The following is a 46,140-nucleotide window of genomic DNA, read 5'->3' as shown; positions in this document are numbered from 1 at the left end:
GTCGCATCCCTCACCCTGTCCCTCTCCCGCACGGGAGAGGGGACCTGCGCCTCATTCGGTGCCGGGTGAAGACCGGAGCCCACGGAGGGGGGCGGAAGAGGCGTCGAGGGCCAGATCAACGCCGTGGTCTCGGCCAGATCGCCGACGTAGTTGTGCGACAGGCGGAACAGCACGGGGTCGATGCGCGCTTCCACCAGGCCGCGGATCAACGCCGGCTTGGCTTCGCGAAAATTCAGCGTGCCGGTCATGGCGCCCAGCGCGTAGCCGCGCTCCGGATCCGGCGTGCGCGCGAAAAAGTCCTGGAGCAGGCGCAGCTTGGCGTTGCGGCGCGGTTCGTAGGCGAGGCGGTCGAGGAGATGGGCGAAGTCGTTCATACGGCCACCTCCGGCTCCGCGGCGTCGGCCGGGGCCGGCTCCGCCTCGCCGTCGTCGCCGTAGCCCAGCAGATGGAGCGGCTTCGCCTTGATCCCTTGCGTCCCGCACCAATGCACCAGGGCGTCCTCCTGGCCGTGCGTCACCCAGACCTCTTCGGCGCCGGTATCGCGGATCGTGCGGCACAGGTCCGGCCAGTCGGAATGGTCGGAGATCACCAACGGCAGCTCCACGCCCTTCTGGCGGGCGCGGGCGCGCACCCGCATCCAGCCCGAGGCGAAGCAGGTCACCGGATCGGGGAATTTTCGCGACCACAGGTCCTGCATCGCGCTGGGCGGGCAGATCACGATGGCGCCGTGCAGGTCCTTGCGGTCGGCGGCCACGACCTTCGGGGTATCGCCCAGAGGGATGCCCTCGCGCTTATACAGCTCGGTCAGCTTCTCCATCGCCCCGTGCAAGTGGATCGGGCGATCCCAGCCCTCCTCGCGCAGCAGCGCCATCACCCGCTGCGCCTTGCCCAGCGCGTAGGCGCCGACGATGTGGGCGCGCTCCGGGAACAGGGCCACCGAGGCCATGAGCTTGCGGACCTCGTCGCGTGTGTCCGGATGGGTGAAGACCGGCAGGCCGAAGGTCGCCTCGGTGATGAACACGTCGCAGGGCACCACCTCGAAGGGCAGGCAGGTCGGGTCCGGCGCGCGCTTGTAGTCGCCCGAGACCACGACGCGGACGCCGTCCCGCTCGATGGCGATCTGCGCAGAGCCGAGCACATGGCCGGCGGGCGCGTAGCGCACCGTGACGTTGCCGACGCGCAGAGCCTCGCCGAGCCGGGCCTCCTGGCGCTGGCGACAGAAATCCTCGCCGTAGCGCACCGCCATGATCCGCAGGGTCTCGGGGGTCGCCAGCACGTGGCCGTGGCCGGCCCGGGCGTGGTCGGCATGGCCGTGAGTGATCAGGGCACGCTCCACCGGCCAGGTCGGATCGACGTGGAAACCGCCGAGCGGGCAGTAGAGGCCCTCGCGGGTCAGGGTGAGGAGGTCGCTCGCGCGTGTCGGCATCGGGCCCGTTGCTGCCGGTGGAGTCCGCCGGTGGGCCTAGTATATAGGCGCCCCCGACCCGGCAGACGCATGGCCACGCACCACAGTTCCGGCGACCTCCTCGCCGACCGCCGCTATCGCTACGCCGAGGCGTGCCTCGCCGACCACGACTTCTCCGGGGCCGCGGATCTCGCCGAGCAGGCGCTGGAGATCGCCCCCCGCTACGCGCCGGCCTGGCTGCTGCTGGGCCGCGCCCGAGAGGGGCTGGCCGTCCGAGGGGACGATCCGGCGCTGCGGGCGGCCGCGACCCGGGCCTATGCCTGCGCCCTCGACATCGACCCCGACGACACCCTCGGCGTGCGGGCGCACCTCGTTCGCCTAGGGGAAGGCGGCGGCCTGCCGGCCCTGTCGCCGGCCTATGTCCGGGCCCTGTTCGACGGCTACGCCCCGCGCTTCGAGCGCCACCTCGTCGACGGGCTGAGCTATGTCGGCCCGCAGCTCGTCCTGGACGCCCTGCCCGCAAAACCAGCGCGGTTCGATGCGGCGCTCGATCTCGGCTGCGGCACCGGCCTGATGGGTGCGGCGATCCGCGACCGGGTCGGCCACCTCACCGGGGTCGATCTCTCACCCGGGATGCTGGCGCTGGCCCGGACCAAGACGCATCACGGCGTTCCGCTCTACGACCGCTTGGCCGAGGGCGATCTGGCGGCGTTCCTGGCGGACGAACAACGGGCTTCCGCCGATCTGTGCCTCGCCGCGGACGTGCTGATCTACGTGGCGGACCTCGCGCCCGTGCTGGAGGGGATCGCCCAGGTCCTGAGGCCGGGCGGCCTCGCGGCCTTCACGGTGCAATCCCATGACTGCGACGGCGCCCTCTTGGGCGCCGATGGGCGCTACGCCCACGCCGACTCCCACATCGCCGCTTCGGCCTCCCGAGCGGGCCTGGACATCCTGACCCTGCATCCGGCCGATGTCCGGCGGGAAGGCGGCCGGCCGGTGCCGGGCCGCGTCGTTGTGTTGCGCCGCACTGCGGCATGAAACCGCCCGGCTCTTCGTCCATTGTCAGTCGGCCGCATCAAGCGCGGCGTTGAAATTGGGGATCGGCATGGCGGATATCGGCGGCAGGAGCGATGGCGGCGCACAGGAGCGCAAGCCCGACCTGCCAGCGGACCGCTCGTTTCCGGCGGATCCTCGAACGCGGATCTTCTTCGCCATCGCGCTGGCGACGCTCGCGGGCTGCGCCGATTCCATCGGCTTCCTGGAATTCTCGCAGCTGTTCATGTCGTTCATGTCGGGCAACACCACGCGCTTCGGCGTGGCGGTGTCGAACGGCGATTGGGAGAACGTCACCCGGGTCGCCAGCACCATCAGCCTGTTCTGCTTCGGCGCCTTCCTGGGTACGCTGATCGCCGCCTGGGTCGGGCGCTGGCGTCTCGCCGTCCTGCTGACGCTCCAGGCGCTGTTGCTAGCCGGCGGCCTGCTGATGCCCTGGGGCACCTTCGCCTACCCGCTGCACGCCTACCCGATCGTCCTGGCCCTGGGGCTCCAGAACGCGACCCTGCAGGACGAGGCCGGCCGCTCGCTGGCGCTGACCTACGTCACCGGCGCGGTGGTGCGGTTCGGGACCGGATGCGCCAACTTGCTGCTCGGCACGGTGGCGCCCTCGTTCTGGATCCAGGCGCCGCTCTGGGCGGGGCTCAGCACCGGCGCGGTCCTGGGCGGCCTGCTCGACATCCGCTACGGCGAATCCGCCTTCCTGTTCCCCGCCGGCCTCGCCGCTCTCCTGGCCCTGGTGGCGATCGCCCTGACCATCGCCAAGCCCGGCAGCACCCTGGTGGCCGGCTCGGCGCCCGCCCCCGACGCGAGCCCGAAGGCGCGGGTGATCGACGCGATCCACTGAAGCCGGCCCGCTGGCCTCTCGCCGAGGCCAGCGGATCAGCCGTCCGAATCCCGGTAGCTGCCGCGCCCCTGCTTGATCACGGCGCGGCTCTTCTTGGCGCCGATGCGCCGCTCCTTCGAGCCTTTGGTCGGCTTGGTCGCGCGGCGGATCGGCGGCGGCGGCTTGGCCGCCTCGGTCACGAGATCGACCAGCCGCTGCAGCACATCCGCCCGGTTGCGCTCCTGAGTCCGGTGCCGCTGGCCGGACAGGACCAGGACGCCGTCCTTGGTCAGGCGGCGGCCGGCGAGCTTGTACAGGTTCGCCTTGACCCGCTCATCGACCGAGGGCGAGGCCAGGATCGACCAGCGCAGCTGGACCGCGGTCTCGACCTTGTTGACGTTCTGGCCGCCCGCCCCCGAGGCGCGCATGAACGACAGCTCGATCTCGTCGTCCTCGATGGCGATCCGCGCATTCACCCGCAGGGACATGGCGACCTCCGGCCTGCGCCCCGACGCGCGGTCGATCGGCGGTCGGAAACGCGCTTGAGCCTCGCATCCGGCGCGGGGCTGGCGATCTCGGAGATGCGAACCGAAGCCACGATCGCCATATCCTCACATACCGGTCCGATGCCGCGCCGGGCCGGCGACTTCCGTGGTCAGGCGGCCTCGGCCGGAGTCCGGGCGCGCAAAGCCAGGGCATGCAGGCCGCGCTTGAAGGCATCGTCCAGCAGGGCATTGACCAGGCGGTGCCGCTCCACGCGGCTCTTGCCCTCGAACGCCGCGGCGACGATGTCGAGCCGGTAATGGGTCTCGCCCCCCGGCCGGGCCCCGGAATGGCCGGCATGCAGGTGCGATTCGTCGATCACGTCGAGGTGTGCCGGCGCGAGTTCCGCGCGCAGTTTCGTCTCCATCCAGCCCCGCAGGGTGTCGTCTTCACCGGTCTCGTCAGCCATCGCGCCCTCACCTCTAATTCACCGGCATCCGTCAAGCCCGATCCCGCGCATGCGTCATCAGGCCCGGTGCCCTTGTGTCTCCGGTTTGCCCCCTCATAATCGGCCCGTCATGGATCTCAACTCGCGCCTGTTCGACAGCATCCGGATCAGAAAACCGTCCTGCGACGAGCCGAAGCCCGCAGCCGACGGCACGTGCGAGGCTCAGGGCTGCACGCAGCCGGGCCTGCACCGTGCGCCGAAGGGGCGGAAGGCGGAAGGCCAGTACTGGCGGTTCTGCATCGACCACGTCCGCGCCTACAACGCGAGCTACAACTACTTCGACGGCATGAACGATGCCGCCGTCCAGGCCTTTCAGAAGGACGCGATCATCGGGCACCGCCCGACCTGGGCCATGGGGGTGAACCCCGCCGGCCAGGGCAAGCCGGCCGAGGAGCCGACCCGGGACTGGGCCTATGTCGATCCGCTCGGCATCCTGCGGGGTGCCGGCGTCGGCGACGGACGCCGCCGCGCCCGCCAGCCGGAGCCGGAAAAACCCCGCCGCACCGCCACGGTGCGCCGAGCCCTCGACGTGATGGGCCTCGAAGAGGGGGCGGAGGGCCCCGCCATCAAGGCCCAGTACAAGGCGCTGGTGAAGCGCTTCCATCCCGACGCCAACGGCGGCGACCGCTCGTTCGAGGAGCGGCTGCGCGACATCATCCGCGCCCACGATGTGCTGCGCGCAGCCGGGCTCTGCTGAGCGGCACGAACGATGCAGGCTATTCCGGTCGTACGATAGGGCAAACCGCGCGGCGCGACCCTATATGGAGCTGGTGCCGATCGGTGGCGCCGCACCGCGCAGCCGTTTAAAGATCGAGTCCGCCCCGCGGCGGATGCCCGGCTCGACGTTCTTCCGTGCGGATCCTCCATTCCTTCGGGCTGGAGTTTCCGCGCCTCACGAGGTCCCGAATGCTCTCTGACGACACGCCCGCCGCGCTGCCCGACCGCACCGTTTCCGTCCGCGAGGTCTTCGGCATCGATCTCGACCTCAAGGTTCCGGCCTATGCCGAGCCGGAGGAGCACGTTCCCGATCTCGATCCGGACTACATCTTCGATCGGGAGACGACGCTGGCGATCCTGGCGGGCTTCGCGCGCAACCGCCGCGTGATGGTCACCGGCTATCATGGCACCGGCAAGTCGACCCATATCGAGCAGGTCGCCGCCCGGCTGAACTGGCCCTGCATCCGCATCAACCTCGACAGCCACGTCTCGCGCATCGACCTCGTCGGCAAGGACGCGATCGTCCTGAAGGACGGCAAGCAGGTCACCGCCTTCCAGGACGGCATCCTGCCTTGGGCGCTGCAGAACAACGTCGCCCTGGTGTTCGACGAGTACGATGCCGGCCGCCCGGACGTGATGTTCGTGATCCAGCGCGTGCTGGAGCTGTCCGGTCGCCTGACGCTCCTCGACCAGAAGCGCGTGATTCGCCCGCACCCGGCCTTCCGGCTGTTCGCCACGGCCAACACGGTCGGCCTCGGGGACACGTCGGGCCTCTATCACGGCACCCAGCAGATCAACCAGGGTCAGATGGACCGGTGGTCGATCGTGACGACCCTGAACTACCTGCCGCACGACCGCGAAGTCGACATCGTGCTCTCGAAGGCGCTCCATTACCGCAACGACCAGGGCCGCGACATCGTCAACCGGATGGTGCGCGTGGCGGACCTGACCCGCAACGCGTTCATGAACGGCGACCTCTCCACCGTCATGAGCCCGCGCACCGTGATCACCTGGGCGGAGAACGCCGACATCTTCAAGGATGTCGGCTTCGCCTTCCGGGTGACGTTCCTGAACAAGTGCGACGAGCTCGAGCGGACCCTGGTGGCCGAGTTCTACCAGCGCGCCTTCGGCAAGGAGCTGCCTGAGAGTGCGTTGAACGTCGCCTTGAGCTGAACCTTATGGAGGACGCGATGGCGCATCCGGCCCTGACACGCGAGGACGCTTCGGCGGCTCCGCGCGCCGAAGGGCGGACGCGCTATGCGGACGATGTCTACACTTGGGTTCAAGAGCAGGTCGCATTGCTCCGTGCCGGCCGAGTAGACGAGCTCGACCTCGACAACATCGCCGAGGAGCTGAGCGACGTGGGCTCGGAACAGTACGACAAGCTTGAGAGCGCAATCGAGGTGCTGTTGGCGCACGTGCTCAAATGGGACCACCAGCTCGAACGGCGCAGCCGGAGTTGGTCGCTGACAATCGCCGAGCAGCGGGTGCGGATCGACAGGCAGCTGCGCAGGAATCCGGGCCTCAAGTCGCGCATCGTTGAGGCTGTTGTTGAAGGCTATCGGCTCGGTCAGCTGCGGGCCGCTCGCGAGATGAAGCGCTCGCCCAAAACACTGCCCGCGGAGTGTCCCTACACCTGGGACGACATCCTGAATCGCCCCTTCGAATTCGAGGCCGACCGGTAGCTCCGCATGTCCATCTCCAACCGCAAGCCCGGCGAGCGTCGCGAATCCGTGGCCGAGCCCCTGAAGCGCTCGGTGGCGGGGTGCCTGCGCGCCATCGCCCGCCGGTCCGAGGTGGAGGTGACCTACGCCACCGACCGGCCCGCGCTCACCGGCGACAAGGCCCGGCTGCCCGAGCCGCCGCGCAAGCTCTCGGTACAGGATGTCGCGGTGCTGCGCGGCAATGCCGACGCCATGGCGCTGCGGCTCGGCTGCCACGACATCGCGGTGCATCGCCGCCTCGCCCCCGAGAACGCCGCCGCCCGCGCGGTCTACGATGCGGTGGAGCAGGCCCGGGTCGAGGCGATCGGCTCGCGGCGGATGACTGGCGTCGCCAGCAACCTCACGGCGATGCTGGAGGACCGCTACCATCGCGGCGGAAAGTACGAGACCATCACCGACCGGGCCGACGCCCCGATGGAGGACGCCGTGGCCCTGATGGTGCGCGAGCGCCTGACCGGGCAACAGCCCCCCGAGGCGGCCTCCAAGATCGTCGCGTTGTGGCGCGAGCATATCGAGGCCAAGGCCGGCCCGAACCTCGACGGCCTGATCGGCTCGATTGAGGACCAGCGCAAGTTCGCCCGCTCGGTGCGCGATCTCCTCACCTCCCTCGACATGTCGGACGAGACGCCGTTCGACGCCGAGGATGATGAGAACGACGACGAGAACGACGCGCAGGACGACGAGCAGAACCCCAGCGAGGGCGATTCCGAGGAGAAGAGCCAGGGCGAGCGCGCCGAAATCGAGACCTCGGAGGAGGCTTCCGACGAGATCGAGGAGGGCGCGCAGGAATCCGCCGACGCGCCGTCCGGGGAATTGCCCGACGAGTCCGAGGATGGGGAATCCGAGGAAGCCTCCGAGGCGTCGAAGCCGCCCCAGCGCCAGGGCAACGAGGCGCGCGGGCCCGAATACCGGGTGTTCAATCCCCGGTTCGACGAGATCATCCACGCCGAGGAGCTGTGCGACGCCGACGAGCTGTCGCGTCTGCGCAGCTACCTCGACAAGCAACTGTCGCACCTACAGGGCGTCGTCGGGCGCCTCGCCAACCGGTTGCAGCGCCGGCTCCTGGCCCAGCAGAACCGCGCCTGGGATTTCGACTTGGAGGAGGGCCAACTCGATCCGGCACGCCTCGTCCGCGTGGTCATCGACCCCTACCAGCCGCTCTCCTTCAAGCAGGAGAAGGACACCAATTTCCGCGACACCGTGGTCACGCTGCTCCTCGACAATTCGGGCTCGATGCGCGGCCGGCCGATCACCGTGGCGGCGACCTGCGCCGACATCCTGGCGCGGACGCTGGAGCGCTGCGGCGTGAAGGTCGAGATCTTGGGCTTCACCACCCGCGCGTGGAAGGGCGGTCAGAGCCGCGAGGCCTGGCTCGCCGCCGGCAAGCCGCCGAATCCGGGCCGCCTGAACGACCTGCGCCACATCGTCTACAAATCCGCCGACGCGCCGTGGCGCCGGGCCAGGAAGAATCTCGGGCTGATGATGCGCGAGGGTCTTCTGAAGGAGAACATCGACGGCGAGGCCCTGGACTGGGCGCACAAGCGCCTGCTCGGGCGCCCGGAGCAGCGCAAGATCCTGATGGTGATCTCCGACGGCGCGCCGGTCGACGACTCGACCCTGTCGGTCAACGCCGGCAATTACCTGGAGCGGCACCTGCGCTGGATGATCGAGGAGATCGAGACCCGCTCGCCGGTGGAGCTCCTGGCCATCGGCATCGGCCACGACGTGACCCGCTACTATCGCCGGGCCGTGACGATCATCGACGCCGAAGAGCTGGGCGGCGCCATGACGGAGAAGCTCGCCGAGCTGTTCGAGGAGAACAACGCATCCGCGCCCACGGGCCGGGCCCTGCGCACGGCGGGCGGACGGCGCTGACGGTTTGCCGGGAGCCCGGCGCGGCTTTCAGGCCGCCTGCCGGGCGAGCGGCGGGAAATGCAGGCCGCCGGCGATGCGGTTCCAGGCGTTAATGGTCGCGATCGCGACGGTCAGCAGTAGCGTTTCGTCTCGGCTGAACAGCGCGCGGGGCGGCTCGGTGGAATACGAGGGCGCTGCGCCGTCGGCCATGCGCGTGAGCTGCTCGGCCCAGGCCAGGGCGGCGCGCTCGCGAGCTGAGAAGCCCGGGTGGTCGCGCCAGACGGCGATCCCGTCGAGAATCGGGTCGGCGATGCCGAGGCGGCGCGCCGTGTCGAGGTGAAAGCCGACGCAGAAGGCGCAGCCGTTGATCTGGGAGACGCGGATCTTCACGATCTCGCTCAGGCGCTTGTCCAGCCCGGCCTCGTCCACGGCCTTGCCGAGGGCGAGCAGCGCGGCCTGGGCCGCCGGGACCGAACGCCGGAACGTGTCGTACGAAAATCCCGCGTCCTCACGCAGTTCCGCCTCGGACATGGTGCCCTTCGTCATTCGCGCTATTATCAGAGCACGAACAACATATCAGAACGCTGACAACCGGCAAGGGCCGATGCCATGGGTGATCTGCCGGATGCGGGGGAAGGCAAGCGCGGCGTCGACGGGCATCTGGGCTATCTGCTGCGGCAGGCGGCCCATGCGCATCGCCAGCACGTTGAGCAGCGGCTGGGCGACCTCGGCCTGACCCTGCCGCAATTCTCCGTCCTGACGATGCTGGCCGCCTATCCCGGCCACAGCAGCGCGGATCTCGCGCGCCTCGCCCTCGTGACGCCGCAGACCATGAGCGTCATCGTCGCGAACCTGCTGAAGGCCGGCCTCATCGCGCGGACACCGCATCGGGTTCACGGCCGGATTCAGACCATCGCGCTGACGGACGCAGGCGAGGCGATGATCAAGGCCGCGAAGAAACGCGTCTATGCGCTGGAGGCGGAGATGCTGGCCGATCTCGCGCCCGAGACGCAGGCGGCGATTCGCCGATGGCTGACGCGAATCGCACAACCGGAAACCGAGTAAGAGCGCGCGACGCAGGCAAGCGCAAACCGCCGCGGCATGCCCTGCCGCGGCAGTTTGCATCGTCCGATCGATGATAGGCGCGGAAGCGCCCGAGATCAGGCCGCGACGGCCGGGGTCTCGGCGAGCTTCTTGTGGATCTCGCGCTTCAGCAGGCGGGCGGTCTGCGACAGGTCGCCCTCGCCGGCCTTGATCAGGAAGGCGTCCAGGCCGCCGCGGTGCTCCACCGAGCGCAGGGCGTGCGCGGTGACGCGCAGGCGGACCCGCTTGCCGAGCGCATCCGACTGGAGCGTGACGTTGCACAGGTTCGGCAGGAACCGGCACTTGGTCTTGTGGTTCGAGTGGCTCACGAGGTGGCCGACCTGAACGGCCTTGCCGGTGAGTTCGCAGCGGCGCGCCATGATGACTAAAATTCCCGTCTCGTTCCGCCCGAGAAGACCCGATCGCAAGCGGCGCGATCATCGTCGCAGCGGGCGGCGCCCGATACGTATTCCAGGTCCAGCGGAGTCCTGTTGAAGGCGCGAGCCTATAGGCGACCCGGCCCCGATGCGTCAAGCTCCGCACGGTCGAACCTGTCCCGTTCGGGCCGGCCGTGCGCCCAACGGTCTGTTAACCACGATGCCAGGATATAACCGTCATCGGCTCGACGCAGGCCAGCCCCGCGCCTGCACCGAGAGCCCGTCTCGCGAGATCGTCTCGCAAACGATAATCTTCGCCCGCGTTTTTTGGGATGCGATCCGGATCATGAGCGCCACGCCTGTCCGTCGGACGATCAAGCCGCTGACGACGCGACTTCTCGGGACCGTGCTCGCGCTCGCGGCGCTCGGCGCCCCGGCCGATGCCGCCCGGCGCGCGAAGCGGACCGCTGCCGCGGCACCCACCACGGTGACGGTCGATTACGGCATCAACCTCGCCGGCCTGCCGATCGGCACCGCGCGCCTCGCCGGCAGCTTCGAGCGCGACCGCTACCTCATGGACGTCTCGGCGGTGCTGACCGGCCTCGTCGGCGCGATCACCGGCGGCAAGGGCTCGGCCCGGGCCTCCGGCACCTTCTCGGCCGCTCCGCAGCCGGGCGCGTTCTCGATCGCGACGCATACGGCGAGTTCGGGAATCGCCGTGCGCATGGCGCTGGCCCACGGCAACGTCGTGCAGGCCGAGATCACGCCGCCGCTGGTCGACATGCAGGACCGGGTGCCGGTCACGGCCGCCCACAAGCACGGCATCATGGATCCGGTGAGCGCGCTGCTGATGCCGGCCCAGGGTCGGGGCGAGCCGCTCGATCCGGACAATTGCAATCGGACCCTACCGGTCTTCGACGGCGCGACCCGGTTCAACGTCGTGCTGAGCTATGCCGAGACCCGCGCGGTGCAGAAGCCCGGCTATGCCGGCCCGGTCCTGGTCTGCACCGCCCGCTACCAGGCGGTGGCCGGCCACCGGCCGGACCGGCCCGGGGTGAAGTTCATGGAGGACAACCGCGAGATGTCGGTCTGGCTCGCCCCCGTCGAGGGGACGCGGGCGCTGATTCCGTTGCGCATCTCGGTGCTCACCACCATCGGCACCAACATCATCGAGGCGACCCGCTGGACCCAGGGCACCGCCACCGGGACGGCCGGCGCCAGCGTCGCCCAGGCGAGCCTGCCCGGGCAGTAGCGCCCGGCCGCGATTCGCCTTTGACCGGCAGCTTCTTTCCGGGCATCGCGTGCGCCGCGACAGGGAGGCGGCAGGATCATGGCGAAGGGCTACATCATCGTCCGGATGACGGTCACCGATCCGGAGACCTACGCGGCCTATGCCGAGATGGCCTCCGCGGCGATGCGGCTTCACGGCGCCAAGCCCCTGGTCCGCGGCGGGCGCTGCGAGGCGCTGGAAGGCGAGGCCCGGCCACGCAACGTCGTGCTGGAATTCGACTCCTACGACGCGGCGCGGGCCTATTATGTTTCGCCGGAATACCAGGCGGCTAAAGCGAAGCGCCTGCCCGCCGGGATCGGCGAGGTCGTGCTGGTCGAGGGCGCCGATTGAGGCGACGCGTCTACGCCGCCAGGGGCGCCCGGCCGTAATTGGTCGCGTAGGCGTTCTCGACGGCCGGGATGATCTCGACGATCGTGAACCACCGGTCCCAGAACGCGGTCTCGCGCAGGGCCTCGACCACGCATTCGTAGGCGTGGTGATCGCTCGCCTCCCAGACCCACAGGTCGGTCACGCGGGCGGTGTAGAATTCGGCATCGTAGAAGCGCAGCTTCACCGACTCGGCGTGGCGGCGCAGGATTGGCTCGAACGCCGCGTGCAGCTGGGCGAAGCGGTCGTCGATCGACAGGGCGAGCCAGTCGGGCGAGGTCTTCACCAGCATGAAGACGGTGAGCTTGGGATTGAAGGTCTGGTCGGACATGGATTGGACCGCTCCGTGGGTCTGTTGGAACGCCGCAATGATGCCCCCGGGCGGCCCGGTGCCGAACTCGCGTTCATGACCGGCCGGACGGCGCGCGGGCCTGCGCTCAAGCCCCGGAAAAACCCGGAACAATCCCGGTCCGCCGAGACGGTGCGGACGATCCTCGAAGGCGCGGCTCGCGTTCTGGAGGAGCGGGGGCTCACCGGCTACACGACCAATGCCGTGGCCGAGCGGGCCGGCGTCTCGGTCGGTTCGGTCTACCAGTACTTTCCCGGCAAGGAGGCGCTGACCGCGGCCCTGGTGGCACGGGAGACCGGCCTGCTGATCGCGGCGGTCCAGGCCGCCTCCGAGGCGGAAACGCCGGAGCTCGGCCTGCGCCGGATCGTGCAGGCGGCGGTCGCGCACCAGCTGTCCCGGCCGCGCCTCGCCCTGCTGCTCGACCGCGAGGAGAATCGGCTCCAGCTCGCCGACAGCCTGGACGCGGTCCACCGGGCAATCGCGGGCGCGCTCCTGGCCCTGCTGGCCCGCCTCGAACCCGGGCCGCCGGTCGAAGCCGAGATTGCGGCGGGCGACCTGTTCGCGCTCGTGCGGGGCATGGTCGATGCCGCCGGAGAGCGCGGCGAGCGGGCCGGCGACGCGCTGGAACACCGGGTTCTGCGCGCGGTGTTCGGCTATCTCGGGCTGCCACACGCAGCGAACTGAAAATCTTTCCTTTTCCGGGCGATGATCCGCGCATGTGCCCGCACCGCCTCCGAATCGCTTTCGCCTCCGCGGCCCTCGCCCTCGCCGGACCGGCCGCGGCCCAGCCCCTCACCGCGGGATCGGCCGATCCCGGCTGCGGCGGTGACGCCTTCTCGTCGGCGCAGGTGATCGAGCATCGGCCGCCACGTCACGGCCCGCTGGTGACGGTGCCCGACACCCTCTGCGCCGACCTCGCGCCCCAGCCCGGATCCCCCGCGACGCAGATCGACGTCTATCCGATGATTATGCCGCAGGTTGGCAGCAGCCCGGGTGATATCCCATATGGGGGAGGACCGAGGCGGCCCTATCGTCCCTGACGCGACCGGCCATCCGAACCTCCCTGCCCGCGCCAGACGGCGCCGCGCCGGCCTTCCCGTCCGAAGGAACCGCCGACCATCGACGCGCCGCTTCGCCCCCTCCCCCGCCGGTCCCTGCCGCGCGACGTCCGCGCCCGCGGCGTGACGGCGGTCCTCGGGCCGACCAACACCGGCAAGACGCATCTCGCCATCGAGCGGATGCTCGCGCACCCGACCGGCATGATCGGGCTGCCCCTGCGGCTGCTCGCCCGGGAGGTCTATCTGCGCGTCGTCGCCAAGGTCGGCCCGGAGAAGGTCGCCCTCGTGACCGGCGAGGAGAAAATAAAGCCGGACCGGCCGCGCTACTGGATCTGCACGATCGAGGCGATGCCCCGCGATCTCGACGTGGCCTACGTCGCCATCGACGAGATCCAGCTCGCCGCCGACATGGATCGCGGCCACGTCTTCACCGATCGCCTGCTCTACCTGCGCGGCCGGGAGGAGACGCTGCTGATCGGCTCCTCGACCATGCTGCCGCTGGTCCAGGGCCTGATCCCGAACGTCCACACCACGACCCGGCCACGGCTGTCGCAGCTGAGTTTCGCCGGCGAGAAGCGGCTGTCGCGCCTGCCCCGGCGTACCGCGATCGTCGCGTTCTCGGCGGAAGAAGTCTACGCCATCGCCGAGCTGATCCGGCGCCAGCGCGGCGGCGCCGCGGTGGTGCTGGGCGCGCTCTCGCCGCGCACCCGCAACGCCCAGGTCGAGATGTACCAGGCGGGCGACGTGGATTACCTCGTCGCCACCGACGCGGTCGGGATGGGGCTCAACCTCGACGTCGACCACGTCGCCTTCGCGGCGAACTGGAAATACGACGGCACGCGCTTCCGCAAGCTGACCCCCGCCGAGATGGGCCAGATCGCGGGCCGTGCCGGCCGCCACCTCGCGGACGGGACCTTCGGCTCCACGGGGCGCTGCCCGCCCTTCGAGCCCGAGATGGTCGAGCGGCTGGAGAATCACGATTTCGACCCGCTGCGCATCCTGCAATGGCGCAACCCGGATCTCAGCTTCGGCACCCTGGAGGCGCTGCAAGCGAGCCTGGACGAGCATCCGCGCGAATCCGGCCTCACCCGGGCGCCGATGGGCGAGGACCAGCAGGCTCTCGAGATCCTGATGCGCGAGGACGACATCCGCGACATGGCGCAGAGCCAGTCGACGGTGCGGCGGCTCTGGGATGTCTGCGGCGTGCCGGATTACCGCAAGGTCCACCCGCAGGTGCATGCCGACCTGGTCGCGCAGCTCTACCGCTTCCTCATGAAGGGCATGGCCGGACGCATCCCCGACACGTGGTTCGCCGAGCACGTGGCGATGATCGACCGCACCGACGGCGACATCGATACGCTGTCCCGTCGGATCGCCCAGGGACGCACCTGGACCTTCGTGGCGAACCGCCCCGACTGGCTCCGCGACCCGGAACATTGGCAGGGCGAGACACGTCGGGTAGAGGACAGGCTGTCAGACGCCCTGCACGAACGCCTCGCGAGCCGCTTCGTCGACCGGCGCACAAGCGTCCTGATGCGGCGCCTGAGAGAGAACACGATGCTCGAAGCCCAAATTTCCGCCGACGGTGACGTCACCGTCGAGGGTCAGCATGTCGGTCACCTGCATGGATTCCTATTCGTCCCCGATGCCAGCGCCGAGGGGCACGAGGCCAAGACTCTGAGGAGCGCCGCCGAGAAGGCGCTCGCCGGGGAGATCGAGGCCCGGGCCGACCGCTTCGCGGCGACCGCCGATTCCACCGTCGTGCTCGCGCATGACGGGACGATTCGCTGGACCGGTGCCCCGGTGGCGAAGCTGACCCCCGGCGAGAAGCTGTTCGCGCCGCAGATTCGCCTGCTCGCCGACGACAGCCTGACCGGCGCGCATCGCGAGAAGGTCGAGGCCCGCCTCGATGCCTGGCTGAAGGCTATGATCGTGCGCCTGCTCGGCCCGCTGATGGAGCTCGAGACCGCGGCCGACCTCGTCGGGCTGGCCAAGGGCATCGGCTACCAGGTGGTTGAGGCGCTCGGCGTGCTGGAGCGCTCGAAGGTCGCCCAGGAGATGCGCAGCCTCGACCAGGAGGGGCGCGGCGCGCTCCGCCGGCACGGCGTGCGCTTCGGCGCCTACCACATCTTCCTGCCCGCCCTGCTGAAGCCGGCCCCGCGGACCCTGGCCGCCCAACTCTGGGCCCTGCGCAACGGCGGCCTCGACCAGCGCGGCCTGGACGAGATCGCGCATCTCGCCGGCTCCGGCCGGACCTCGATCAAGGTCGATCGCGAGATCGCCAAGGGCCTCTACCGGGCGGCCGGCTTCCGCGTCAGCGGCGAGCGGGCGGTGCGGGTCGACATCCTGGAGCGACTGGCCGACCTGATTCGCCCGGCCATCGCCTATCGCCCCGGCACCACGCCGGGCGCCCCGCCGGACGGCACCGCCGACGGCGACGGCTTCGTGGCGACCGTCGGTATGACCTCGCTGGTCGGCTGCTCGGGCGAGGACTTCGCCTCGATCCTGAAATCGCTGGGCTACTCCCTCGAGGCTCGGCCTGGCCCGGCGATCACGGTGCCGCTGCTGCCGGCCGCCGCGACGGCGCCGGTCGTGGTCACCCCCGCATCGGAATCCGCCCCGGCGAGCGAAACCGACGCCACCGGTCAGGACTCGGCCGGCGAAGCCACCGGCGACGAAACGGACGCTGCCGTGCAGGCTGCCGATGCGGAGGGTTCCAACGACGAGGCATCGGCCCCGGAGAACGCGGAGGCTGCCCTCGCTGCCGAGGCAAGCCCCGAAACCGAATCCGCCCCGGATGCCTCGACGGTAGCCGAGCCCGCCGAAACAGTGGCCGAGGTCGAGGCCGAGCCGGAGGCGGTCCCCGCTCCGCAGCCCGAGCCGGAAGAGGCTCCGGCCGAAGCCGCCCAGGCCGCCGAGACACATGCGTCGGAGACGGTCCAGTCCACCGAGACGGCCACCGAGTCGGAAGCGGCCGAGACCACGTCCGGCTCCGAATCGGCCGAGGCTGAATCCACGGATGCGGAGAGCGAGGCCCCGGCTGAGCAGATCCTGATCGAGGTCTGGCGCCTGCAGCGCCATCAGCGTCCGGCCCATCCCCGGGCGCAGAACCGCCCGCGCGGGGCGGGTCGCGGGCGCGACGGCGCCCAGCAGGGTCAGCACCAGGGTCCCGGTCGCCCGGAGGGGGCGCGTCCCGATCAGCGGCGGGCCGAGGGGGGCGAGCGCCCCGGCAACGAGGGCGGCCCCCGCACCGGGCGCGACCGCGGCCCCCGTCGCGAGCGCTTCGAGGGCGGGCGCCCCGAGCGCCGGGACGATCAGCGCAATGCCGAGCAGCGCCATGCGGCGCCGCGGCCCGACCAGCGCCCGCCCCGGCGCGAGCGGGCCCCAGATCCCGACTCGCCCTTCGCCAAGCTGGCCGCGCTCAAGGCGCAGCTCGAAGCCGGCGACGGCGGGAAGCGCTGACGCCCGCGGATGCGGGAGGGTCGGCAACGGCTCGACAAATGGCTGTGGTTCGCGCGGTTCGCGCGGACCCGATCCCTGGCCGCGCGCCTCTCTGAAGACGGCTTCGTGCGGGTGAACGGCACCCGCACTGAGAACCCGGCCAAGGGTATCGTGATCGGCGATGTGGTGACGGTGGCCGCCCCCCACGCGACCCTGGCCGTGCGCGTGCTCGGCCTCGGCGAGCGGCGGGGGCCAGCCCCGGAGGCGCGGCTTCTCTACGAAGATCTGGCCAACGTCCAGACGGAGATCGAACCGCTCGAGTGATGAGCCGGCGCCACAGCCGCCGATCGAGGACCGGATCGCGCCCCCCTGGGACACCCGCGCGCTTGTCAGCCCGGGAGGCAGGGTCTAGAGCCCTTGGCTTCCGAAAGACTTGGTTCGACGCCAGGTTTTGCGGCGCACCATCGCAGCGCCACCTGGGCGTGCGGGCCTCCGAGGCTCCGCCCCGGCAGACCAGAATTTTGGGACGAAGATAGCCGATGACCTACGTCGTCACCGACAATTGCATCAAGTGCAAGTACATGGACTGCGTCGAGGTGTGTCCGGTGGACTGCTTCTACGAGGGCGAGAACATGCTCGTCATCCACCCGGACGAGTGCATCGATTGCGGCGTCTGCGAGCCGGAATGCCCGGCCGAGGCGATCAAGCCCGATACGGAATCGAACCTCGAGACCTGGCTGAAGCTCAACGCCGATTACGCCAAGAGCTGGCCGAACATCACGCAGAAAAAGGACGCTCCGGGCGACGCCAAGGAATGGGACGGCGTCGCCGGCAAGCTCGAGGCGCACTTCTCGGCCAACCCCGGCTCGGGCGACTAGAGCTTGACGCCCCGACGGAGGTCGCTCCGGAACAGGCGGATTGAAACGCAGGTGTGACCGCACAGAGTCTGGATAACGGATTGCCTCACAATGTTGCGATCCGTCATCGGTTCGGCTGCTGGCCGTGCATCGCCGCGGAAACGATCGTCGACCTGCGTCAAGCGAAGCCCTGAGCCGCGGGCAGGTCATTCCCCTCCGGCCAAGCCGGTGTAAAACTCTTTCGAGGCTGCGCCCGGACCGCGCGCGCTTCTTCAGGGATGCTTTGATCTGCGCGCCGGATTGTGATACACAATCTGCCTGCCGTCGCTCGCGCCAGACGTGCCCCCTTCCGGCCGAAATGCCTTTTGCTTTCGTACCCTATGAGGAGTGGCACGCGAACGACCGCCGAGGGTGACTTCGGCGGATGTTCCGGTGTTTGCACGGCCGCGCCGGGGAACGCCCGGATTTTTGTCCTTCGGGACGGGGATCCCGGGAACGGCGAGGCAAACCGGGTATCCCGCCCGGAAGAACACGGTTTTGCGCGGCGCGGAGCGTCGCGCGCCAGTGGAGGCCCTTCTCGCATGACCACAGCCAAGAAGACGACGACCGCAGGCCGGCAGGGCTTCAAGACCGGTGAGGCCGTCGTATATCCGGCCCACGGCGTCGGTCGCATCACCGCGATCGAAGAGCAAGAGATCGCGGGCTACAAACTTGAGCTGTTCGTCGTCTCGTTCGAGAAGGACAAGATGGTCCTGCGCGTCCCGACCGCGAAGGCCAACAGCGTTGGCATGCGCAAGCTCGCCGAGCCGGAGCTGGTGAAGAAGGCGCTGGACGTGCTGACCGGCCGTGCCCGGATCAAGCGCACCATGTGGTCGCGCCGCGCCCAGGAATACGAGGCCAAGATCAACTCGGGCGACCTGCTCGCCGTCACCGAGGTGGTGCGCGACCTGTTCCGCTCCGAGGCCCAGCCTGAGCAGTCCTATTCCGAGCGTCAGCTCTACGAGGCGGCGCTCGACCGGATCGTGCGCGAGATCTCGTCGGTCAACCGCATCACCGAGACCGAGGCGCTGAAGCTGATCGAGCAGAGCCTGGCCAAGTCGCCGCGCCGCGCCAAGGAGGCCGAGCCCGAGGCTGAAGCCGAAGGCGAGGGTGACGACATCCAGGAAGTGGCCGCCTGAGGCGCCTTTTTCCCAAGACGAAACAAAGCCCGGCCCTCTGCGGCCGGGCTTTTTTTATGCCCGTCTGGGCACCGCTCGACGGGAGACCGATTCGCCGCGATAGCCTGCCGCCCATCGCATTTCCCAAGGGATCGAAGGGTCGGGGACTGGACGGTGCGACGCCGGGACCCATCTTCTGGCGACGGAACACGAAAACGTGGCCGCTCCGCTGTCGCACTGCGAAGCGATGCGGCGGAACTTTCGCGTTTTGCCTCCCGTTGTCGGTTGCCTGGCGCCGCCCATCGGTGACGCCCTGCGGGTTGGACGCTCCGTTCGGCGCCGCAACAGCACTCGGCAACAAGAGGCAGGCGGGATGGCTGATATCGCTGGAATTCGACGGCAGTTCATACGGACTGCCATGGAGGCGCCCTTCCTGGCACGGGAAGAAGAGCGCGGCCTCGCCGTCCGCTGGAAGGACAACCGCGACGAGCGTGCGCTGCACCGCCTGATTTCAGCCCATATGCGCCTCGTCATCGCTCTGGCGGGGCGTTTTCGTCACTACGGCCTGCCGATGGCCGACCTCGTGCAGGAGGGGCATGTCGGCCTGATGGAGGCCGCCGCCCGGTTCGAGCCGGAGCGGGATGTCCGGTTCTCGACCTATGCCACTTGGTGGATCCGGGCCTCGATACAGGACTACATCCTGCGCAACTGGTCGATCGTGCGCGGGGGCACGTCCTCGGCCCAGAAGGCTCTGTTCTTCAACCTGCGCCGGCTGCGCGCCCGGCTGATGCAATCCACCGAGGAGCATGTCGGCGACGAGATCCACCGCCGCATCGCCACTGCCATCGGCGTCTCGCGCGATGATGTCGCCCTGATGGATGCCCGCCTCTCGGGTCCCGACATGTCGCTGAACGCCCCCGTCGGCGAGGACAACGACGCCTCCTCCGAGCGCATGGACTTTCTGGTCGACGGCGCTGCGCTGCCGGACGAGACCGTGAGCGCCACGGTCGACGGCGAGCGGCGCCTCAGCTGGCTGCAGCAGGCGCTGACGGTCCTGTCCGAGCGCGAGCTGCGGATCCTGCGCGAGCGGCGCCTCGCCGAGGATCAGGCGACCCTGGAGGCTTTGGGCCAGCGCCTCGGCATCTCGAAGGAACGGGTCCGCCAGATCGAGAATCGCGCCCTGGAAAAGCTCCGCCGCGCCCTGGCCGACCGCTTCCCGGCCGCCACCGGCAGCCCGCATATCGGCTGATCGTCCCGCAAGACGGCGCAGCCTTCAAGCGAACCCGGCCAGACAGGCCGGGTTTTCTCGTTTTCAGAGCTGCTTTTCCATCAGGATGGTCCGGGATGTGACGCGCTCACCTCGAAACGGCCTGATCTCGCCCGTCGGGCCGAATCCCATCCGCGTCCAGAAGCCCAACACCGGATTGGTCTCGACAACGGCCAGACGCAGCGTGCGGGCTTTCAGGTCGTTCCGGGCAACTTCCTCTGCCGCCTGGCAAAGCCTGCGGCCAAATCCGGCTCCCTGGGCGCTCTCACGGATCGCCAGGAGCCCGATGAAGGCTGTTCCCGCAGCCGGATAGCCATGGATGAGATCAAGAAGTCCGATGGCTACGCCGTCACATTGTGCCAGGAACGCGTGCTTGTCGCGCGGCGCGCATCCCGGCGGGAGCCCTGTCGCGAACCCGGAGGCGCCATCCTCGCGTTTCGGCACGCCATCGACCCGCATGGAATAGGCCGTGAGATCGTCGAAGACGGCGTCCACGGCGCGCAGATCGTTCGAGGTGACCGCCACGAGTGATACGGGCGACCGATACGTCATCGCTTTCTCCCCGCACCACGAGACTGCACGACAGAGCGGCAGCCTGGGCGGCTACGCCCCCTGCACCGCTGCGCTGCGCCGCTCCCGCCGGCGTCGGCGCCGCCCGGGCTCGGGGGTGGTATCGAGCCAGATCACCAGCGCCAGGGCCATGAGCGCCGGCACGCCGAGGGCGAGGAACGCGCCGGTCCAGCCGAACACAGTGTAGGACAGGCCGCCATACCAGCCTGACAGGGCGCCGCCCACGCCCTGTACGGCGTTGACGCTGCCGAGCGCCGTCTGGGTACGACCGGAGCCCCAGGTCAGATCCGCCACGATCACCGGCACCGCCACACCGACGATGCCTGAGGCAACGCCATCCAGGACTTCTGCGGTGATGAGCCAGACCGGATCGTCGATCAGGCCCGAGAGCACCGCCCGGACCGGCAACACCGCGAAGGCCACCATCAGGAGCTGACGCCGTCCGCGCCGATCCGCCAGGGAGCCGGCGAACAGCGCCACCGGCACCATCACGAGTTGCGCCACCATCACGTAGCGCGCGGTCCAGGTCGTGGCGTCGGCGGCGGTGGCGACCAGCTTCTGGCCGAGCAGGGACAGCATGCCGCCGCTGCCCAGGTTGAACAGCGTCAGCGCCACGGTGAGCACCAGCAGGCGCCGATTGCCCAGCACCTGGCGGATGCCGCTGCGCTGCGGCTCGTCGTCCGCGTCCTCCTGCCAGCCCACGGCGCGGCGGCGGTTCCAGGCGCCGGCCGGCGTCGTCAGGGTCGCGACGATCGCGGCGACCGCCATGCCGCCGAGCACCCAGAAGGCGATGGCCGGGCCGAACGTGCCGGTGCCGAGGCTGATGCCCCCGGCGGCGATCAGGATACCGACATGGTTGAAGGCCTGGTTGCGGCCCTGCTGCTTGGGAAACCCATCCTTCCCGACGATCCCGAGGGTCAGCGCCGCCACCGCCGGCAGCAGCAGCGTGCCGCCGGCGGCGGCGAGCAGCTGCGCCACCAGCACGGCGGAGAAGCTCCGCGCGGGCAGAAGCAGGAGCGTACCCGCCAGGATCGCCGCGCAGGCGAGCGCCACCAGCAGGCGCGGGCGGGGGAAGCGATCGACCAGCGCCCCGAACGGGCCACTCAGGAACAGCGTCCCGAATCCGACCAGGGTGATGACGAACCCGACCCGCGCCGGGCTCCAGGACGCGGCCTGCGCCAGCCACGTCCCCAGGAACGGCCCGAGGCCGCCCTGGATGTCACCGATGAACAGGTTGATGAAAGCGAGGTGCGCTGTGGGGCTCATGCGATCCAGGTCTGGCGGCGGGCCCCGGACCTGGACTCCGGTCTCGTTACGGTCAAGCCCGGCTCGATGCGCTCGCCTCCCGCGCCGTCAGGAGTCCGGCGGCCCGTACTGCATCAGCCCGTCGCCGAACGACCAGCTCTCGGGGGCGACCTCGACCAAGTTCACGAGCACGTCGGCCGGCTTCACCCCCGGCTCGCGCCCGAGATTGCGGGCGATGGCGGCATAGAGCGCGCGCTTCTGGGCCGTGGTTCGGGTGGCGTTGGCGGTGATCTGGATGATCACGAGCTCATCGCCGCGGTGGATGCCGAGATAGTCCGGCCCGTAGTGGAAGTTCGCCGTCTCGTGCTCGTGGATGAGGGCGAACCGGTCGCCTTCGGGCACCGCGAAGGTCTCGCGCAGGGCCGCGTAGACGCCCTCCACCAGGGCGGTGCGGTAGGCCGGAGGGGTGCCGGCGCGCAGGGAAATGCGGATCAGGGGCATCGCATCAAGCCTCCCTCACAGACCGCGCAAGGCCGCGAGGCCGGGGGCGGCGAGATGCGCGACCTCGGTGCCGGACTGGGCATCGGCTCGGTCGGCCTGCAGGGTGAAGCGCGTCAGCCGCCACGTGGCGGGTTCGAGCCCGACCAAGGTGGCCAGAACGCCCGGGTGCCCGGCGATGTCCCGTCCCCGGACCTGCTCGGTCTCCCGCAACTGGCCGAGATCCTCGTCGGGACCGATCTGCCGCGTCTCCTCGGACAGGGCAACTCTGGTCGCGGCAGCGCCGAGGCTCACGTCCAGCGGAAGCCACGTCTCCACCTGCGGGCGCCCGAAACTCTCGATCACGGCCCGGAAGCCCGGCCCGATAAGGAATTCGACCGCCGCACCGGCGTCGCGCCACAGATAGAGCGAGCTATAGGCATTCGCCGCCGCGCCGCGTGCGCGCTCCTCGATGGCGAAAGCCTTGAAGACGAGGCCCGGCATTGCGTCCCAGGCGTGCGCCCGTTCGGCTATCCGCGTACGGATTCGGTCCATCGGATAATCGGCCGGCAAGCGGTGCCGGTAGCGTGCAACTAGCATCGTCCTCTCCTCTGTCGCGCCGACAGAGTTGCAGGCAGCCATCATAAGAGCGAGATATCGCTGAGAATATCTCTGATAACGGATGCTTGTGATGCTGCCTCGTCCCCTCGACCTCGACGGCGTCCTGGCTTTCGTGCGGGTGGTCGATCTCGGCAGCTTCACCCGCGCCGCCGAGGCGCTGGACACCTCGCAGGCGGCGATCAGCCTGCGCCTCAAGCGCCTTGAGGATCGGCTCGGGGAGCGGCTGCTCGATCGGACACCCCGGCACGTGGCCACGACCCGGAAGGGCGAGCTGTTCCTGTCGGCGGCGCGGCGGCTGCTGGAAGCGCATGAGAGCGCCCTGTCGGAGATCACGGCCGACGTGCCGGCTCGGCTGTGCCTCGGCATCAGCGACCACGTCGCCGGCCCGGACCTGCCCGCCCTGCTCCGGCGCCTCGGCCTCGACAAGACAGGACTGACCCTGGAGGTGCGGATCGTCCCGTCACGGGACCTCGCTTCCGCCTTCGAGTCCCCGGGCGAGGGCGGCTACGACGCGGTGCTGCTGCGGACCGAGGAAAGGCCCGAGCGCGACGGGACCATCCTGGCTCAGGAGCGGCTGGGCTGGTTCGCGGCGCCGGATTTCCCGGCCCCTCCGCAGGGCGAGCCCGTGCGGCTCGCAGGCCTGTCGGGGCCCTGCAACGTCCGGGCGGCGGCGGCCCGCACCCTGGATGCGGCCGGCCTACCCTGGACGGAGGTGTTCGTCGGCGGCGGCGTGCTGGCCGTCGGTGCAGCGGTCACGGCGGGCCTCGCCATCGCCGCCCTGGCGCCGAGCACCGCCCCGCCAGGCGCCGTAGAGATCGGCGCACGGCTGGGCCTGCCCGAATTGCCGCTCACCTGGATCGTGCTGCGGTCCCGGCGGCTCACCGGGCGGCCCGCCGAGGCGTTGCGCATCCTGGCGGCGGCCTATCGCGGTCCCGGCGGCCGCTGAAACCTGTCACGACCCGCCTGCACGACATCGAACCTGGACTCGGCGACGGCCGACGAGCGCGTCGCCAGAATCAATGCGGCGGCATTGCCTCGGTGCCTGCGGGCCAGATCTTGCGCCCGCTCGCCCAGGGCGAAAGCCTCGCGACGGCGCCGCGCTACATATTCCGAATCCGACGCCGACAACGTGATCGATGCGATCACCCGAACCCTCGGCGGCAGGGGGGAGCGGGACTATGCTCTGGGCAATCGTTGAAGCGATCTACGATCGCCTGACAAGCTCCGACCCATTCCCAGGATGGTCGTTCGTCTCGGGCATTACCGCTGGCGGGTTGATAGCCGTCGCGCTTGAATGGTTCGGCCGATGGCGCAAAACAGTGAATTCGGACGACGCCCTTCGGAAGCTTGATGCGAGAAAGCTCAACGAGCATCTGAAACTGTTCGGCAGCTTCACCAACACGCTTGGTGCGGCCATCATTGGCGCCGCCTTCATCGTTCCTTACATTGGAAACCACGCATCGCCCGATCAGGTCTCCGGCTGGGGCGTTGGCGCAGGCGCACTCCTGCCGCTCACGGGCCAGATCATGCTCCGGTTCATGCGAAGCGAGAGTTGAACGATGTCGAACGCTCCCCTTCTGCTCTTCCTTGTCGGCGGGATAATCGGCGGCGGTTTCGCGTACTTTTACCAAGCGGCACGGACCTTTGACCGCGATCACGCGCCGAAGCAGGACAGCAAGACGAAGCCTGCGGTTCCAGCCCGTACCTAAGCTCGAATGGATCAGCGCTATGGAACCGACGCTCGGCGCGGTGGCCTGCGCTGAAGCGGCGACGGATCCGGCGGGAGCGGGCGCTCGCGATCAGAAACGGGAGCCGCCCCCGACGCAATGCGATCGGGAGCGGCTTTCGAAACATAGGGCCGTTTCAGATCCTCAGGAGGCCAGCGGGCCGCTGGCGCCCTGGGCTTCCTGGGCCTTCTGACGGTAGAGGGCGACGAAATCGATCGGGTCGATGTACAGGGGCGGGAAGCCGCCGTTGCGAACCGCCTCGGCCACGATCTGGCGGGCGAACGGGAACAGCAGACGCGGGCACTCGATCATCACGGCGGGATGAAGCTGGTCGGCCGGGATGTTGACCATCCGGAAAACGCCCGCATACTTCACGTCGAACGCGAACAGCACGTCGCTCTGGATCTTGGCGTCGCCCTCCAGGGTCAGCTCGACCTCGAAATCGGTGTCCGAGAGCTGCTGCGCGGTGACGTTGACCTGAATGTTGATCTGCGGGCCGAGGCCTTCCTTCGGCTGCAGCGAGCGCGGCGCGTTCGGGTTCTCGAAGGACAGGTCCTTCGTGTACTGCGCCAGCGCGTTGATGGTCGGCGCGTCGCCCTGCGGCATGCCGCCGCCGTTGCCGTTGGCTGCCGGAGAGTCGGCCATGCGGATCATCCTTCTCGATCGACCGGCAGGGCCGGCCCGGGTTGTCGCGGCGGGAGCCGCTGAACGGCGCCGCGAAGCGGCCCGGAAGGCAGCGCCGCTAACACGCGCGCCGGGCACGGACAAGCAGCAGGCTGGCGTGGCGCTGGCGGCGGCGGTGTCCGCGCCCCATATCGGTTGAGGCACGGGGATCGCGGCGTTCCGCACCGGTACAACCGGCTCGCTCCGGGCGCGCTGGTCGGTTATGAGTCGCCTGGACCCGCGAGCGCTTTGCCGGCGCCGCACCGCGCACGACCTCGGCAAGGGGCACGAGGTCCCGCCGCGGCCACCATCGGATCGGTGATGCAGGACAGCTTCGACGTTACGACGATCATCTTTCTCGCGCTCGCCGTCTTCGTGATCTGGCGCCTGCGCTCGGTGCTCGGCCAGAAGACCGGCGCGGAGCGCTCGCCGTTCAAGCCGGTGGACCGCAGCCGGACCGAGCCGCAGGCGCGCTCCGAGGGCGACAACGTCGTGCGTCTGCCCGGCGCCGACCGGGTACAGCCCGCCCCGGCCCAGTCTGCTGTCGCCGCCCGCGACTGGCGGGGCATCGCGGAGCCCGGCTCCGAGATCGCCCGCGGTCTCGAGGCCGCCGTGCAGGCGGAGCCCGGCTTCGACCCGCGCGCCTTCATCGAGGGCGCAAAGGCGGCCTACGAGACGATCATGATCGCCTTCGCCAAGGGCGACCGGAAGACCCTGCGGGGCCTCCTCTCGAAGGAGGTCGGCGAGGCGTTCGAGCGGGCGATCGCCGAGCGCGAGCGCAACCGGCAGACCCTGGAGACCACCTTCGTGTCGATCGACAAGGCCGAGATCGTCGCCATCGAGGTGCGCAACCGCGTGGCGCAGATCACCGTGCGCTTCCTGTCGAACCTCATCACCGCCACCCGCAACGCCGAGGGCAAGGTCGTCGACGGCAGCGCCGAGACCGTGGTCGAGGTGCCCGACGTCTGGACCTTCGCGCGCACCCTCGGCTCGCGGGATCCGAACTGGCAACTCGTGGCCACCGAGGCCGGCGCCTGATTTCGTGACCCCGTTGCCGTGCCAAATCTGCGTGCCTGGTCCGGAGGTGTTCCGGCTTTCCTCTTCGCGACTCTCCTAGCCGCCTCGACACCGGCCGCCTCCGCCGAGGTCGGCGGCGCGGTCCTGACGCCGGTTCCGTTCGCGGCCCTGCCGGGCTTTCCCGGCCCCGAACCCGCGGCTGCGCTCGACGCGTTCCGCCGGGTCTGCGCCGCGCCGCCTCCACCCCTGCCGCAGCCGACGGGGGTTGCAGGCGATCCCGCTGCCCTCTCGGCGGCCTGTGCGGACGCCTTGGATGTCGCGCCTGACGCTGCGGCTGCGTTCTTCCGGGATCGGTTCGAGGCGTACCGGGTGGTGAAGCCGGGCTCCGAGCGGCCCGGTTTTCTCACAGGCTATTTCGAGCCGGAACTGGAGGGCTCGCTCGTGCAGGGGCCGGACTTCCCGACGCCCGTGCTCGCCCGGCCCGACGACCTCGTCTCGCTGGCACCCGGCGAGACCCGGCCCGGCCTCGACCCGGCTCTGCGCGCCGCCCGCGCCACCGCGGAGGGGTTCGGGCCCTATCCCGACCGGGCCGCGATCGAGGACGGGGCGCTAGGGGCACGGGCCCGGCCGACCCTGTGGCTGCGCGACGCGGTCGACCTGCTGGTGCTCCAGGTCCAGGGCTCGGGCCGCGTCCGCCTGCCCGAGGGGCGAGCGGTCCGGGTGCTGTATGACGGACGCAACGGCCAGCCCTACACGGCGGTGGCCAAGCTGATCGTGCAGGAGGGCCACCTGCCCCTGGAGGGCCTGACGCTGGCCCGCTGGACGACGTGGCTGCGGGCGCATCCCGAGACGGCCCGGCGCCTGATCCGCGCCAACGCCTCCTACATTTTCTTCCGCCTCGCCGCGGTGGACGACCCGGCGCTCGGGCCGCCCGGCGCCGCCAACGCGCCGCTGACGCCCGGGCGCAGCCTGGCGGTGGATGGCGGCCTGTGGCGCTACGGCCTGCCGTTCTGGCTCGTCGGACAACTCCCGGCGGGGTCGCCGGGCGAGACCGGGCGCCTCGTCATCGCCGCCGATACGGGATCGGCGATCGTCGGGCCGGCCCGCGGCGACCTGTTCGTCGGCACCGGGGCGCAGGCCGGAATCGCGGCCGGAAACCTGCGCGACGCCATCGGCTTCGTGGTGCTGCTGCCGAAGCCCGCCCGCGGGGTCGCGCCGTGAGGCCGCCGCGCCGTACGCGCCGGCTGACCGCCGGGGAGGCGAGGCTCTGGAGCGAGATCGCCAAGCTGGTGACACCGCTGACGGGCCGGGCGACCCTGCCCCCCGAGGCGCCGCCGGCACCGACCGCGACCATGCCGCCGCTGGCGGCGCCGATCCTGAAGCCGTCGGCGAGCCCGACCGCGAAGAAGCCTCGTCCGAAGCCGCCGCCCAAGCCGGCGGCCGCCCTGCCCCCCAAGGTCACCGCCGCGCCCTACCAGGCGCCGCTCCAGAGCCATGCCCCGCCGTCGGGGCTGGAGCGGCAGGCCAAGGTCGGGCTGCGCCGGGGGCGTCTGGCGGTCGAGGCGCGGATCGACCTGCACGGGATGGTCCAGGCGGAAGCCCATGCTGCGCTGACCGGATTCCTTCTGCGATGCCGGGCCGCCGGGCATGCCTACGTGCTGGTCGTCACCGGCAAGGGCGGGCAGGACAGGGGCGGCTCCGCCTATCCCGACGCCTTCGCCGAGCGGGGGGTGCTCCGGCGCAGCGTGCCGCATTGGCTGCGCGGCGCCGAGCTGCAGGGCATCGTGCTGGGCTTCGAAGAGGCGGCCCGGCATCACGGCGGCGGCGGCGCACTCTACGTCAGACTTCGCCGGCGTTGAGCGCCAGCCTTCGCACGCTCTTCGCCGGACAGGGCGGCAAACCGCGCCGTTGCCGTTCCCGTCGAAGAATTCGATATCCGGACCGCGTGCGCATGCGGTCCAACGAAAAAGTCTCGGAAAAAAAATGCCGGAGCTTCCCGAGGTCGAGACGGTACGGCGGGGCCTGGTGCCCGCGATGGTCGGCGCCCGGTTCAGCCGGGTGACCCTGCGCCGGCCGAATCTGCGCTTCCCGTTCCCCGAGCGATTCGTGGCGCGGCTGGAGGGGCGGACCGTGACCGATCTCACCCGCCGGGCGAAGTACCTCACCGCCGCCCTCGATTCGGGCGAGACGCTGATCATGCATCTCGGCATGAGCGGCCGGTTCGACGTGGCCTTGCCCGACGGACGCAACCTGTCGCCGGGGGATTTCTACCTGGAGGGGGCACAGGGCACGCCCAAGCACGACCACGTGGTCATGGCGATGAGCACCGGCGCCACCGTGACCTACAACGACGCCCGCCGCTTCGGCTTCATGGACCTGGTTCCGAGCGAGACCCTGGCGGCCTGCCGCCACTTCGCCAACATGGGAGTTGAACCCCTGGACGGGCTGACCGGGGCGGTGATCGCCGGCCTGTTCCGGCACAAGATCGCGCCGCTCAAGGCCGCGCTCCTCGACCAGCGCCTGATTGCGGGCCTGGGCAACATCTATGTCTGCGAGGCCCTGCACCGGGCGCGCCTGCACCCGGAGACCCCGGCCGGCCTCCTGGCCAAGCCCGACGGGCGGCCGACGCCCAAGGCCAACGCCCTCGCCAAGGCGATCGTGCAGGTGCTGCAGGAGGCCGTGAAAGCCGGCGGCTCGACGTTGCGCGACTACGCCCACACCGATGGCAGCGCCGGGGCGTTCCAGCACGCCTTCCGGGTCTACGACCGGGTCGGCGAGCCCTGCCGCCACCCGGGCTGCGGCGGCGCGATCACCCGGATCGTCCAGGCGAACCGCTCGACCTTCTTCTGCGCGACCTGCCAGCCGGCGACCTGATCGGCCGGCTCTCGCAGCGCAGAACGGCATTTTCGCCACAAACCCGGCTAGGGTCGCGGATCTCGACGCGCGCACCCGGTTGCGGGCCGCCGGTGCCGCCCCGCGGCACGAGACGGGTCGCGCGGGCCCGGTGTTGCATCGTCGTCTTCCCGAAGGCCGGCAGCCGGCGTTCGGGATGATGATCTAGACAGGAACGCGATGTTCTTCCGCCGCTCAAAGACGCCCGCGCCCGAGAGGATCTCACAGGATTCGATCGCGCAGGATCCGGGCGACGAGCCCGCCCTGCCGCAGCGGCTCTCGCCGCGCTCGCCGGGCGAGGCGATCAAGCCGACCGCCGCGCCGCCGCCGCCGGAGAAGCCGGTGCGCGAGCGCAGCGGCCTCGTCGGCATCATCAGCGGCGCCCTCACCTTCGCGGTGGTCATCGCCATCGCGGCGATGATCGGGATCACCCTGTTCCAGCGCCAGGTCCGCGAGCCGGGGCCGCTCAATGCCGACAAGGTCGTGGTGATCCCGCCCCATAGCGGCACCGGCGAGATCGCCGAGGCGCTGAAGCGCGAGGGCGTGATCGACCATACCGGCCTGTTCGAGTTCGCCGCCCGCTTCGGCGGCCGGCCGGCGCTCCGGGCCGGCGAGTACATGTTCAAGGCCCATGCGAGCATCGCCGACGCCCTCGACACGGTCACCACCGGCCGGCAGGTGCAGCATGCGATCACCTTCCCGGAGGGCCTGACCTCCGAGCAGATCGTCACGCGGCTCAACGACAACGACATCCTCTCCGGCGAGATCAACGAGATCCCGCCCGAGGGCTCGCTCCTGCCCGACACCTACAAGTTCGAGCGCGGCGCCACCCGCCAGCAGATCGTCAACCTGATGCGGGCCAAGCAGCGTGAGGTGCTGAACCAGATCTGGCTCCGGCGCAGCGCCGACGTGCCGGTGCGGACCCCGGCCGAGATGGTCACCCTGGCCTCGATCGTCGAGAAGGAGACCGGCCGGGCCGACGAGCGGCCCCGGGTCGCCGGCGTGTTCATCAACCGCCTGAACAAGCGGATGAAGCTGCAATCCGACCCGACCATCGTGTACGGGCTGGTGGGCGGCCGCGGCACCCTCGGGCGCGGCATCCTGCGCTCCGAGATCGATCGGCCGACCCCGTACAACACCTACGCGATCGAGGGCCTGCCCCCGGGGCCGATCGCCAATCCCGGCAAGGCCGCCTTGGAGGCGGTGGCCAACCCGTCCCGGACCAAGGACCTGTACTTCGTCGCCGACGGCAGCGGCGGCCACGCCTTCGCCGATTCGCTGGAAGGCCACCAGCGAAATGTCGCCCGCTGGCGCGCCGTCGAGAAGAGCCGCCAGGCGCCGCCGGCGGATTCGGTCGACAAGGTCGAGCCGGGCCCCGACCCGAGCGTCCCCGGCCGCGCCTCGGCCTTCGCGCCGGGCACCGCGCCGAACACCAACGCGGCCTTCGCCCTCGATTCCGGAACGCCGGGCACCCGCGCCTTCGACGCCTCCGAGGGCACGCGGCTCGATCCGCTGAAGAACCGCAGCTACGATCTCGGCTCGCCCAAGACCGTCCCGGCGCTCGCCGACCCGACGCCGGCCCCGCGCGGGCGGCGATAAGCGGACGGTTCGGAGCATCGGGCGCTATCAAACGGGCTTCCCAAACACGCCCTCATCCTGAGGTGGCGTCGCGAAGCGAAGCCCGCGAAGGAGGCCTCCAGCCAGCCGCGCGATCCCTGGAGGGCTCCTTCGAGGTTGCTGCGCAGCACCTCAGGATGAGGAAATCGGGTGGGATACGCGCCGAGGCGCGACCGTAGCTCTCTCCGTCATTGCGAGCGCAGCGAAGCAACCCAGGGCAGCGCGCGATCGCAAAACGGAGCGCGTCACTGGGTTGCTTCGCTGCGCTCGCAATGACGGCGTGATGATCGGACCCGGGCCGTCCGACCTTCGGACTCGATCCCGCCACCTCTTCCCCCCGAACCGATCCGTGCTACAGGCCCCGATCTTCTTGAGGACGGGGGGTCGGCATGGCCCAGATCGCGAGCATGACCGGGTTCGCCCGGGCGGCGGGCACCACCGGGGCGGTGCAATGGGCCTGGGAGGTCCGGAGCGTCAACGGGCGCGGCCTCGACGTGCGCATCCGCGTCCCGGCCGGCTATGACGCGCTCGGCGAGACCGCGCGCACCGCCCTGCAAAAAACCCTGGCCCGGGGCCAGTGCCAACTCACCCTGACTCTGACCAAGCCGGAGCAGGCCGCCCGGGTGCGGATCAACGAGGGCCTGCTGGCGAGCCTCGCGCAGGCGGTCGCCCGGGTGCCGGTGCCCGAGGGCGTCGCCCCGGCCACGATGGACGGGCTGCTCGGCGTGCGCGGGGTGATCGAGGTCGAGGACGAGGCGGCGGCCGAGACCGACTCGCTCGCCCGGGATCTCGCCGCGGGCGTCGTCCGGGTGGTGGCCGATCTGGTCGAGGCCCGCCGGGCCGAGGGGCGCCAGCTCGCCGAGGTGGTCACCGCGCAGGTCGAGCGGATCGCCGAATTGACCCGGGCCGCCGAGGACAACCCGGCGCGCAAGCCCGAGGCGGTGCGCGCCCGGCTGGTGGCCGCCATCGAGGCCCTGGGCGGAACCAACCTCGACCCGGACCGCCTGCACCAGGAGGCGATGCTGCTCGCCGGCAAGGCGGACGTGCGCGAGGAGCTGGACCGGCTGCACGCCCATGTCGCCAGCGCCCGCGACCTGCTCGCCGCCGGCGGCGCGATCGGCCGGCGGCTCGATTTCCTCGCGCAGGAATTCGGCCGCGAGGCCAACACCCTGTGCGCCAAGGCCAATGACATCAGCCTGTCGCGGATCGGGCTCGACCTCAAGGCGGTGGTCGAGCAGTTCCGCGAGCAGGTCCAGAACATCGAATGACTTTTTGGGACCGGACCATGCACCACAGGACGGAGCCGCGCGGATGACCGAGCCGGCCAAGAGCGTCTCCGACACCATCGCGCGGCGTGGGTTGATCCTGATCCTGTCCTCGCCTTCGGGGGCGGGCAAGACCACGCTGACCCGGGCGATCGCACAGGATCCCGCCTGGGCGCTCGACGTGTCGATCTCCGTCACCACGCGGTCGCGCCGGCCCTCCGAGATCGACGGGCGGCACTACCATTTCATCGACCGGGAAGCGTTCGAGGACCTGCGCAGCCGCGACGACCTGCTCGAATGGGCCGAGGTCCACGGCAATTACTACGGCACGCCCCGCCGCCCGGTGGAGAAGGTTTTGGGCTCGGGCCGGGACATGATCTTCGACATCGACTACCAGGGCACCCGCCAGGTGCGGGCCAAGCTCGCCCAGGACGTGGTGACGGTGTTCATCCTGCCGCCCAGCATGGCCGAGCTGCGCCAGCGCCTGGAGCGCCGGGCCGAGGATTCGGCCGAGACGATCGAGAAGCGGCTCGCCAACGCCCGGACCGAGATCCAGCGCTGGAGCGAGTACGATTACGTGATCGTCAACGAGGATCTGCAGGACGCCTTCAAGGCACTCCAGGGGATTCTTCTGGCCGAGCGGCTGAAGCGGGCGCGCCGGACCGGGCTGGCACCGTTCGTCGACGGGCTGCTGGCGGAGGCGGAGGCCTGAGCTTCCAACCCGTCATTGCGAGCGCAGCGAAGCAACCGAGGGACACGCTACGATCTGAGGGCGCGCGCTGCACTGGGTTGCTTCGCTGCGCTCGCAATGACGGTGGCGATCACGCGGTGATGGTGAAGCACGCACCCGGATTGTTCGCCACATCGAGCCGGGCGTTGATCTGGTCGAGCATCGCCCGGATCAGCTTCATGCCGAGGCCCGAGCCCTTGCCGCGCGCCTTGGCGTCGGCCCAGTCGTCGGGCAGGCCGGCGCCGTCGTCGCAGACCCGGAGCTGGACCTCGCCAGGACCGGAAGCCGAGACGCTGACCTCGACGCGGCCGCCGCCGGACGGGTTGGCGGCGTACTTGAACGCGTTGGTGACGAGTTCCGTGGCGATCAGCGAGAGCGCCACCGCCTTGCGGTAGGGCACCATCAGGCCGGGCTCGGCCGAGAGATCGACGGCGTGGCCCTCGCCCGCGAGGCCCGCGAGGTCGTTGCACAGGTTCTCGATGGTCTGACCGAGATCGACCTCGTCGACCCGCTCGGCCTGGTACAGGCTGTCGTGCACGCGCGCGACGCTCATCACCCGGGCGGAGGTGTCGGCGAAGGCCTGCCGGGCCTCGGCGTCGGTGATCTGCCGGCGCTGCATCTGCAGGAAGGCCGAGACGATCTGCAGCGAGTTCTTGACCCGATGGTCGATCTCCCGGGTCAGCAGATCCTTCTGCTCCAGCAGGCGCTCCTTCTCGGCGAGCAGGCTCGTCAGCTCGTCGATCTTGCGGCGCTGGCGCAGCACCACGCCCTCGACCGCCTCGGCGAGCGAGCCGGCGAGCTGGACCTGCCATTCCGCCCAGGCGCTGGCGTAGCCCGTGCGCTCCTCGACCCAGCGCTCGAACGAGCGGCGCGGCAGCAGCGCCACCGGGCCGCTGCCGGCGAGCACGGGTTTGCGCGGGTCGCCGCCCCAGGTCACCGTGCTGGGTACCTCCGGCCGGAACCAGAGCAGCAGGGTCTCGCGGGACTCGTCCACGAAGGCGGCGAGGAGGCCGCTGGCGATCTCCCGGTAGGGGGCCGCCTCCAGGTACTCGGCGGTGAAGGTGATGCTGTTGTACTGGGTCTCGCCGGCGGGCAGCCGGTCCCGGAGCCAGCCGGCGATCCGGGCGATCATGTCGGCGGGCGGCGACCGGCCGATCAGCGTGACCCGATCCCCCGAGACGATGCCGGCGCCGGTGGCGCTGAACAGGTCGAGCAGGGTGACGTGGCCGGCGGTCAGGGCGGCCACGAAGTCGTCGGACCGGGTCAGGCCGCGCACCAGCCGGCCCTCGACGGCGAGATGGGCCTGCCGCTCGGCCCAGAGCCGGCGCGACTCGATCTCCTGCACCCGCATGGCGAAGGCATCGGTGAGGACGGTGGCCGCCGAGCGGGTCTCGGGCGTCACATAGTGCGGGCGGCGGTGATGGCCGATCATCAGGCCCCAGAGCCGGCCCTCGACCATGATCGAGATCGACATCGAGCCGTTCACGCCGAGATTGCGCTGGTACTCCAAGTGGATCGGCGACAGCGTGCGATGCTGGGCGAAGGTCAGGTCGATCGGGCCGTTGCCGGCATCGGGGGCCGCCACCAGCCCGACCGGCACGCTGTCCCGGTCGATCACGAATCGGTTCTTGGCCCTCGTGTAGAGCGCGCGGGCCTGGGCGGGGATGTCGGAGGCCGGGAAGCGCAGGCCGAGCAGGCTGCGCGACCAGTTCGGCACCTTGTCCTCGGCCACCGCCTCGCCGTTCCAATCGGTGTCGAACCGGTAGACCAGCACCGCCTCGAAGCCGGTGAGCGCCCGGATCTCCAGGGCGGCGATGCGGGCGGCGTCGACCAGGGTCTCGGCCTCGCGCAGGCGGCCGACGGCGAGCTCGGTATCGACCTGGCTGGCGGTCGGGAAGTCGTCGACGGATTCGGGCTCGAGTTCCAGCTCGACGATCACCCGTCCGGCATGGGCGTGGGCGACTGCGTAATAGGGCGCGCCGCGGCCGGCCAGGGTCAGCCGGCGGCGGGCGGAATGGCCGTCCGCCAGGGTGCCGGCGGCCAAGCGCGCCCGGATGGCCTCGACGAAGTCCCGGGGCAGCACGTCCCCGAGGGGGCGGCCGGCCAAGGGCGGATCCAGGGGATCGACGATCTCGTCGACATTGGCCGAATAGGCCAGGACCTGCAGGGTCTCGACATCGGCCGCGATCATGACGGCGTTGGGCTGGATCGAGCCCGGGATGTGGATCGGCTCGCGCTCGCAATGGCTGGCATCCACCGGCTCGGCCCGCGCCCGCCGGCCGATCGCCGCCATCACGGCCTCGCGGGGCAGCCCGGCGCCGAGGCTCTCGATCGGGTCGATGGTCAGCCAGGTGACCGGGCCGGTCTCGGCCGCCGTGCCGTGGCGCATGTGGACCCGCGCCCGCAGGGGCTGGGGCAGCCGGCCGAACACGTAGTCGAAGCTCTCATCCAGGGCGCCCCGGCGGGTGCCGGCGAGGAAGCGACCGCGGAAGCTCGGCACGTTGGTGCCCGGCATCACCTCGCGGAAATAATTGCGGCCCAGCACCGACTCGCGCGACAGGCCCGAGAGCGCGCTCGCGCCCTCGCTGAACACCACGACCGTGCCGTCCGCATCGAGGCCGATCACGCCCTTGTCGAGGCGATCCAGCGCGTCGGACGCGAGCACATCGAGATCGAGGCCGCTTTCGGGGACCTGATTCGGCGGCATCAGAAAAGAACCCCGCTCATCCAGTCTGATATGACTGGGGGCGTTGCGAAGTGCAATGCTTCCGCTTGCGGCAAGATCAACCCGGAATCACGATGGCGTTGGACGCAGATTAAGACAGACAAATCTTATGTGTGATTTCAGACAGAGCGGTTGAAAACCCCTCCTCAACTGTGGGGTGGTATATGGGTTGGTCCTCGACAACCTGTGCCGTCTTCCCGTCGCCGATCGCGTGGGTCAGCAGATGTGCCAGATGCTCGACGGCGGGCCCGAGCATCTCGGCGCCGAGGAGCGTGCCCTGCCGGTCGGCCCAGATCCGGAGACCGCCACGATTCTCGCCGTCGACCCGGGCGCGGCCCTGATCGGAGAAGTCGACGGCGCCGGTCACGCGGCCGGCGGCGTCGGGGTCGTAGGGTGCGCCGATCACCGCGACCTGCGGATCGGTGAACACCATGGCGAGGCGCGTCCACGGTTCCGGGTTCGCGACATCGCGCCCGGCCGCCAGCGCCGCCGCGTTCGCCCCGGCGATCCCACCCTGGCGGCTGGCCTCGTGCAGCACGGGCCGCCAGGCATCGGCGTCGCCGGCGATCAGGATCGGGGCACCCACGCAGACGAGGCTGCGCCGGTCGAATTCCGGGACGCCGTCCTCGCCGAGGTGAAGGCTTGCGGCGGCCAGCCCGAGGTCGTTCAGGTTCGGGGCGCGGCCGGTGGCGGCAAGCACCGTTTCGGCCCGCGTCTCCCGCCTGCGCCCGTCCCGGTTGGTCCAGGACAGGCAGACGTCGCCGCCGTCGCACGTGGCGGATTCGAGCGTCGCTCCGAGATGCAGGTCCAGCTCCGCCCCAAAGATCGCGGCGGCCTGCCGGGCGAGATCCGGCTCGGACAGCCCGGCGACCGTGTTCCCGGCATCGATCACCGTCACGCGGACGCCGAGGCGGGTCATCGCCTGGGCGATCTCGACCCCGACCGCGCCGGCGCCGAGAACCGCCAGCGAGTCCGGGAGCTCGGGAATCTCGAACAGGGTGTCGGTGGTCAGAAGGCGATCGCCGAGCCCGCGGAGAGGCTTTGGAACGGTCGGGCTCGAACCGGTGGCGATCACGGCGGCGCGGAAGGCGATGCGGGTGTGGTCCCCGACAATGAGGCTGGTGCGATCGTGGAAGCGGGCGCTGCCGGCGATGCGCGCCGCCTCGGGCAGCGCGTCGACCCCATCGAGAACGCTGCCGACGAACCGGTCCCGCTCGGCGCGGACGCGTTCGAGCACCGCGCGCCCATCCACCGCGACCCCGGCAACCCGGATGCCGAACAGATCGATGTTGCGCGCCGCATGGGCGGCCTTGGCCGCCGCGATCAGCAGCTTCGAGGGCATGCAGCCGACCCGGGCGCAGGTCGTGCCCCCCGGGCCGCGCTCGATCAGGACGGCACGGGCGCCGGCCTCGGTGGCGGCCCGATAGGCGGCGAGACCGGCAGTCCCGGCCCCGATCACCGCCACATCGCAGGTCTGCTCGTCCATCGTAGCCCCGGGTCCGTTGCCGGGGCCAAAGTCCGATCGCTGAGGTTCGTTCCGCCTGCGCCCACGCGCCTCAGGTTGCGGCGTGGACGTGGCGGTCCGGCTGGTTCTTGGTGGCAACAGAAGTCATATCGCAGCAGACCGGCGCCTTCCCTCCCCCCTCTGCGGGGGAGGATATTCACACATCGGCTTGCGAAAGCCGCCACGCGCTCCCTCTCCCGTGCGGGAGAGGGTTGGGGTGAGGGACCAGGTCTTTCCGGAAAACGCGCATCCCTCACCCTGTCCCTCTCCCGCACGGGAGAGGGGACCCGCGCCACATCCGGGGATGTGGGAACCCGATAGCCCGTGCGGGGGAGGGAGACGCGCTTGAGTCCGGCCTTTGCTCCCATCCGGCAGCGATGTGTGAACATCGTAGCCCGCACCGGGACCCGCGCTTCATCCTGAGAGGGTGACCATCCCAGCGTCGGCGCGGGGTGGTCGGCTCAGGCGTTCCGCACCGGCGCGGTGCCGCCGAGGTGAAAGACCCGGTGCGGCACCAGCTCGCCGCGCTCGACGTCGCCGACCGCGACCAGGATGCCGCCGCAGGTCGCGAAGGCCTTGCCCTCCACGGGGGCGTCCCGGCCGCGCAGGATCACCGACTGGCCGCGCATCAGGCGCAGGCCCAGGTCGCGGGAGACCGTGACCTCGGGGATCGCGTCGAGGGCGGTCTCCACCGGCCGCAGATGCGCGAGCGCGGCTTCCGGGCCGCCCTCGGTCAGGCCGGCGGCGGCGCAGGATTCGGCTTCCGAGAACGGGCCGACCCGGGTGCGGCGCAGGGCCGAGACATGGCCGTAGCAGCCGAGCACGCGGCCGAGGTCGCGCGCCAGGGCGCGGACATAGGTGCCCTTACCGCACTCGGCCTCGATCACGGTCCGCTCGCCGTCATGCTCGACCACCGTGAGCCGGTCGATCTGCACCGGTCGGGCCACCAGCTCGACGATCTCGCCCTCGCGGGCCAGATCGTAGGCGCGCTCGCCCTGGATCTTGATGGCGGAATAGCGCGGCGGCACCTGCTCGATCGCGCCCACGAAGGCCGGCAGCGCCGCCTCGACGGCCGCGCGCTCCGGACGGGCGTCGCTGGTGGCGACGGCGCGGCCTTCGGCGTCGTCGGTGTCGGTCTCGACACCCCATTGCACGGTGAACCGGTAGGCCTTGCGGCCGTCCATGACGAACGGGACGGTCTTGGTCGCCTCACCCAGCGCGATCGGCAGGATCCCCGAGGCCAGCGGGTCGAGGGTGCCGGCATGGCCGGCCTTCTTGGCGTTGAAGGCGCGCTTCACCACCGCGACCGCATGGGTCGAGGTCATGCCGACAGGCTTGTCGAGGATGACCCAGCCCGACACGTCCCGGCGCTTGGGCCGGTCGGGCCGCGGTCCGCGTTGCGGGCGGCGCTCCTCCGGGCCCCGGCGCTCGGCGCCGGGACCGGAAGCCGTGCGCTCGGCCGGCGGAAGATCTTCCATGGAAACCGTCATGTCCTCGTATCCCCCGGGGTCGTTGCCCCGTGTCTGTCTGTCCGGTAACGGGGATCAATGCCCCGGCCCGGTCTCCGGTTCGTCGCCCTCGCCCGCCGCGCCGTCCCGCTCGGCGACGAGGTCGCGCTTCACCCGCTCGTCCCGGAGCAGCTTGTCGATGCGCGCTGCCTCGTCGAAGGTCTCGTCGCGGAGAAAGCGCAGTTCGGGCGCGAATTTGAGATTGACGCGCCGCGCCACCTCCTGGCGCAGCACCTTGCGGTGGCGGTCCAGGGCGGCGATCACCGGCGCCTCGTCCATGCCCCCCAGGGGCATCACGTAGGCGGTGGCGAGCTTCAGGTCCGGCGACATCCGCACCTCCGGCACCGTCACGACATGCGTGTTGAGCACCGGATCCTGGATGTCGCCGCGCTGGAGCACCTCCGCGAGGGCGTGGCGCACGAGTTCGGCCACGCGCTGCTGGCGCTGCGAGGGGCCGGTGGAGGTTGGTTTCTGGGCCATTCTGTCTCGGGCCGGCAGCGCAAGGCGGCCGGTTCACGTCCAAGCGGAGAGAGGTGCGGGAATAAAGCGATGCACCCAAAAGAAAAGACGGCCGCGGCTGACGCCGCGACCGCCCTGTCCGGACGAGTCCGGGCTCTCAGAGCGTGCGGCGGATCTCTTCGACCCGGTAGCACTCGATCACATCGCCTGCGCGCATGTTCTCGAAGTTCTCGAAGGCCATGCCGCACTCCTGGCCGGAGGTGACTTCCTTCGCGTCGTCCTTGAACCGCTTCAGGGTCTTGAGCTTGCCCTCGTGGATCACGACGCTGTCGCGGATGAGGCGGACATGCGCGCCGCGCTCCACGATGCCGTCCTGCACGCGGCAACCCGCGACCTTGCCGACCTTGGAGACCTCGAAGACCTCCTGGATCGTCGCCTCGCCGAGGCGCTCTTCCCGCAGGGTGGGCGGCAGCATCCCCGACAGCGTGGCTTTGATGTCGTCCACGAGGTCGTAGATGATGTTGTAGTAGCGGATATCGATCCCGGCCCGCTCGGCGGCCTCGCGGGCCTCCTTGAGGGCGCGCACGTTGAAGCCGATCACGACCGCCTTCGACGCCTGCGCCAGGGTGATGTCCGACTCGGTGATGCCGCCGACGCCCGACAGCAGGATGCGGGCCGCGACCTCGCCGTTGCCGAGCTTCTCCAGGGCGCCCGAGATCGCCTCGACCGAACCCTGCACGTCGCCCTTGATGACGACCGGCAGCTCCTTGCGGCCGGCGCCTTCCTTGAGGTCGCGCATCATATCGACCAGCGAGCGGTTGGCACCGCCGGTGCGGGCATTCTGCCGCTCGCGCTTCTGGCGGGCGCGATACTCGGTGACCTCGCGGGCCCGGGCCTCGCTCGGCACCACGGTCACGCGGTCGCCGGCATCGGGGGTGCCGTTGAAGCCGAGCACTTCCACCGGCACCGACGGGCCGGCGTATTGGACGTTCTCGCCGAGGTCGTCGACCAGGGCGCGCACGCGGCCCCACTCGGCGCCGGCCACAACGATGTCGCCGGTGAACAGAGTGCCGCGCTGGACCAGCACGGTCGCCACCGGGCCGCGGCCGCGGTCGAGCTGGGCCTCGATGACCGTGCCCTCGCCGTCGCGCTTCTCGTTGGCGCGCAGGTTCATGATCTCGGCCTGGATCTGGATGCCCTCCAGCAGCTCCGGCAGACCGTCGCCGGTCTTGGCCGAAACCTCGAACTCCAGGGTCTCGCCGCCCATCGACTCGACCTGGATGTCGTGCTGCAGCAACTCCGTGCGGACCCGCTGCGGGTTCGCATCCGGCTTGTCGATCTTGTTGACCGCGATGATCATCGGAACGCCCGCCGCCTTGGCGTGCTGGATCGCCTCGATGGTCTGCGGCATCACGCCGTCATCGGCCGCCACCACGACCACCACGATGTCGGTGACCTTGGCGCCGCGGGCGCGCATCGACGTGAACGCCGCGTGGCCCGGGGTGTCGATGAAGGTGATCATCTCGCCGGACGGCGAGGCGACCTGATAGGCACCGATATGCTGGGTGATGCCCCCGGCCTCGCCCTCGACCACGTTCGCCTTGCGGATCGCATCGAGCAGCGAGGTCTTGCCGTGATCGACGTGGCCCATGATCGTGACCACCGGCGGACGGGGATCGAGATCCTCCTCCAGATCCGGCTCGTCGGACGACAGGCCCTCTTCCACGTCGGACTCGGCGACGCGGCGCACGGTGTGGCCGAGTTCCTCGGCGATGAGCTGGGCGGTGTCCGAGTCGATCACGTCGGTGATCTTGTGGATCTCGCCCTGCTTCATCAGCAGACGGATCACGTCCACGGCCCGCTCCGACATGCGGTTGGCGAGTTCCTGGATGGTGATCGTCTCGGGGATCGTCACCTCGCGGGACAGCTTCTCCTTCTGCTCGACCTGGCCGCGACCGCTCATCCGCTGCTGGCGGCGGCGGAACGAGGCGACCGAGCGGGTGCGCTCGTCCTCGCCGGACGTCGCCGTCGCGATGGTCAGGCGGCCGCGGTTGCGGTCGCCGCCCGGGGACTTCGGCGTCTTGGGCGGCGCGATGATCTTGAGCGGCATGCCGGGACGGCGGATGACCCGCTTGGTCTCGGACTCGTCCTCGTTGGTCTGGGCACCGCGACCGGCGGGACGCGCCGCGGCGGTCGCACCGGCGGGACGCGCCGCAGTGGTCGGCGTCGCGCTCTTCTCCGGCTCGGGCGCCGGGGCGGGACGCGCCATGAAGTTGAGGTCGCGGGGCTTGCGCGAATCCGCCGTGATGGTCTTGCGCGGCTCGCCGGTGGCGGGACGGGCGGTCAGCGGCGGGCGGGCCGCAGGCGCAGCAGTCGAAGCCGCCGCAGCGGCCGGACGCGCCGGCGCGGCCGCAGCCGGACGGGCACCCTCGGGCTGGCGGCCCGGAATGGCGGTCGGACGGGCCGGCATCGGACGCGTCGCCGAGGCCGGGCGGGCGGGCGCAGCGGCCGGGGCAGCGGGGGTGGACGCGGCAGGCGCAGCAGCAGCAGCAGCAGCAGCGGGGGGGGCCGGCGCGACGGCCGGAGCCTGGGCGGCGGCAGCGGCTTCCGCAGCAGCGGCCTTGGCGGCCTCCTCGGCGGCGCGGGCGGCCTCGGCGGCGGCGGCCTTGCGGGCCTCCTCCTCACGACGACGGGCCTCGGCGGCCTCACGCTCGCGGCGGGCCTCCTCCTCGGCTTCCTTGCGGCGTGCCTCGGCTTCGGCCTCGGCCTTCTGCCGCGCCTCGGCCTCGCGGCGCTTCGCATCGGCGAGGGCGGCGGCGCGGGCGGCGCTCTCCTGCTCGCTCAGCGTGCGCAGCACGACACCCGAGGCCGAGCGCTGGGCCGGGCGCGGCGGCGGCGTGGTGGTGGCGGCAGGGGCCGGGCGCGGGGCGGGCGCAGGCTCACGGGCAGGGGCGGCCGGCGCGGCGCCGATGACGCCACGGCGCTTGACCGTCTCGACCACGACCTGCTTGGAGCGGCCATGGGAGAAGCTCTGCCGTACGGTACCCGCCTCGATCGGCCGCTTGAGGGAGAGCGGCTTCGGAGAAGTCCTGTTCAGAGTCTTGTCGCCCGGGTTGTTCGTGTCGCTCATTCAGCCTGAACCCTGAGGGTTTCCATCGTCCCGTGAACCGACGCCCGGTGGCGCCAGCCAAATTCGTCCTGGTGCGTCGTCAACGTGAGGCTTCGTCGATCCCGCCGATTCGGGCTGGACCGGGCTCCTCGGTCGCCGCGGCGGCGCCCTCGAAGGAGCGTAGCCGACGCCAACGCGACAGGCAGCCGGCAGCTCCGGCTCCTGCGACGAGCGCAGCGTGTATCACATGATCCCGACCTAAGGCCATGTCCAATTCATCTTCGGACAGGTCGTCGATGATCGGTATCCTTGACATGGCTTCACCATGCCGTCGGTACAAGGCCGAAGCGATCTTGCGTCGGCCGTCCGGACTGGCTTCGGCGGCATGGATCAGGGCCACCGCGCCGGGCTGGCCGCCGATCGCCGCCTCGACCTTCGAGAAGCCTGCGACCACGCATCCCGCCTTGTTGGCCATGGCGATTGCCTGCCGCAGATCCTCGCGCAGGCCTGTAACGATCCGGTCGGGCAGGTCGGGGCCGGCCTGGGCCGGTCCCTTGAACGCCCGCGGGAACAGGTTTTTTCGGACCGCCGTCGCGACGGCCTCGCGCCGCGCGCTGATCCAGGCGCCCCGCCCGGGGAGCTTGGCGCGCAGGTCCGGTACCACGGCGCCGTCCGGGCCGCGCACGAACCGGATCATCGCCTCGGGCGGCTGGACGACGCGCGTGACGATGCAGGTGCGCTGCGGCACGCGCCGGCCGGGGCCGCTATCGAGCCCCCCGGGATCGAGTCCCGGATCCTGCCCCTCGTCGGGTAGGGTCGTGTCGACCTCGGCCATAAGCGCGTCCGCCGCAGCCTCCGCTCAGGCCTCGGCCGGGGTGGCGGCGGTCTCAGGCGTCTCCTCGCCCTCGGCAGCGTCCGCGCCCTCCTCGGTCTCCGGCTCGGGCAAAGCCTCGATCCATCCGGCCTTGAGGCGGGCGGCCATGATCAGGCCCTCGGCCTCGGTGCGGGACAGCTCGAAGCCATCCAGGTAACCGGCATGGCGCACGGCATCGGGGCCGCGGCCCTCGGTGTAGCCGACGAGGTCGTCCGTGGCGCAGCCGGCCAAATCCTCGATGGTCTTCACGTCGTTCTCGCCGAGCGCGACCATCATGGGCGTGGTGATGCCCTCGATCTCGCGCAGCTCGTCGGCGACGCCGAGTTCAGTGCGGCGGGTATCGTGCTCCTGCTCGATCCGGGCGAGGTGATCCTGGGCGCGGGCCTGGATCTCGGCGCCGGTCTCCTCGTCGAGACCCTGGATGCCGGACAGCTCCTGGATGTCGACGTAGGCGATCTCCTCGACATTGCGAAACCCTTCGGCCGCCAGCAACTGGCCGACGGTCTCGTCGACGTCGAGCGCCTCCATGAACACCTGGGTCCGCTCGGCGAACTCCTTCTGGCGCCGCTCGGATTCCTCGGCCTCGGTCAGGATGTCGATGTCCCAGCCGGTGAGCTGCGAGGCGAGGCGCACGTTCTGGCCGCGGCGGCCGATGGCCAGCGACAGCTGGTCGTCCGGCACCACCACCTCGATGCGGTCGGCCTCCTCGTCGAGCACGACCTTGACGACCTCGGCGGGCTGGAGGGCGTTGACGATGAACGTCGCCTCATCCTCGGACCACGGGATGATGTCGATTTTTTCTCCCTGCAGCTCACCCACGACAGCCTGCACCCGGGATCCGCGCATGCCCACGCACGCACCGACCGGGTCGATGCTGCCGTCGCGAGAAATCACCGCGATCTTGGCGCGGGAGCCCGGATCGCGGGCCACCGCCTTCACCTCGACGATGCCGTCGTAGATCTCGGGCACTTCCTGGCCGAACAGCTTGGCCATGAATTGCGGGTGCGAGCGCGACAGGAAGATCTGCGGCCCGCGCACTTCCGAGCGCACGTCGAACAGGTAGGAGCGGATCCGGTCGCCGGGCCGGAAGGTCTCGCGCGGGATCATCTCGTCCCGGCGGACGATGCCCTCGCCCCGACCCAGGTCGACGATGACGTTGCCGTACTCGACCCGCTTGACGATGCCGTTGAGGATCTCGCCGATGCGGTCCTTGTACTCGTCGAACTGGCGAGCGCGCTCGGCGTCGCGCACCTTCTGGACGATGACCTGCTTGGCCGACTGGGCGGCGACGCGGCCGAAATCGAACGGCGGCAGGGTGTCGGAGATCACGTCGCCGACGAGCGCGCCCGGGTTGTAGCGGCGGGCCTGGTCCAAGGTGATCTCGCGGGCGTCGTTCTCCACCTGATCGACCACCAGCAGGTGGCGCGACAGGCGCAGGGCCCCGGTCTTGTTGTCGATCTCGGCGTGAACGTCGGTCTCCGCGCCGTAGCGGGAGCGCGCCGCCTTGGCGATCGCCTCCTCCATCGCGTCGATCACGATGGAGCGGTCGATCACCTTCTCGCGGGCGACCGCGTCGGCGATCTGGAGGAGTTCGAGCCTGTTGGCGCTGACGACGGCCATCGGTGTCGGTCCTTCTCTTCCGTCAAGTCTTCGTGCCGGGCGCCCGAGGGCGGCCGAGCCCGAATCTCAATTCACTTCAATGCAGGTCGTCGCGGCTCTTGAGCCGGGACGCCTTGGACACGACCGGCTTCTTGGGACCGGTACGCGGCGGTTTCTTCTCTTTCGGGGCCTTCGGGTCGGCCTTGGAAGCCTTGACCTTCGGACCCTGCGGCTTCGGCGCGGGGCGAGCCGGTGCGTCGTCCTCGGCTTCGTCGTCCTCGTCGAGCGCGTCCGCATCGTCGGCCGGCGGGCCGCCGCGGCGCAGGGACTCGCGGATCAGCTCGTCGGTGAGGACGAGATGCGCCTCGGCCAGATCCCGCAGCGGCAGATCGACCCGGCTCGGCAGCCCTTCCTTCACGTCGGGCAGATCGATCGGGACGGTCAGCTTCTCGGCATCCGGAGCGCCCAGGACCCCGCGAAACCGCTTGCGGCCGTCGAGCGGCGGGCTCAGCTCGACCTTGGCCTCGTAGCCGGCCCAGCGGGCGAAGTCCGAGACCCGCACCAGCGGCCGGTCGATCCCCGGGGAGGAGATCTCCAGGTTGTAGGCGGTGCCCACCGGATCATCCACGTCGAGGACCGGCGAGATCGCCCGGCTGACCGCCTCGCAGTCGTCGATCGAGAACGTGCCGTCCGGCCGCTCCGCCATGATCTGGACGGTGCAGCCGTTGGTGTTGGTGACCTTCACCCGGACCAGCCGGAAGCCGAGGCCCTGGACCGGCCCCTCGATCACCTGCACCACGCGGGCGGCGACACCGGTCTCTCGGACCAGGCGCTTCTCGGACAGATCCGCTTCGATCTCGGACGACATGGATGGGGGCGTAAAACCTTCGCGGCGTCCTGGGCGGCACGCCTCGGCGTGCGGTCTCGCGCGGCCAAACCTGACGCGGCGAAAAAAAAGAGCGGACCCGGTGGGGCCCACTCCCGAACCGCAGCCTCTCGACTGCCATCAGAACTGTTGAGCGATAGATAGCCGCGGTCGGTCGCGAGCGCAAGGTCGATCGGGTTTGTCGTGTCGGCGACCGAGCATCACTGCGCTCGGCCGCCGTCATAGGAATGTAGGTTCTCATACGAGACTGGCCCCGACCAGCGCACAGGCTCGACCGTTCTGAGTTCGTCTCAGCACGGGACGGCTAGCATGAGGTTCTCGCTCCCAGCCCTTTCAAGGTGTTCGGATTGGCCCATGGTTCTGGATTGTCCCAACGGTATCAATCGGCTCGGATCGCAGCGCAGGTCCGATGGCCCGCCCGCGAACCTCGCCAAGGGAAGCGTGGCAGGGACGGCACGGAGGTGAAAGCGGGATCGCTCAAAGGGGATGCTCCTGTTTCACGAAACCCGGATTTCCACGGAGGCATCAGCCTCCACCCTGTTATCCCGGGGCGCCGTAGGCGAGCCCGGGATCCAGAGCCGCCGACGGCGCAAGTCATTGACCCCACGATGTTTCTGGATCCCGGGCTCCGCTTCGCGGCCCCGGGATGACGGGGTTGTTTCCAGACCGGGCTCTGCAAGAACCAAGCGTCGTGGGGCAAGCGGGACAGTCCGCTGCCGCAAACACCCTCAAAGGGTTGGGTCTCGCTCCGATCAGCCTGACAAGGCAAATGTCCGAGAAGTGTGGAAAGAAGTTGCAGATCGCTTGCAGTGCTTACCGGAACGAATGATCATCGC

The 46,140-nt window shown here is 70.2% G+C and carries 44 protein-coding genes and 1 pseudogene; 25 read left to right on the top strand and 20 right to left on the bottom strand.

What is annotated here, in order from left to right; all coding sequences use genetic code 11:
- Together MKL20_RS15810 and MKL20_RS15805 are read right to left on the bottom strand one after the other, a co-directional pair.
- Positions 1–374, bottom strand: a pseudogene (locus MKL20_RS15810) (ATP-dependent DNA ligase); the annotation flags it as partial.
- Positions 371–1,426 (bottom strand): ligase-associated DNA damage response exonuclease, encoded by a 1,056-nt coding sequence (locus MKL20_RS15805; RefSeq protein WP_244037466.1) that lies wholly within the window; start codon positions 1,424–1,426, stop codon positions 371–373. The pseudogene MKL20_RS15810 and the gene MKL20_RS15805, both read right to left, overlap by 4 nt.
- A 69-nt stretch (positions 1,427–1,495) precedes the next feature.
- Here MKL20_RS15805 and MKL20_RS15800 point away from each other — a divergent pair, with 69 nt between their 5' ends.
- Together MKL20_RS15800 and MKL20_RS15795 are read left to right on the top strand one after the other, a co-directional pair.
- Complete coding sequence (locus MKL20_RS15800; protein ID WP_244037465.1) at positions 1,496–2,443, top strand: class I SAM-dependent DNA methyltransferase; 948 nt, start codon at positions 1,496–1,498, stop codon at positions 2,441–2,443.
- A gap of 67 nt (positions 2,444–2,510) precedes the next feature.
- Positions 2,511–3,305 (top strand): YoaK family protein, encoded by a 795-nt coding sequence (locus MKL20_RS15795; RefSeq protein ID WP_244037464.1) that lies wholly within the window; start codon positions 2,511–2,513, stop codon positions 3,303–3,305.
- A gap of 35 nt (positions 3,306–3,340) precedes the next feature.
- Here MKL20_RS15795 and arfB read toward each other — a convergent pair whose 3' ends face one another.
- Both arfB and MKL20_RS15785 read right to left on the bottom strand, forming a co-directional pair.
- Positions 3,341–3,772: an alternative ribosome rescue aminoacyl-tRNA hydrolase ArfB gene (gene arfB, locus MKL20_RS15790; protein WP_244019415.1), complete on the bottom strand. Its 432-nt coding sequence runs from the start codon at positions 3,770–3,772 to the stop codon at positions 3,341–3,343.
- A gap of 167 nt (positions 3,773–3,939) precedes the next feature.
- A complete protein-coding gene (locus MKL20_RS15785) occupies positions 3,940–4,236 on the bottom strand; it encodes a BolA family protein (protein ID WP_243968213.1) in 297 nt (98 codons plus the stop codon).
- Between the two features lie 109 nt (positions 4,237–4,345).
- Here MKL20_RS15785 and MKL20_RS15780 point away from each other — a divergent pair, with 109 nt between their 5' ends.
- The 4 genes from MKL20_RS15780 (at position 4,346) to cobT (ending at position 8,591) form a co-directional block, all read left to right on the top strand.
- Positions 4,346–4,972, top strand: a complete 627-nt coding sequence (locus tag MKL20_RS15780; RefSeq protein WP_243968210.1) for a J domain-containing protein — start codon at positions 4,346–4,348, stop codon at positions 4,970–4,972.
- A gap of 209 nt (positions 4,973–5,181) precedes the next feature.
- Positions 5,182–6,165, top strand: coding sequence for a cobaltochelatase subunit CobS (gene cobS, locus MKL20_RS15775; RefSeq protein WP_244037463.1), 984 nt, complete (start codon positions 5,182–5,184; stop codon positions 6,163–6,165).
- 17 nt (positions 6,166–6,182) lie between these two features.
- Positions 6,183–6,677 (top strand): DUF29 domain-containing protein, encoded by a 495-nt coding sequence (locus MKL20_RS15770; protein ID WP_244037462.1) that lies wholly within the window; start codon positions 6,183–6,185, stop codon positions 6,675–6,677.
- Positions 6,678–6,683: 6 nt separating this feature from the next.
- Positions 6,684–8,591, top strand: a complete 1,908-nt coding sequence (cobT, locus tag MKL20_RS15765) for a cobaltochelatase subunit CobT (RefSeq protein WP_244037461.1) — start codon at positions 6,684–6,686, stop codon at positions 8,589–8,591.
- A gap of 27 nt (positions 8,592–8,618) precedes the next feature.
- Here cobT and MKL20_RS15760 read toward each other — a convergent pair whose 3' ends face one another.
- Entirely contained in the window at positions 8,619–9,116 is a 498-nt protein-coding gene (locus MKL20_RS15760) for a carboxymuconolactone decarboxylase family protein (RefSeq protein WP_244037460.1), read from the bottom strand.
- Between the two features lie 63 nt (positions 9,117–9,179).
- Here MKL20_RS15760 and MKL20_RS15755 point away from each other — a divergent pair, with 63 nt between their 5' ends.
- Entirely contained in the window at positions 9,180–9,635 is a 456-nt protein-coding gene (locus MKL20_RS15755) for a MarR family winged helix-turn-helix transcriptional regulator (RefSeq protein ID WP_244037459.1), read from the top strand.
- Positions 9,636–9,730: 95 nt separating this feature from the next.
- Here the strand turns inward: MKL20_RS15755 and rpmB are convergent, their stop codons facing one another.
- Positions 9,731–10,033: a 50S ribosomal protein L28 gene (rpmB, locus tag MKL20_RS15750; protein WP_058190906.1), complete on the bottom strand. Its 303-nt coding sequence runs from the start codon at positions 10,031–10,033 to the stop codon at positions 9,731–9,733.
- 343 nt (positions 10,034–10,376) lie between these two features.
- Between rpmB and MKL20_RS15745 the strand changes: the two genes are divergently transcribed.
- Both MKL20_RS15745 and MKL20_RS15740 read left to right on the top strand, forming a co-directional pair.
- Positions 10,377–11,282 (top strand): DUF3108 domain-containing protein, encoded by a 906-nt coding sequence (locus MKL20_RS15745; protein WP_244037458.1) that lies wholly within the window; start codon positions 10,377–10,379, stop codon positions 11,280–11,282.
- Positions 11,283–11,360: 78 nt separating this feature from the next.
- The gene (locus tag MKL20_RS15740) at positions 11,361–11,651 is read left to right on the top strand and encodes a DUF1330 domain-containing protein (RefSeq protein WP_244037457.1); all 291 of its coding nucleotides are present in this window, start codon (positions 11,361–11,363) and stop codon (positions 11,649–11,651) included.
- Between the two features lie 10 nt (positions 11,652–11,661).
- On the opposite strand, the gene MKL20_RS15735 is transcribed toward MKL20_RS15740, so the two are convergent.
- Positions 11,662–12,018 (bottom strand): darcynin family protein, encoded by a 357-nt coding sequence (locus MKL20_RS15735; protein WP_244037456.1) that lies wholly within the window; start codon positions 12,016–12,018, stop codon positions 11,662–11,664.
- A gap of 15 nt (positions 12,019–12,033) precedes the next feature.
- Here MKL20_RS15735 and MKL20_RS15730 point away from each other — a divergent pair, with 15 nt between their 5' ends.
- The 6 genes from MKL20_RS15730 (at position 12,034) to MKL20_RS15705 (ending at position 19,798) form a co-directional block, all read left to right on the top strand.
- Entirely contained in the window at positions 12,034–12,720 is a 687-nt protein-coding gene (locus MKL20_RS15730; protein WP_244037455.1) for a TetR/AcrR family transcriptional regulator, read from the top strand.
- Positions 12,721–13,217: 497 nt separating this feature from the next.
- The gene (locus MKL20_RS15725; RefSeq protein ID WP_409568155.1) at positions 13,218–16,556 is read left to right on the top strand and encodes a helicase-related protein; all 3,339 of its coding nucleotides are present in this window, start codon (positions 13,218–13,220) and stop codon (positions 16,554–16,556) included.
- Positions 16,557–16,565: 9 nt separating this feature from the next.
- The gene (locus MKL20_RS15720) at positions 16,566–16,859 is read left to right on the top strand and encodes an RNA-binding S4 domain-containing protein (RefSeq protein ID WP_244037454.1); all 294 of its coding nucleotides are present in this window, start codon (positions 16,566–16,568) and stop codon (positions 16,857–16,859) included.
- Positions 16,860–17,074: 215 nt separating this feature from the next.
- The gene (gene fdxA, locus MKL20_RS15715; protein ID WP_058190913.1) at positions 17,075–17,413 is read left to right on the top strand and encodes a ferredoxin FdxA; all 339 of its coding nucleotides are present in this window, start codon (positions 17,075–17,077) and stop codon (positions 17,411–17,413) included.
- A 560-nt stretch (positions 17,414–17,973) separates the two neighbouring features.
- A complete protein-coding gene (locus MKL20_RS15710; protein ID WP_243968120.1) occupies positions 17,974–18,570 on the top strand; it encodes a CarD family transcriptional regulator in 597 nt (198 codons plus the stop codon).
- A 352-nt stretch (positions 18,571–18,922) separates the two neighbouring features.
- Positions 18,923–19,798 (top strand): RNA polymerase factor sigma-32, encoded by an 876-nt coding sequence (locus tag MKL20_RS15705; protein WP_007559662.1) that lies wholly within the window; start codon positions 18,923–18,925, stop codon positions 19,796–19,798.
- Between the two features lie 63 nt (positions 19,799–19,861).
- Here the strand turns inward: MKL20_RS15705 and MKL20_RS15700 are convergent, their stop codons facing one another.
- The 4 genes from MKL20_RS15700 to MKL20_RS15685 all read right to left on the bottom strand — a co-directional run bounded on the left by MKL20_RS15700 (position 19,862) and on the right by MKL20_RS15685 (position 22,708).
- The gene (locus tag MKL20_RS15700) at positions 19,862–20,368 is read right to left on the bottom strand and encodes a GNAT family N-acetyltransferase (protein ID WP_244037453.1); all 507 of its coding nucleotides are present in this window, start codon (positions 20,366–20,368) and stop codon (positions 19,862–19,864) included.
- A 51-nt stretch (positions 20,369–20,419) separates the two neighbouring features.
- A complete protein-coding gene (locus tag MKL20_RS15695; protein WP_244037452.1) occupies positions 20,420–21,652 on the bottom strand; it encodes an MFS transporter in 1,233 nt (410 codons plus the stop codon).
- Between the two features lie 87 nt (positions 21,653–21,739).
- Complete coding sequence (locus tag MKL20_RS15690; RefSeq protein WP_244037451.1) at positions 21,740–22,132, bottom strand: tautomerase family protein; 393 nt, start codon at positions 22,130–22,132, stop codon at positions 21,740–21,742.
- A gap of 15 nt (positions 22,133–22,147) precedes the next feature.
- Positions 22,148–22,708 carry a DUF4865 family protein gene (locus MKL20_RS15685; RefSeq protein ID WP_279594793.1) on the bottom strand — a complete coding sequence of 187 codons (561 nt, stop codon included), beginning with the start codon at positions 22,706–22,708 and terminating at the stop codon, positions 22,148–22,150.
- A gap of 91 nt (positions 22,709–22,799) precedes the next feature.
- Between MKL20_RS15685 and MKL20_RS15680 the strand changes: the two genes are divergently transcribed.
- The gene (locus tag MKL20_RS15680; RefSeq protein ID WP_244037449.1) at positions 22,800–23,675 is read left to right on the top strand and encodes a LysR family transcriptional regulator; all 876 of its coding nucleotides are present in this window, start codon (positions 22,800–22,802) and stop codon (positions 23,673–23,675) included.
- A 232-nt stretch (positions 23,676–23,907) separates the two neighbouring features.
- Entirely contained in the window at positions 23,908–24,285 is a 378-nt protein-coding gene (locus tag MKL20_RS15675; protein WP_244037448.1) for a hypothetical protein, read from the top strand.
- Between the two features lie 315 nt (positions 24,286–24,600).
- Here MKL20_RS15675 and secB read toward each other — a convergent pair whose 3' ends face one another.
- Positions 24,601–25,101: a protein-export chaperone SecB gene (gene secB / locus MKL20_RS15670; protein WP_244037447.1), complete on the bottom strand. Its 501-nt coding sequence runs from the start codon at positions 25,099–25,101 to the stop codon at positions 24,601–24,603.
- On the opposite strand from secB, the gene MKL20_RS15665 reads away from it, so the two are divergent.
- The 8 genes from MKL20_RS15665 to gmk all read left to right on the top strand — a co-directional run bounded on the left by MKL20_RS15665 (position 25,100) and on the right by gmk (position 32,622).
- The gene (locus MKL20_RS15665; RefSeq protein ID WP_244037446.1) at positions 25,100–25,279 is read left to right on the top strand and encodes a hypothetical protein; all 180 of its coding nucleotides are present in this window, start codon (positions 25,100–25,102) and stop codon (positions 25,277–25,279) included. The genes secB and MKL20_RS15665 overlap by 2 nt on opposite strands.
- 161 nt (positions 25,280–25,440) lie before the next feature.
- Entirely contained in the window at positions 25,441–26,157 is a 717-nt protein-coding gene (locus MKL20_RS15660) for a Tim44/TimA family putative adaptor protein (RefSeq protein WP_244037445.1), read from the top strand.
- An 18-nt stretch (positions 26,158–26,175) separates the two neighbouring features.
- Positions 26,176–27,357 carry a murein transglycosylase A gene (locus MKL20_RS15655; RefSeq protein ID WP_244037444.1) on the top strand — a complete coding sequence of 394 codons (1,182 nt, stop codon included), beginning with the start codon at positions 26,176–26,178 and terminating at the stop codon, positions 27,355–27,357.
- A complete protein-coding gene (locus MKL20_RS15650; RefSeq protein ID WP_244037443.1) occupies positions 27,354–27,995 on the top strand; it encodes a Smr/MutS family protein in 642 nt (213 codons plus the stop codon). The genes MKL20_RS15655 and MKL20_RS15650 overlap by 4 nt, the downstream gene beginning before the upstream one ends.
- Positions 27,996–28,119: 124 nt before the next feature.
- Positions 28,120–29,010 carry a bifunctional DNA-formamidopyrimidine glycosylase/DNA-(apurinic or apyrimidinic site) lyase gene (mutM, locus tag MKL20_RS15645; RefSeq protein ID WP_244037442.1) on the top strand — a complete coding sequence of 297 codons (891 nt, stop codon included), beginning with the start codon at positions 28,120–28,122 and terminating at the stop codon, positions 29,008–29,010.
- Positions 29,011–29,208: 198 nt separating this feature from the next.
- Complete coding sequence (gene mltG, locus MKL20_RS15640) at positions 29,209–30,627, top strand: endolytic transglycosylase MltG (protein WP_244037441.1); 1,419 nt, start codon at positions 29,209–29,211, stop codon at positions 30,625–30,627.
- Positions 30,628–31,034: 407 nt separating this feature from the next.
- A complete protein-coding gene (locus tag MKL20_RS15635; protein WP_244037440.1) occupies positions 31,035–31,913 on the top strand; it encodes a YicC/YloC family endoribonuclease in 879 nt (292 codons plus the stop codon).
- 43 nt (positions 31,914–31,956) lie between these two features.
- Positions 31,957–32,622 (top strand): guanylate kinase, encoded by a 666-nt coding sequence (gene gmk / locus MKL20_RS15630; protein WP_243968043.1) that lies wholly within the window; start codon positions 31,957–31,959, stop codon positions 32,620–32,622.
- 109 nt (positions 32,623–32,731) lie between these two features.
- On the opposite strand, the gene MKL20_RS15625 is transcribed toward gmk, so the two are convergent.
- The 8 genes from MKL20_RS15625 to rimP all read right to left on the bottom strand — a co-directional run bounded on the left by MKL20_RS15625 (position 32,732) and on the right by rimP (position 45,286).
- The gene (locus MKL20_RS15625; protein WP_244037439.1) at positions 32,732–35,347 is read right to left on the bottom strand and encodes a histidine kinase dimerization/phosphoacceptor domain -containing protein; all 2,616 of its coding nucleotides are present in this window, start codon (positions 35,345–35,347) and stop codon (positions 32,732–32,734) included.
- Positions 35,348–35,456: 109 nt separating this feature from the next.
- Positions 35,457–36,851, bottom strand: a complete 1,395-nt coding sequence (locus tag MKL20_RS15620) for a dihydrolipoyl dehydrogenase (protein WP_244037438.1) — start codon at positions 36,849–36,851, stop codon at positions 35,457–35,459.
- Positions 36,852–37,330: 479 nt separating this feature from the next.
- On the bottom strand, positions 37,331–38,347 hold the full coding sequence (gene truB, locus MKL20_RS15615; protein WP_244037437.1) for a tRNA pseudouridine(55) synthase TruB: 1,017 nt from the start codon (positions 38,345–38,347) through the stop codon (positions 37,331–37,333).
- Between the two features lie 66 nt (positions 38,348–38,413).
- Entirely contained in the window at positions 38,414–38,857 is a 444-nt protein-coding gene (gene rbfA, locus MKL20_RS15610; protein ID WP_244037436.1) for a 30S ribosome-binding factor RbfA, read from the bottom strand.
- A gap of 136 nt (positions 38,858–38,993) precedes the next feature.
- The gene (infB, locus tag MKL20_RS15605; RefSeq protein ID WP_244037435.1) at positions 38,994–41,966 is read right to left on the bottom strand and encodes a translation initiation factor IF-2; all 2,973 of its coding nucleotides are present in this window, start codon (positions 41,964–41,966) and stop codon (positions 38,994–38,996) included.
- 79 nt (positions 41,967–42,045) lie between these two features.
- Positions 42,046–42,780, bottom strand: a complete 735-nt coding sequence (locus tag MKL20_RS15600) for an RNA-binding protein (RefSeq protein WP_244037434.1) — start codon at positions 42,778–42,780, stop codon at positions 42,046–42,048.
- 24 nt (positions 42,781–42,804) lie between these two features.
- The gene (gene nusA, locus MKL20_RS15595; RefSeq protein ID WP_244037433.1) at positions 42,805–44,439 is read right to left on the bottom strand and encodes a transcription termination factor NusA; all 1,635 of its coding nucleotides are present in this window, start codon (positions 44,437–44,439) and stop codon (positions 42,805–42,807) included.
- A gap of 76 nt (positions 44,440–44,515) precedes the next feature.
- Entirely contained in the window at positions 44,516–45,286 is a 771-nt protein-coding gene (gene rimP, locus MKL20_RS15590; RefSeq protein ID WP_244037432.1) for a ribosome maturation factor RimP, read from the bottom strand.
- Between the last annotated feature and the right edge of the window lie 854 nt (positions 45,287–46,140).

Origin of the sequence: Methylobacterium sp. E-066 (assembly GCF_022829635.1) — a bacterium.
Lineage (GTDB): Bacteria > Pseudomonadota > Alphaproteobacteria > Rhizobiales > Beijerinckiaceae > Methylobacterium.
Note: the sequence above shows the minus strand (reverse complement) of the source record. Positions and strands in the feature narration are given on the sequence as shown.

Bases quoted from the DNA above. Each gene is read 5' to 3' on its own strand.
- rbfA (WP_244037436.1), bottom strand. From the start codon at position 38,857: ATGGCCCAGAAACCAACCTCCACCGGCCCCTCGCAGCGCCAGCAGCGC.
- MKL20_RS15600 (WP_244037434.1), bottom strand. From the start codon at position 42,780: ATGGCCGAGGTCGACACGACCCTACCCGACGAGGGGCAGGATCCGGGA.
- MKL20_RS15770 (WP_244037462.1), top strand. From the start codon at position 6,183: ATGGCGCATCCGGCCCTGACACGCGAGGACGCTTCGGCGGCTCCGCGC.
- infB (WP_244037435.1), bottom strand. From the start codon at position 41,966: ATGAGCGACACGAACAACCCGGGCGACAAGACTCTGAACAGGACTTCT.
- nusA (WP_244037433.1), bottom strand. From the start codon at position 44,439: ATGGCCGTCGTCAGCGCCAACAGGCTCGAACTCCTCCAGATCGCCGAC.
- MKL20_RS15700 (WP_244037453.1), bottom strand. From the start codon at position 20,368: ATGACGTATCGGTCGCCCGTATCACTCGTGGCGGTCACCTCGAACGAT.
- MKL20_RS15785 (WP_243968213.1), bottom strand. From the start codon at position 4,236: ATGGCTGACGAGACCGGTGAAGACGACACCCTGCGGGGCTGGATGGAG.
- MKL20_RS15720 (WP_244037454.1), top strand. From the start codon at position 16,566: ATGCGGGAGGGTCGGCAACGGCTCGACAAATGGCTGTGGTTCGCGCGG.
- MKL20_RS15620 (WP_244037438.1), bottom strand. From the start codon at position 36,851: ATGGACGAGCAGACCTGCGATGTGGCGGTGATCGGGGCCGGGACTGCC.
- MKL20_RS15735 (WP_244037456.1), bottom strand. From the start codon at position 12,018: ATGTCCGACCAGACCTTCAATCCCAAGCTCACCGTCTTCATGCTGGTG.
- secB (WP_244037447.1), bottom strand. From the start codon at position 25,101: ATGGCCGACTCTCCGGCAGCCAACGGCAACGGCGGCGGCATGCCGCAG.
- mutM (WP_244037442.1), top strand. From the start codon at position 28,120: ATGCCGGAGCTTCCCGAGGTCGAGACGGTACGGCGGGGCCTGGTGCCC.
- MKL20_RS15625 (WP_244037439.1), bottom strand. From the start codon at position 35,347: ATGCCGCCGAATCAGGTCCCCGAAAGCGGCCTCGATCTCGATGTGCTC.
- arfB (WP_244019415.1), bottom strand. From the start codon at position 3,772: ATGTCCCTGCGGGTGAATGCGCGGATCGCCATCGAGGACGACGAGATC.
- MKL20_RS15695 (WP_244037452.1), bottom strand. From the start codon at position 21,652: ATGAGCCCCACAGCGCACCTCGCTTTCATCAACCTGTTCATCGGTGAC.
- mltG (WP_244037441.1), top strand. From the start codon at position 29,209: ATGTTCTTCCGCCGCTCAAAGACGCCCGCGCCCGAGAGGATCTCACAG.
- truB (WP_244037437.1), bottom strand. From the start codon at position 38,347: ATGGAAGATCTTCCGCCGGCCGAGCGCACGGCTTCCGGTCCCGGCGCC.
- MKL20_RS15745 (WP_244037458.1), top strand. From the start codon at position 10,377: ATGAGCGCCACGCCTGTCCGTCGGACGATCAAGCCGCTGACGACGCGA.
- MKL20_RS15795 (WP_244037464.1), top strand. From the start codon at position 2,511: ATGGCGGATATCGGCGGCAGGAGCGATGGCGGCGCACAGGAGCGCAAG.
- cobS (WP_244037463.1), top strand. From the start codon at position 5,182: ATGCTCTCTGACGACACGCCCGCCGCGCTGCCCGACCGCACCGTTTCC.
- fdxA (WP_058190913.1), top strand. From the start codon at position 17,075: ATGACCTACGTCGTCACCGACAATTGCATCAAGTGCAAGTACATGGAC.
- MKL20_RS15805 (WP_244037466.1), bottom strand. From the start codon at position 1,426: ATGCCGACACGCGCGAGCGACCTCCTCACCCTGACCCGCGAGGGCCTC.
- gmk (WP_243968043.1), top strand. From the start codon at position 31,957: ATGACCGAGCCGGCCAAGAGCGTCTCCGACACCATCGCGCGGCGTGGG.
- MKL20_RS15800 (WP_244037465.1), top strand. From the start codon at position 1,496: ATGGCCACGCACCACAGTTCCGGCGACCTCCTCGCCGACCGCCGCTAT.
- MKL20_RS15635 (WP_244037440.1), top strand. From the start codon at position 31,035: ATGGCCCAGATCGCGAGCATGACCGGGTTCGCCCGGGCGGCGGGCACC.
- MKL20_RS15705 (WP_007559662.1), top strand. From the start codon at position 18,923: ATGGCTGATATCGCTGGAATTCGACGGCAGTTCATACGGACTGCCATG.
- MKL20_RS15660 (WP_244037445.1), top strand. From the start codon at position 25,441: ATGCAGGACAGCTTCGACGTTACGACGATCATCTTTCTCGCGCTCGCC.
- rimP (WP_244037432.1), bottom strand. From the start codon at position 45,286: ATGTCGTCCGAGATCGAAGCGGATCTGTCCGAGAAGCGCCTGGTCCGA.
- MKL20_RS15685 (WP_279594793.1), bottom strand. From the start codon at position 22,708: ATGCTAGTTGCACGCTACCGGCACCGCTTGCCGGCCGATTATCCGATG.
- MKL20_RS15675 (WP_244037448.1), top strand. From the start codon at position 23,908: ATGCTCTGGGCAATCGTTGAAGCGATCTACGATCGCCTGACAAGCTCC.
- MKL20_RS15740 (WP_244037457.1), top strand. From the start codon at position 11,361: ATGGCGAAGGGCTACATCATCGTCCGGATGACGGTCACCGATCCGGAG.
- MKL20_RS15760 (WP_244037460.1), bottom strand. From the start codon at position 9,116: ATGACGAAGGGCACCATGTCCGAGGCGGAACTGCGTGAGGACGCGGGA.
- MKL20_RS15665 (WP_244037446.1), top strand. From the start codon at position 25,100: ATGCGGATCATCCTTCTCGATCGACCGGCAGGGCCGGCCCGGGTTGTC.
- cobT (WP_244037461.1), top strand. From the start codon at position 6,684: ATGTCCATCTCCAACCGCAAGCCCGGCGAGCGTCGCGAATCCGTGGCC.
- MKL20_RS15680 (WP_244037449.1), top strand. From the start codon at position 22,800: ATGCTGCCTCGTCCCCTCGACCTCGACGGCGTCCTGGCTTTCGTGCGG.
- MKL20_RS15710 (WP_243968120.1), top strand. From the start codon at position 17,974: ATGACCACAGCCAAGAAGACGACGACCGCAGGCCGGCAGGGCTTCAAG.
- rpmB (WP_058190906.1), bottom strand. From the start codon at position 10,033: ATGGCGCGCCGCTGCGAACTCACCGGCAAGGCCGTTCAGGTCGGCCAC.
- MKL20_RS15690 (WP_244037451.1), bottom strand. From the start codon at position 22,132: ATGCCCCTGATCCGCATTTCCCTGCGCGCCGGCACCCCTCCGGCCTAC.
- MKL20_RS15780 (WP_243968210.1), top strand. From the start codon at position 4,346: ATGGATCTCAACTCGCGCCTGTTCGACAGCATCCGGATCAGAAAACCG.
- MKL20_RS15755 (WP_244037459.1), top strand. From the start codon at position 9,180: ATGGGTGATCTGCCGGATGCGGGGGAAGGCAAGCGCGGCGTCGACGGG.